48 protein-coding genes and 2 pseudogenes are annotated in these 46,338 nt (G+C 70.9%); 27 read left to right on the top strand and 23 right to left on the bottom strand.

What is annotated here, in order from left to right; all coding sequences use genetic code 11:
- Positions 1-295 precede the first annotated feature (295 nt).
- Both ACWCXB_RS33845 and ACWCXB_RS33840 read left to right on the top strand, forming a co-directional pair.
- Positions 296-880, top strand: a complete 585-nt coding sequence (locus tag ACWCXB_RS33845) for an RNA polymerase sigma factor (RefSeq protein ID WP_450727875.1) — start codon at positions 296-298, stop codon at positions 878-880.
- Positions 873-1,619, top strand: a complete 747-nt coding sequence (locus tag ACWCXB_RS33840) for a hypothetical protein (RefSeq protein WP_450727873.1) — start codon at positions 873-875, stop codon at positions 1,617-1,619. Before ACWCXB_RS33845 ends, ACWCXB_RS33840 begins: the two co-directional genes overlap by 8 nt.
- A 123-nt stretch (positions 1,620-1,742) precedes the next feature.
- On the opposite strand, the gene ACWCXB_RS33835 is transcribed toward ACWCXB_RS33840, so the two are convergent.
- Positions 1,743-2,231: a carboxymuconolactone decarboxylase family protein gene (locus ACWCXB_RS33835; protein ID WP_450727871.1), complete on the bottom strand. Its 489-nt coding sequence runs from the start codon at positions 2,229-2,231 to the stop codon at positions 1,743-1,745.
- A gap of 121 nt (positions 2,232-2,352) precedes the next feature.
- Between ACWCXB_RS33835 and ACWCXB_RS33830 the strand changes: the two genes are divergently transcribed.
- From ACWCXB_RS33830 to ACWCXB_RS33820, 3 genes and pseudogenes are all read left to right on the top strand, one after another.
- Positions 2,353-3,333 (top strand): pirin family protein, encoded by a 981-nt coding sequence (locus ACWCXB_RS33830; protein ID WP_450727869.1) that lies wholly within the window; start codon positions 2,353-2,355, stop codon positions 3,331-3,333.
- Positions 3,334-3,356: 23 nt separating this feature from the next.
- Positions 3,357-3,698 (top strand): GNAT family N-acetyltransferase, encoded by a 342-nt coding sequence (locus tag ACWCXB_RS33825; protein WP_450727867.1) that lies wholly within the window; start codon positions 3,357-3,359, stop codon positions 3,696-3,698.
- 76 nt (positions 3,699-3,774) lie between these two features.
- A pseudogene (locus ACWCXB_RS33820) lies at positions 3,775-3,965 on the top strand (alpha/beta fold hydrolase); the annotation flags it as partial.
- Between the two features lie 27 nt (positions 3,966-3,992).
- Here the strand turns inward: ACWCXB_RS33820 and ACWCXB_RS33815 are convergent.
- The 7 genes from ACWCXB_RS33815 to ACWCXB_RS33785 form a co-directional block, all read right to left on the bottom strand.
- The gene (locus tag ACWCXB_RS33815) at positions 3,993-4,493 is read right to left on the bottom strand and encodes an Lrp/AsnC family transcriptional regulator (RefSeq protein WP_450727865.1); all 501 of its coding nucleotides are present in this window, start codon (positions 4,491-4,493) and stop codon (positions 3,993-3,995) included.
- Between the two features lie 309 nt (positions 4,494-4,802).
- Positions 4,803-5,570 carry a DUF899 domain-containing protein gene (locus tag ACWCXB_RS33810; RefSeq protein ID WP_450727863.1) on the bottom strand — a complete coding sequence of 256 codons (768 nt, stop codon included), beginning with the start codon at positions 5,568-5,570 and terminating at the stop codon, positions 4,803-4,805.
- A gap of 59 nt (positions 5,571-5,629) precedes the next feature.
- Positions 5,630-6,415: a DUF2182 domain-containing protein gene (locus tag ACWCXB_RS33805; RefSeq protein ID WP_450727861.1), complete on the bottom strand. Its 786-nt coding sequence runs from the start codon at positions 6,413-6,415 to the stop codon at positions 5,630-5,632.
- A 136-nt stretch (positions 6,416-6,551) separates the two neighbouring features.
- The gene (locus ACWCXB_RS33800) at positions 6,552-6,905 is read right to left on the bottom strand and encodes an ArsR/SmtB family transcription factor (RefSeq protein ID WP_450727859.1); all 354 of its coding nucleotides are present in this window, start codon (positions 6,903-6,905) and stop codon (positions 6,552-6,554) included.
- Complete coding sequence (locus ACWCXB_RS33795) at positions 6,902-7,348, bottom strand: SRPBCC domain-containing protein (RefSeq protein ID WP_450727857.1); 447 nt, start codon at positions 7,346-7,348, stop codon at positions 6,902-6,904. Before ACWCXB_RS33795 ends, ACWCXB_RS33800 begins: the two co-directional genes overlap by 4 nt.
- 313 nt (positions 7,349-7,661) lie before the next feature.
- A complete protein-coding gene (locus tag ACWCXB_RS33790) occupies positions 7,662-8,267 on the bottom strand; it encodes a TetR/AcrR family transcriptional regulator (protein ID WP_450727855.1) in 606 nt (201 codons plus the stop codon).
- A 47-nt stretch (positions 8,268-8,314) separates the two neighbouring features.
- Positions 8,315-8,887, bottom strand: coding sequence for an N-acetyltransferase family protein (locus tag ACWCXB_RS33785; RefSeq protein WP_450727853.1), 573 nt, complete (start codon positions 8,885-8,887; stop codon positions 8,315-8,317).
- A 13-nt stretch (positions 8,888-8,900) separates the two neighbouring features.
- Between ACWCXB_RS33785 and ACWCXB_RS33780 the strand changes: the two genes are divergently transcribed.
- The 5 genes from ACWCXB_RS33780 (at position 8,901) to ACWCXB_RS33760 (ending at position 15,188) form a co-directional block, all read left to right on the top strand.
- Positions 8,901-9,833: an NAD(P)-dependent oxidoreductase gene (locus ACWCXB_RS33780; RefSeq protein ID WP_450727851.1), complete on the top strand. Its 933-nt coding sequence runs from the start codon at positions 8,901-8,903 to the stop codon at positions 9,831-9,833.
- Positions 9,834-10,127: 294 nt separating this feature from the next.
- Entirely contained in the window at positions 10,128-10,886 is a 759-nt protein-coding gene (locus ACWCXB_RS33775) for a GNAT family N-acetyltransferase (protein WP_450727849.1), read from the top strand.
- Positions 10,887-11,181: 295 nt separating this feature from the next.
- Positions 11,182-12,726, top strand: coding sequence for an FUSC family protein (locus ACWCXB_RS33770; RefSeq protein WP_450727879.1), 1,545 nt, complete (start codon positions 11,182-11,184; stop codon positions 12,724-12,726).
- A gap of 178 nt (positions 12,727-12,904) precedes the next feature.
- Positions 12,905-14,074 (top strand): nitric oxide synthase oxygenase, encoded by a 1,170-nt coding sequence (locus tag ACWCXB_RS33765; protein WP_450727847.1) that lies wholly within the window; start codon positions 12,905-12,907, stop codon positions 14,072-14,074.
- 58 nt (positions 14,075-14,132) lie between these two features.
- Positions 14,133-15,188: a lactonase family protein gene (locus tag ACWCXB_RS33760; RefSeq protein ID WP_450727845.1), complete on the top strand. Its 1,056-nt coding sequence runs from the start codon at positions 14,133-14,135 to the stop codon at positions 15,186-15,188.
- Between the two features lie 271 nt (positions 15,189-15,459).
- On the opposite strand, the gene ACWCXB_RS33755 is transcribed toward ACWCXB_RS33760, so the two are convergent.
- Together ACWCXB_RS33755 and ACWCXB_RS33750 are read right to left on the bottom strand one after the other, a co-directional pair.
- Complete coding sequence (locus tag ACWCXB_RS33755) at positions 15,460-16,380, bottom strand: sirohydrochlorin chelatase (RefSeq protein WP_450727843.1); 921 nt, start codon at positions 16,378-16,380, stop codon at positions 15,460-15,462.
- A 95-nt stretch (positions 16,381-16,475) separates the two neighbouring features.
- On the bottom strand, positions 16,476-17,546 hold the full coding sequence (locus tag ACWCXB_RS33750) for an N-acetylglucosamine kinase (RefSeq protein WP_450727841.1): 1,071 nt from the start codon (positions 17,544-17,546) through the stop codon (positions 16,476-16,478).
- Between the two features lie 158 nt (positions 17,547-17,704).
- Here ACWCXB_RS33750 and ACWCXB_RS33745 point away from each other — a divergent pair, with 158 nt between their 5' ends.
- The 5 genes and pseudogenes from ACWCXB_RS33745 to ACWCXB_RS33725 form a co-directional block, all read left to right on the top strand.
- A complete protein-coding gene (locus ACWCXB_RS33745) occupies positions 17,705-18,382 on the top strand; it encodes a uracil-DNA glycosylase (RefSeq protein ID WP_450727839.1) in 678 nt (225 codons plus the stop codon).
- A gap of 296 nt (positions 18,383-18,678) precedes the next feature.
- Positions 18,679-20,688, top strand: a complete 2,010-nt coding sequence (locus ACWCXB_RS33740; protein WP_450727837.1) for a transglycosylase domain-containing protein — start codon at positions 18,679-18,681, stop codon at positions 20,686-20,688.
- 4 nt (positions 20,689-20,692) lie between these two features.
- On the top strand, positions 20,693-20,842 hold the full coding sequence (locus ACWCXB_RS33735; RefSeq protein ID WP_450727835.1) for a hypothetical protein: 150 nt from the start codon (positions 20,693-20,695) through the stop codon (positions 20,840-20,842).
- A gap of 222 nt (positions 20,843-21,064) precedes the next feature.
- Complete coding sequence (locus ACWCXB_RS33730; RefSeq protein ID WP_450727833.1) at positions 21,065-23,614, top strand: polysaccharide lyase family 8 super-sandwich domain-containing protein; 2,550 nt, start codon at positions 21,065-21,067, stop codon at positions 23,612-23,614.
- Positions 23,595-23,789 (top strand): annotated as a pseudogene (locus ACWCXB_RS33725) (hypothetical protein); the annotation flags it as partial. The gene ACWCXB_RS33730 and the pseudogene ACWCXB_RS33725, both read left to right, overlap by 20 nt.
- Positions 23,790-24,050: 261 nt before the next feature.
- Here the strand turns inward: ACWCXB_RS33725 and ACWCXB_RS33720 are convergent.
- The 3 genes from ACWCXB_RS33720 to ACWCXB_RS33710 form a co-directional block, all read right to left on the bottom strand.
- Positions 24,051-25,136 carry a WD40/YVTN/BNR-like repeat-containing protein gene (locus ACWCXB_RS33720; RefSeq protein WP_450727831.1) on the bottom strand — a complete coding sequence of 362 codons (1,086 nt, stop codon included), beginning with the start codon at positions 25,134-25,136 and terminating at the stop codon, positions 24,051-24,053.
- A 181-nt stretch (positions 25,137-25,317) separates the two neighbouring features.
- Positions 25,318-26,397: an NADH:flavin oxidoreductase/NADH oxidase gene (locus ACWCXB_RS33715; protein ID WP_450727829.1), complete on the bottom strand. Its 1,080-nt coding sequence runs from the start codon at positions 26,395-26,397 to the stop codon at positions 25,318-25,320.
- A 155-nt stretch (positions 26,398-26,552) separates the two neighbouring features.
- Positions 26,553-27,059, bottom strand: a complete 507-nt coding sequence (locus ACWCXB_RS33710; protein WP_450727827.1) for a MarR family winged helix-turn-helix transcriptional regulator — start codon at positions 27,057-27,059, stop codon at positions 26,553-26,555.
- A 99-nt stretch (positions 27,060-27,158) separates the two neighbouring features.
- Here ACWCXB_RS33710 and ACWCXB_RS33705 point away from each other — a divergent pair, with 99 nt between their 5' ends.
- Positions 27,159-27,572, top strand: coding sequence for an organic hydroperoxide resistance protein (locus ACWCXB_RS33705; RefSeq protein WP_450727825.1), 414 nt, complete (start codon positions 27,159-27,161; stop codon positions 27,570-27,572).
- Positions 27,573-27,725: 153 nt separating this feature from the next.
- Positions 27,726-28,076 carry an ArsR/SmtB family transcription factor gene (locus tag ACWCXB_RS33700; protein WP_450727823.1) on the top strand — a complete coding sequence of 117 codons (351 nt, stop codon included), beginning with the start codon at positions 27,726-27,728 and terminating at the stop codon, positions 28,074-28,076.
- Between the two features lie 24 nt (positions 28,077-28,100).
- Here ACWCXB_RS33700 and ACWCXB_RS33695 read toward each other — a convergent pair whose 3' ends face one another.
- Together ACWCXB_RS33695 and ACWCXB_RS33690 are read right to left on the bottom strand one after the other, a co-directional pair.
- Positions 28,101-29,543 carry an FAD-dependent oxidoreductase gene (locus ACWCXB_RS33695; protein WP_450727821.1) on the bottom strand — a complete coding sequence of 481 codons (1,443 nt, stop codon included), beginning with the start codon at positions 29,541-29,543 and terminating at the stop codon, positions 28,101-28,103.
- A gap of 61 nt (positions 29,544-29,604) precedes the next feature.
- Positions 29,605-30,273, bottom strand: coding sequence for a DUF305 domain-containing protein (locus ACWCXB_RS33690; protein WP_450727819.1), 669 nt, complete (start codon positions 30,271-30,273; stop codon positions 29,605-29,607).
- 177 nt (positions 30,274-30,450) lie between these two features.
- Between ACWCXB_RS33690 and ACWCXB_RS33685 the strand changes: the two genes are divergently transcribed.
- Positions 30,451-31,962 (top strand): LVIVD repeat-containing protein, encoded by a 1,512-nt coding sequence (locus tag ACWCXB_RS33685; protein ID WP_450727817.1) that lies wholly within the window; start codon positions 30,451-30,453, stop codon positions 31,960-31,962.
- Here the strand turns inward: ACWCXB_RS33685 and ACWCXB_RS33680 are convergent.
- The 5 genes from ACWCXB_RS33680 to ACWCXB_RS33660 all read right to left on the bottom strand — a co-directional run bounded on the left by ACWCXB_RS33680 (position 31,938) and on the right by ACWCXB_RS33660 (position 35,682).
- On the bottom strand, positions 31,938-32,678 hold the full coding sequence (locus ACWCXB_RS33680) for a TetR/AcrR family transcriptional regulator (RefSeq protein WP_450727815.1): 741 nt from the start codon (positions 32,676-32,678) through the stop codon (positions 31,938-31,940). The genes ACWCXB_RS33685 and ACWCXB_RS33680 overlap by 25 nt on opposite strands.
- Positions 32,679-32,853: 175 nt before the next feature.
- The gene (locus ACWCXB_RS33675) at positions 32,854-33,537 is read right to left on the bottom strand and encodes a phosphatase PAP2 family protein (RefSeq protein ID WP_450727813.1); all 684 of its coding nucleotides are present in this window, start codon (positions 33,535-33,537) and stop codon (positions 32,854-32,856) included.
- A 34-nt stretch (positions 33,538-33,571) separates the two neighbouring features.
- On the bottom strand, positions 33,572-34,504 hold the full coding sequence (locus ACWCXB_RS33670; RefSeq protein ID WP_450727811.1) for a M56 family metallopeptidase: 933 nt from the start codon (positions 34,502-34,504) through the stop codon (positions 33,572-33,574).
- 85 nt (positions 34,505-34,589) lie between these two features.
- Positions 34,590-35,147 (bottom strand): DUF5134 domain-containing protein, encoded by a 558-nt coding sequence (locus ACWCXB_RS33665; protein ID WP_450727809.1) that lies wholly within the window; start codon positions 35,145-35,147, stop codon positions 34,590-34,592.
- 148 nt (positions 35,148-35,295) lie between these two features.
- Positions 35,296-35,682, bottom strand: coding sequence for a VOC family protein (locus ACWCXB_RS33660; RefSeq protein WP_450727807.1), 387 nt, complete (start codon positions 35,680-35,682; stop codon positions 35,296-35,298).
- A 98-nt stretch (positions 35,683-35,780) separates the two neighbouring features.
- Between ACWCXB_RS33660 and ACWCXB_RS33655 the strand changes: the two genes are divergently transcribed.
- The gene (locus tag ACWCXB_RS33655) at positions 35,781-36,335 is read left to right on the top strand and encodes a GNAT family N-acetyltransferase (RefSeq protein ID WP_450727805.1); all 555 of its coding nucleotides are present in this window, start codon (positions 35,781-35,783) and stop codon (positions 36,333-36,335) included.
- 6 nt (positions 36,336-36,341) lie between these two features.
- On the opposite strand, the gene ACWCXB_RS33650 is transcribed toward ACWCXB_RS33655, so the two are convergent.
- Positions 36,342-37,025, bottom strand: a complete 684-nt coding sequence (locus tag ACWCXB_RS33650; protein WP_450727803.1) for a glycerophosphodiester phosphodiesterase — start codon at positions 37,023-37,025, stop codon at positions 36,342-36,344.
- 491 nt (positions 37,026-37,516) lie between these two features.
- On the opposite strand from ACWCXB_RS33650, the gene ACWCXB_RS33645 reads away from it, so the two are divergent.
- The 4 genes from ACWCXB_RS33645 to ACWCXB_RS33630 all read left to right on the top strand — a co-directional run bounded on the left by ACWCXB_RS33645 (position 37,517) and on the right by ACWCXB_RS33630 (position 41,577).
- A complete protein-coding gene (locus tag ACWCXB_RS33645) occupies positions 37,517-38,914 on the top strand; it encodes a DUF6421 family protein (protein WP_450727801.1) in 1,398 nt (465 codons plus the stop codon).
- Between the two features lie 26 nt (positions 38,915-38,940).
- A complete protein-coding gene (locus tag ACWCXB_RS33640) occupies positions 38,941-39,699 on the top strand; it encodes an SDR family NAD(P)-dependent oxidoreductase (RefSeq protein WP_450727799.1) in 759 nt (252 codons plus the stop codon).
- Positions 39,696-40,775, top strand: a complete 1,080-nt coding sequence (locus ACWCXB_RS33635; RefSeq protein ID WP_450727877.1) for a threonine aldolase family protein — start codon at positions 39,696-39,698, stop codon at positions 40,773-40,775. The genes ACWCXB_RS33640 and ACWCXB_RS33635 overlap by 4 nt, the downstream gene beginning before the upstream one ends.
- A 109-nt stretch (positions 40,776-40,884) precedes the next feature.
- Positions 40,885-41,577 carry a B3/B4 domain-containing protein gene (locus tag ACWCXB_RS33630; RefSeq protein ID WP_450727797.1) on the top strand — a complete coding sequence of 231 codons (693 nt, stop codon included), beginning with the start codon at positions 40,885-40,887 and terminating at the stop codon, positions 41,575-41,577.
- A 28-nt stretch (positions 41,578-41,605) separates the two neighbouring features.
- On the opposite strand, the gene ACWCXB_RS33625 is transcribed toward ACWCXB_RS33630, so the two are convergent.
- A complete protein-coding gene (locus tag ACWCXB_RS33625) occupies positions 41,606-42,328 on the bottom strand; it encodes a lysophospholipid acyltransferase family protein (RefSeq protein ID WP_450727795.1) in 723 nt (240 codons plus the stop codon).
- A 163-nt stretch (positions 42,329-42,491) separates the two neighbouring features.
- Complete coding sequence (locus ACWCXB_RS33620) at positions 42,492-42,899, bottom strand: DUF4395 domain-containing protein (RefSeq protein WP_450727793.1); 408 nt, start codon at positions 42,897-42,899, stop codon at positions 42,492-42,494.
- Positions 42,900-42,986: 87 nt separating this feature from the next.
- On the opposite strand from ACWCXB_RS33620, the gene ACWCXB_RS33615 reads away from it, so the two are divergent.
- From ACWCXB_RS33615 to ACWCXB_RS33600, 4 genes are all read left to right on the top strand, one after another.
- Positions 42,987-43,400 carry a TlpA family protein disulfide reductase gene (locus tag ACWCXB_RS33615; protein WP_450727791.1) on the top strand — a complete coding sequence of 138 codons (414 nt, stop codon included), beginning with the start codon at positions 42,987-42,989 and terminating at the stop codon, positions 43,398-43,400.
- Positions 43,401-43,682: 282 nt separating this feature from the next.
- Complete coding sequence (locus ACWCXB_RS33610; protein ID WP_450727789.1) at positions 43,683-44,219, top strand: flavin reductase family protein; 537 nt, start codon at positions 43,683-43,685, stop codon at positions 44,217-44,219.
- 201 nt (positions 44,220-44,420) lie between these two features.
- Positions 44,421-45,206 (top strand): electron transfer flavoprotein subunit beta/FixA family protein, encoded by a 786-nt coding sequence (locus ACWCXB_RS33605; RefSeq protein ID WP_450727787.1) that lies wholly within the window; start codon positions 44,421-44,423, stop codon positions 45,204-45,206.
- Positions 45,207-45,261: 55 nt separating this feature from the next.
- Entirely contained in the window at positions 45,262-46,224 is a 963-nt protein-coding gene (locus ACWCXB_RS33600; RefSeq protein WP_450727785.1) for an electron transfer flavoprotein subunit alpha/FixB family protein, read from the top strand.
- Positions 46,225-46,338 lie beyond the last annotated feature (114 nt).

Raw genomic sequence — 46,338 nt, 5'->3', positions numbered from 1 at the left:
AGCTCGTCCTCGTTGAAGTCATAGGGAGCGGATATGACGGGCACGATGGCCTCCTCATCTGCAGCAGGGCGCCTGCGGAACGTCCGTCCGACCGTCGGCGGACCGCTTCCGGCACCATGCGAGTCCGGATCCGGGCAGATGTCCTTGGCATCCCGGACCTCCAACAGTTCTGTCCCACATGGGGTACGGACCACCGCGGCCAATGGATTGGGCACGGGAGCCGGGGGAGAATGGGAGGGTGATCTTCCGTGGCCGCCGGGCAATCCCCTGGTCGGGGCGGACCGTATATACGGGTATGCAGAGGTTTCGGTTCCCGGTCGGCCGCCTCCCGGACGAGGCACTGCTGTCCGGGCTGGCCACGGGCGACCCTGAGCTCGCTGTCACATTCGTACGGCGGTTCCAGCACACGGTCTTCGGCGTCGCCATCGCCGTCCTCGGCGATCCGCAGCTTGCCGAGGACATCTCCCAGCAGACTTTCGAGCGTGCGTGGCGGCACGCGCAGATCTACGACTCCCGCCGCGGATCAGTGACGACGTGGCTGACCACCATCGCGCACAACCTTGCCATCGACGCCGTCCGTTCGCGTCGGCCGGAGCCGGTGGCCCCCGAAGACCTCGACGCACTCCTCGACGTCATGACCGACACCCCCGAGCAGCAGGCCCTGGCCGACGAGGCGTCGTCCAACCTGCGGGCCGCAGTGGCGCAGCTGCCCCGCGAACAGGGCCGTGCCCTGGTGATGGCGGGCATCTACGGAATGACGGCTCAGCAGATCGCTGACCTGGAGCAGATCCCGCTGGGCACGGCCAAGACGCGGATCAGGACAGCGATGGGAAAGCTGCGGACCACGCTCACGTCTCCGAAGCGAGGCGACCATGCGTAAGGAAATGACCTGCGAACAGCTGCGGGAGAGCGGTGCCGAGCTGGCTCTGGGCGTTCTCCCGGGCAGGGAGCGGGCCGAGGCGGTTGCACATCTGGACCGCTGCGCGGATTGCCGGGAGTACATCGAGCAGCTGATCCTCGTCGGCGACGGGCTGCTCGGGCTTCTGCCGGGCAGCGAGCCGCCGGTCGGGTTCGAAGCCCGGGTGTCACGACGGCTGAGCCAAGCCCTGGCGGCGCACGACGGACGCGTGCACACGCGCGGCCACAGGTTCCCGCACAAGGTGTTCCGCGGACGTGTACGGATGCGGGTCGTGTCAGCCGCGGCCGCCCTCGCACTCGCCTTCGGGTTCGGCGGCTGGGCCGTCGGCAGGGCCATCGAGAATGCGACGACGGCCGCCCCTTCGCAGCCCGCCGAGGCCGGGGCGGGACTGCTGCGCGCGGAACTGACCGCAGGCCCCGATCGGCAGCCGAGCGGTGAAATCTACGCCCATCCCGGGGCGCCTGGCTGGGTGTACATGTCCGTCGACCTCGACGACGCCGGAATCCCGTACAGCGGGAAGGTCTCCTGCCTGCTGGAGCGCAAGGACGGGACAACCGTCCGAGTCGGCACCTTCGAGCTGCACGACGGCTACGGCTACTGGGGAGCCCCGGCCCCCGTGGATCCGTCCACGCTTTCCGGCGTTCGCCTGACCGCTGTCGACGGCACCGTCCTCGCCACCGCTCCCTTCGAAGCACGGTGACGCCGGATGCCACGCGCTCGGCATGACGGCCCCTCGCCGATCTTGCCGCCGCCGTCCGCGCCGGCCGGGGCGGACGAACGCGCACGACCGGAGTCTCGGTGCCCGGAACGGCGTGGAACCGGATCACTGCTGGGGGATGCCCCGCACGGGATGTTTGCTCATGACGGATACCCGGTTGAACGCGTTGATGGCGATCGCCACCCAGACCACCGCGGAGATCTCGTCGTCGGTGAGGACCTGGCGGGCTGCTTCGTAGGCCCGCTCCTGCACGACGGCGTTCGCGGGTTCGGTGGTCGCCTCCGCCAGGGCGAGGGCCGCGCGTTCCTGCGCCGTGAAGAGTTCGGTGTCGCGCCAGGCGGCCAGTACGCCCAGGCGCTGCGTCGTCTCGCCGACGCGCAGCGCGGCCCTGGTGTGCACGTCGAGGCAGTAGGCGCAGCCGTTGATCTGTGACACGCGGATGTTGATCAGCTCGACCAGGCCGCGGTCCAGCCCCGCCTCGGCGGCGACCCCGCGGACCGCGTCAGCCGCCCCGACAAGTGCGTGGTAGGCCTTGGGGCTCTGCTTGTCGATGAAGACCCGCCGGGTCGCCGGGTCTGCTGTCGTGTGACTCAACGTGGACTCCTCCGGGGCCGCTCCCGGCCCATGCTCCTCGGTCGTGCATTTACTGGGCCATGGGCTTAGTATCAGGCATGATTGTTGAATATGAAACCATCATGGGTGGGAGGGGCATGCGGTGAGCGACGTCGAGGTACATGCCGCCGAACGGCGCTGCGGTGCCAGGGGCCACGGTGAGCCTGCCCTGCAGGTCGACGTGCTGTCCGCGCGGGACGTCCCGTTGGGCGGGCCACGAGCGATGACGGTACGACGCACGCTGCCACAGCGGGCTCGGACGCTGATCGGGGCCTGGTGTTTCGTCGACCACTACGGCCCCGACGACGTCGCCGACACGGGCGGCATGGACGTGGCTCCCCATCCGCACACCGGGCTGCAGACCGTGAGCTGGCTGTTCGGTGGAGAGATCGAGCACCGCGACAGCCTGGGCAGCCACGCGCTCGTACGGCCCGGAGAGCTGAACCTGATGACGGGCGGGTACGGCATCAGTCACTCGGAAGTCTCCACGACCCGCACCACTACCCTGCACGGCGTCCAGTTGTGGGTGGCCCTCCCCGAAGAACACCGGCACACCGGCCGTGACTTCCAGCACTACGTCCCGCAACGGGTCCGGGTGGGCGGAGCCGACGTCAGAGTGTTCCTGGGGTCGTTGGCAGGTGACACCTCTCCGGTACGGACCTTCACGCCCTTGCTCGGCGCCGAACTCGTTCTCGACCCGCGCTCGACGACCACACTCCGCACGGATTCCGCCTTCGAGCACGGCCTGCTCGTCGACGAAGGGGACGTCCGCGTCGGCGGAACACTCCTGCGCCCGGCCGAGTTGGGGTACATCGGCACCGGAAGCGACACGCTGACCCTGACGAACGAGACGGAAAGTCCCGCCCGCATGGTGCTGTTGGGCGGCACGCCGTTCCAGGAACAGATCGTCATGTGGTGGAACTTCATCGGTCGCAGCCACGAGGACATCGTCGAAGCGCGGGAGGCGTGGGAGAGCGCCTCCGACCGCTTCGGAAGCGTCGACGGTTACGGCGGCGGCCGTCTTCCCGCCCCGGCCCTTCCGAACGCCACCATCGCACCGCGCAAGAATCCGGCACAGCACTGAGACACGACACCGAAAGGCTCACCATGACCCGGCACGCAACCGCTCCGACCGTTCAGCGAGTGGACGCCCGGCACCGTTACGAGATCCTGGTCGACGGCAAGCGCGCGGGCCTCACCGCCTACCGCGACCGCGACGAGCAGCGCGTCTTCTTCCACACCGAAATCGACGACGCCTTCGCCGGTCAGGGCCTCGCCTCGGTCCTCGTCCAGCAGGCCCTGACCGACGTACGTGCCGCCGGCAAGCGCATCGTGCCGGTCTGCCCCTACGTGGCGAAGTTCCTCAAGAAGCACGACGAGTTCGCAGACATCACCGACCCGGTGACGCCGGAGGTCCTTCAGTGGCTGGAGACCGCGCTGACGCGGTGACCGCCTGGCCTTCGCCCCGGGTGATCGCCAACCGCGGTCCGCGCATGCCGCGAACGCGCGAGTCACTCCGAACGAAGGAACGAGCTTCTTCGCCGCCGCCGCGCCGTCGACCTGGTACACCGACTTCCGTGCCGACACCCCGGCCATCGACGTGCCGGCCTTGATCCTGCACGGTACGGCCGACCGGATCCTCCCCGCCGAGGGACCCCCCGGGCGTTCCACAAGGCGCTCCCGTCCGCCGACTACGTGGAGGTCGAGGGAGCCCCGAGAAGGGGACCATGACGGCGCTCGCCGCTACTGCTGCCGCAGCACGGGGCGCGCCCCTCGTGCGGCGCGTCCCACCGATTCGACCAGCGGCAGCAGCCGGTGCGGCACCCGCTCCCGTAGCGCCATTTCCGTGCGCGTACGGACCACGCCCGGCAGATTGATCAGCCGCTGGATGACATCCTCCAGATGACCGTTGTCGCGGGCCACCACCCGCGTCAGCAGATCCCCGCCGCCGGTGATCGAGAAGGCCTCGACGATCTCCGGTACGTCGGCGAGCGCGTCGCCCACCTCGTCCAGATGCCCCTGCGTGACCTCGATGTGGACGAACGCCAGCACCGGATGGCCGAGCGCGGCGGGGGAGAGGAAGGGCCCGCTGCCGGTGATCACCCCGTCCCGCTCCAGCCGGTCGATCCGGGCCTGGAGCGTGCCGCGCGCGACGCCGAGGATGCGGGCGTACTCACGCACGCTGGTGCGCGGCTGCTCGATCAGCAGCCGCAGAATGCGGGTGTCGAGTTCGTCGACCGCCATGGTCCGTTGGCTCCCTCCGGCCGCACTCAGGCACTCCACACTGTACCAATGGCTCACCTTCGTCCCGATGGTGTGAGCCATTGTGGTTCCGTAGCGAGCGAGCGAGCGAGCGAGCAAGCAAGCGGAGGAGGGGCCGCACTCCAGCGGCCCCTCCTCCTCCTCGGCCCCCGGTCAGGCCCGCTTCAGCCTCAGTGTCATCAGCTCGGCTCGCGGCCCGCACGGTCCAGCTGCCCCTGCCGGAGCTGATCCAACGGGACAGCATCGGACGGAACGCTCCGGTGACGTCGGTGGCGCAGCCTTCCGCACGCGTCACCGGCTGTCGTACTCGTCGTGGCGGCGCCACCAGATGCCGGTCTCGTTGCGACCGAGTGGCGCGCGGTCGAGCCACTGGTACATGCCCCAGAGGACGTCCAGCCCGCGTTCGTAGGCCGAGTAGGTGTGGTACACGACGCCGTCCTCGAGCGCGAACGCACTCACGCCGGGCCCCTCCCGCCGGTACGTCTCCCAGTCCGTTCCCACGCTCGACGCGATCTCGGCGAGCGAGGCACTCACCTCGCCGCCCGCCGGCGGCCGGAAGTCCACCGTGCGGAAGTTGTAATCGACGGCTCCCGACTGCCAATCCTCCTTGGTGTGCGCCACCTGGAAGTCGTAGTTGAAATCGCTGTCGGACGAAGACGCCCAGGGGAAGCTCCAGCCCATCCGCCGCTTGTACGCCTGCAGTTTCGCCAGCGGAGCCCGCGACACCGCGCAGAGGGTGACGTCGTGGTGCGCGAGGTGGACGACGGAGCCGTCGAAGCCGTCCGCGATCGCCGAGCAGCTCGGACACCCTGCCTCGTACTCGGGCCCGAACATGAAGTGATAGACGAGGAGCTGCGAGCGCCCTCCGAAGAGATCGGAGAGGGACGCTGTGCCCTCGTCGGTCTCGAAGCGGTAGTCCTTGTCGACCCGGACCCAGGGCAGCTCCTGCCGCCGACGCGCCAGTTCGTCGCTGCGCCGCGTCAACGCCTTCTCGGCCTCGAGCAGCTCCAGCCGGGCGGCAAGCCACTCCTCGCGTGTTCCGGTCTTGTGATCGGTCATGGTTTCTCACCTGCTTTGTCGTTGCAACGGCTCGGTGTGGTTCGCGCGACCGATGACGTTCACATCGGTGGCGTGAGTCCGGGAACGGAGGAGGGCGCGATGACGATCACGACACCGAGTCCGATGATCGCCAGCGCCGGTGGCACATCGATGGCGGCTTTCGCGGGCAGGAGTTTCTGGGCGAGGACGAGGACGGCGATCACGGACATCCAGGTGACGCTCATGACGCCCAACGCCACCTGCATCAGCAGCAGTCCGATGCTCGAGCCGACGCAGAGGAGCCCGAACTCGAATCCGGAGCGGACGCTCTCGCGGCAGCGCCGGCGGAAGTGCTGCTTGAGCGGCGTGAATTCGTAGACACCTGCCGCGATCGTCACCACGCCGGCGGCGAAAGCCCCGTGGGGCCGGTACGACGCGTACACGGCGATGCCCACGAGTGTCCAGACGGCCAAGTACGACCCGACGAAGAGCGGCACGGCGCGCACACGACCGCCGGCACGAGCGTGTCCCAGGACTGCCGGAGCCGCGCCCGGCAGCATCATCGCGGCCATCATCGGCACCCACAAAGCGACGAAGGACGCGAACGGACCGAGTCGGGTCGCAACACCCATGTCCATCCCGTCCATCTGCCGGACCGCGACGACCCAGGACGCGGCGGCGAGCCCCAGCGTCGCCGTCAGCCCGGCTGCCGTCGCGGCTGTCCCGGCGCTCGTGCTGGCGGCGGAGCGGGAAGGCGGTGTCGCGTCCGTCCGGTACCCGATCGAACAGCCGGCAGGACGACGGCGCCGATGTCCCCACGCGGGAAGAGTGCGGCCTGCTCTCTCGACAACCTGCAGAAGCTCCATCGGCTCCTCCATCGATCGACGGATTCCCACACACCCCGCACGACCGCGGCGACGGCCGCCTTTGGTCCCGGCCTCCACCGCCCCGAGAGCTCCAGGTGTGCCTGGAGCGCCTGAGTGCCTGGAGCGCCGGCGAGCGCTAGCGCGAATCCCGCTCCGCTGCCTCAGCGGCGCGTTTGATGATCGCCAACCGCCGGTCCCAGTCGGCCGCGAGCGCGGTCATCCACCGCGCCGTCGCGTCCAGCGCCGCGGGCCGCACGGCGTACCGCACCTCGCGCCCGACCCGTCTGCCGGAAACCAGCCCGGCGGCGTCCAGGACGGCGAGGTGCTTGACGACCGCCTGCCGCGAGACGGGAAGTCTCCCGGCGAGCGTCGTCGCGGTGGCCTCGCCCTGCGCGGCGAGCAGATCAAGCAGCTGACGTCGCGTCGGGTCGGCCAGCGCCACGAGGACGCTGTCGACCACCTCGGCGGCGCCTATACGGTCGCCCGTCACACGGATGACTGTTCGGCGCGCTTCTTGAGCGCGTCGAGCTCCTGGGGCCAGCCTTCGCTGTGGTCCTTCAGGTTCTGACTGCGCAGCTCCTCGGACCCGGCCAGCGCCGCGAACCCGCTCTCGACGACGCGCAGCCGCGTCTGGTCGCCTTCCGGGGTCAAAGTGAACTCCACGAGGGTGCTGTTGTCCTCGCGCAGCTCTTCTCCGGGGAACGCGCTGGTCCATCGGTACGCCAGGTACGTCGGCGGGTCGACCTTCTCCACGCGCACCGGGAAGTCGCCGTGCTCGGCATTTCTCGCCACCATCGACTCGCCTTCCCGGGCCACTGTGCCGGGCAGGCTGGCCTTGTCGGCCACCCAGAAACCGGGTTGGGCCACCAGTGACCAAACCCGCTCCAGGGGTGCCGCGATCAGGGTTTCGCGTTCGATCCGATCCTCGCTCATGAGGGGACTCCTTCGCCGCCGCCATTGGGTGCAACTCCAGAGTTGCACGTCACTGTCCCATGCGCAACCCGAGGGTTGCACTGGGCGGGCTCCGGGGTTCATGGCCGGAGGGCGAAGTGACGAGAGGTGCCCGGCGCGCCGCTGTCCACCCCGGACCCAGCAGGTGGTGAGCAGCGGCCGCGCCGGGCTCCCCCGGCCGATGGCGCTGTCCAGCACTTTGTCTGCTTCGACGTCAGAGGCGGCGTCAGAGGCGGCACCTGGCCGGCGGCATCACGTCGGAGCGTGCCGGGAACGGGCGGTCACGGGCCGAGCGTCACCGGGGTTCGTCGCGACCCGTGACACCGCTGTCCAGGAGCGGGCCGAGTTCCTGCGCCACCGTGGTCAGGGCGCGTACGTCCCGCTCGGTCCGGGCGATGAGGATCGCTCCCTCCAACGCACTGATCATGACCGTCGCGAGCGCCTCGGCACGCCGGCTCGGTACGCCCATCTGCTCGAGCGCCTGGGCCGCCGGCCGGGTCCAGGCGGCGAACGCATCGGCGGCGGCGGTCCGCGTGGACTCGGTGGAGGCCGTACAGTCCACCGTCGCCGCCGCCACAGGACAGCCCGTGTCGAACCCGTTCGCGCGGTACTCGTCGATCCACTGCTGGACCATCGCGGCGAACAGTCCGCCGGGCGACGGCAGCGACATCTCGGCGAGGAGGCGGCCGACGCGCTTGCCGGCGTAGGTTCCGGCCCAGCCGACGGCCTCGTTGACGAGCTGCTCCTTGCCTCCGGGGAAGTAGTGCTGGATCGATCCTCGTGGCGCACCCGCGTGGGCGACGACGTCCCTCATGCCCGTCGCGGTGACGCCGTCGCGCCGAATGAGCTGGGCTGCGCTGAAGACCATCCGCTCGCGCGGCCCCCGCTCGGAACCCGCCATCATCGACCTCCAACCGACCGGCGAACGCCGACGCAACTTCCCTCGGCCTACGTCAGCTTATAGACGCCGGTCAGGCCGTCCTGGTCGCGGGACGTGCTCTCCGGCTCCATGTGGCGGGCCAGTATGGCCAGAAGTCGGGACCTGCCCGGCAGCACGCAGGCGGACACACGCTCGACACCACGCTGCCTGGCGCGGGTGAGGAGAGCGTCGACCATGGCTCTGCCCAGCCCTTGGCGCTGCCAGGCGTCGGCGACGAGTACGCCGAGTACAGCAGCTCCCCCGGGGCTGCCCTCCGGTGCGGCGGCGAGGCTGGCAAGCCCGGCGAGGCGTCCCCGGTCGCCCCGGTGGGCGACGACCGCGTCGTGCACCTCCGGGCGGCAGGCCAGTACGTCGGCCGCGTACTCGTGGGGCAGCTCGTGGAGGAGTCCGAAGAACCGCAGCCGGACGCTCTCGGGCGAGCAGCTGTCGAAGAGAGCCTTCAGGGCCGGTCCGTCGGTCGGCCGGACGCCGTCGAGACGCCAGAAGCCCGCCCCCTCGGGCCGGCGCCAGGGATCCGGCCCGCCGCTCTTACCGCCGCCGGGCGTTTCCGAGGCGGATACATTCACTATGACAGCGGTCATAGAACTCAGTATCATGACGACTGTCATAGATGGCAAGGGTCGGCAGCGGCGGTGCGCGGTGGACATAGGCTTTCTGGGCCTCGGGGTCATGGGGCAGCCCATGGCGCTCAATCTGGCCCGATCCGGTCAGGATCTCGTCGTCTGGAACCGGACCGCTGCCAGGAGCGAGCCGCTGCGTGCGGCAGGTGCCCAGGTCGCGGCATGCCCCGCCGAGGTTTTCGACCGGGCCCGCGTGGTGATCCTCATGCTGGCCGACGAAGCGGCGGTCGACTCCGCCCTGGGCCGCGGGGAGCGGGGCTTCGCCGTGAACGTCGCGCGGCGCACGATCGTGCACATGGGGACGACGTCGCCCCACTACTCGCAGCGGCTCGAAGCGGACATCCGCGCGGCGGGCGGCAGTTACGTCGAGGCGCCCGTCTCCGGCTCGCGCGTACCCGCGGAGGCCGGTCGGCTCGTGGCGATGCTGGCCGGTGAGCGGACCACGGTCGAAGCTGTCCGCCCGTTGCTCCGGCCGATGTGCCATGAGACGTTCCTCTGCGGGCCGGCCCCGAACGCTCTGCTGATGAAGCTCTCGGTGAACCTGTTCCTGATCACCATGGTCACCGGGCTCACCGAGGCGTTCCACTTCGCCGACCGGCACGGCCTGGACAAGGAGCAGTTCCTGGCCGTGCTCGACGCCGGCCCGATGGCCAGTGCCGTCTCCCGTATGAAGGCCGCCAAGCTGGCCGCCTGTGACTTCACCGTCCAGGCGGCAGCCCTTGACGTGCTGAAGAACAACCGGCTCATCGCCGAGGCCGCGAGGAAGTCCGGCGTGGCGTCGCCGTTGCTGGACGTCTGCCATGCGCTGTTCGACGAGACCGTGACGAGGGGGCACGGTGCATCCGACATGGTGGCGGTCCTGCGCGCCATCGAGGCCCGCACCGGCGAAGCCAACGCTCATGGCTGAGCCGGCCCGTGACGGCCGCGCCCGACGCCCACGCCAACGTGAGGTCGCCGAGTCCGTGCTCGCCGACCGGGCGGCCCGCGGTTCGCTGCCGTGGGAGTCGGTGCCCGGTGCTGCCGGGGCAGGTCAACCCTGGCGCCGCCCTGACATCTCATTTCGCCTGACGGTCCCCTTTTGTTTCCCTTTCCGTTCCTTGTCGAGCCGCGCCTCGGCCGCATGCTGTACCACCGCCAACGCGGCCAGGACGCAGTGGCGGGCAGCCCCCGATTCTCGAAGGACAGAAGGACCGAAGGCCCCGTGCCCGTACCCGTCGTTCTCGCCGGCCGCAAGACGCGGCTGGAGCCACTCACCGTGCACCACGCCGAGGCTTTGGCCGAGGCCGGAGCCGAGGACCTCACGACCGCCGCGTTCACCCTCGTCCCCCACGGCCTGCAAGCGGCCCTGAGCTACGTCGACTCCGCCCTCGCCGAGCAGGCGGCCGGTCGGGCACTGCCCTTCGTGGTGGTCAGCGCCGCGGACGGCCGGGTGGTCGGCTCCACCCGCTTCCTGGAGCTGGACTACTGGCAGGGCCCGCTGGTGTGGCCCGCCGTCCCGGGGGTCCCGTACGGCGATCCGGCGACCGCCGTGCCCGACGCCGCCGAGATCGGCAATACCTGGCTCGCCCGCAGCGCCCAGGGCACCGGGGTGAACACCGAGGCGAAACTGCTGATGCTGCGCCACGCTTTCGAGACCTGGGGAGTGCGCCGTATCTCCTTCCGCGTCGACGCCCGCAATCTGCGCTCGCGCGCCGCCGTCGAGCGGCTCGGCGCCACCTGCGAGGGCGTCCGCCGGGCCCACTCACGCGGGCTGGACGGCGCCGTCCGCAACACCGCGTTCTATTCGATCCTGGACGACGAGTGGCCCACTGTCCGCGACATGATCGAGCTGCGCATCGCTGCCACCGCGTCGCCCATGCTTCCGGGTCAGGCTGGGGACCTTGCCTGCTCCTGGCACGGTGACGTCGGCGGTCGGCGCGATGGGGCGCAGCCGGCAACGGTGCTGGCGGCGAACTGCTGACGGGCACCGCGGGGGCCTCGGCGGTGCGTGTGGTCCGTTGGCCGTCGCCAGTCGACACTGAGGCTGAATGACTGTGCCAATGGCACAGTCAAGATCAGGGCTGTTGAGCCAGTGGGCCCATGGGTGGTTATCCTTGTCGCATCCATGTACTTACGGCGCCGCGCAGCGCCGGACGGCGACGAGGCCGGATCCGGACCGCGGTGCCTTCGTTGTGCCTGCCCGCCGTCCACCACCCCGGACGGCCGCGGGTGCGGCGCGTACCACTGCAAGGGGGCGGCCGACCGCCGTGAAGAGGATGTTCGTGGCTCCGGATCCGGGGCGTCTGCGTCTGAGGGTGTCCGCACGCGCCGTGCTCGGCGTCGGTCTCGCGGTCGCCGCCGCCGAGCTGGCCGGGCTCTCCCTCAGCGCCTCCATCACCGGAGGCCTCGCCGCGCTCCTCGCGCTCTTCACCGTCGGTGATCCGACCGTCCGCCGGCAGACCGTCACCACCGCCCTGCTTCCGGCTGTCGGCTTCCCCGCCCTCGCGCTCGCGACCACGCTGCACGGGGTGCCACTGCTGCGCGACACGGCCTGGCTCGCGGTGGTCTTCCTCGGCGTGTACGCGCGGCGCTGGGGCCCGCGGGCGCATGCGCTGGGGATCTTCGCCTTCATGATGTTCTTCACCACCCAGTTCCTCCACGCGGTCCCCACGCAGCTGCCGGAGCTGTACGGCGCCGTCGCGCTCGCCCTCGCCGCCTGTTCCACGGTCCGCTTCGGCGTGTGGTGCATCGAGCGGCGCACGCCGCCGCCCGCGGTGCCTCCGCCGCTGCCGGGCAGGGGACTGGACCGGCCGAGCACCCGGCAGGCCTTCCAGGCCACCCTGGCGTGCGGATTCGCGCTCGCCGTCGGCCAGCTGCTGTCCCAGGAGCGCTGGTACTGGGCCGTCGGCACTGCATGGTGGATCTTCGTGAACACCGCGTCCCGCGGCGAGACCCTCGTCCGCGGCTTCCGGCGCGTCGTCGGGACGGTCACCGGCATCGCTGCCGGGCTGCTCATCGCCGTACCGCTGGGCGGCGCGCCCGGGCCCACCGCCGCGCTGGTCGCCGTCTGCGTCTTCGGGATCTTCTACACCGCCGCGCCCTCCTACAGCTGGATGATGTTCTTCGTCACGGTGATGGCGGGACTGCTGTACGGGCTGCTCGGCGTCCTCCACCCGGGGCTGCTGCTCCTCCGCTTCGAGGAGACGGCGGTCGGGGCGCTCGGGGCCGTGATCGGCGTCGCGCTCGTGCTGCCCGTCACCACGCACGCGGCAACCGATGCGTGGATCCGGCGGGCCGTGCGCTGCGTGCACGAGTGCACCACCTCGGCGACGCGCCGACTGGCCGGGGACACGGACGCCGACCCGGCACCGCTCGCCGCCGAGCTCGAGCTGCTCCTCGGGCGCGTACGGATGTCGCTGGCACCGCTCGTCCACCCGCTCAGCCCGCTCCGCGCGCGCAAGGCCCGCGCCCGCCAGGTCATCGCCCTGCTGGACGAGTGCGCCGGCGAGGTGCGCGGCCTGGCCGCCGTCGCGGCCGACCCCGACGCCTCGCACGACGCCCGGCTGGCCGCCGCCTGCTGGCGGGTCGAGGCGGCCGTGCACGCTCTGGAGCTGCCGACCGGTGCGACCGCACCGGGGAGCGAGGCCGACGACGCGGCCGTCCCGGGGGCCGGCGCCGCCGTCCGGGCCGCCGTACCCGCGCAGCGGCAGCACCCCGGAGCGGACGCCGCCCTCACGCATCTGCACGGGCTGGAGCGGGCGCTCGCGGAGCTCGCCGCGCCCCTCGGTACCCCTCCGCGCGCCCCGCTCGTCTCGGCCTGACGCGCGCCGCGACCGTCTCCACCTGACCCGTCCGCGCCCGGGCAACGGCCGGTCTGCGCCCGGGCAATGGGCTCCTGCGGGCAGGCATGTGCGTGTGGCACGTACAGGGTGGATCAGGCCGCATCTGGGGTAGTGGTGGGCAATCACCGTCCCGTCCGCTTCACACCGGGGTGCGCACATGCGGAAGACCCGACGAAGAGCCGCCGCCCGCAGGAGCCAGTATGCGCAACTGCGGCACGAAGCCGAGGAGTTCCTGCGTCTCCACCACTGTGAGGAGCCGGCGTCGGGCGGTCCTGCCGCCCTGGCCGCCCGAATTGCCGCAGTCAACGCCGAGATCGAAGCCACCGGAACCTACCGGCACACCACATCCGAACTCGCCCACGGTGCACGCGTCGCCTGGCGCAACAGCAACCGCTGCATAGGCCGGCTCTACTGGCGCTCGTTACGCGTCAGGGACCGCCGGGACGTCCGCGACGCCGACACGATGGCCGTCGAGGCGGCCGCCCATCTGCGGGAGGCGACCAACGGCGGCCGGATACGACCCGTGATCACGATCTTCGCGCCCGATTCCCCGGGCCGCCCCGGCCCCCGCATCTGGAGCGAGCAGCTGGTGCGTTACGCGGGTTACGCCGACCGGTACGGCGGCGGCGTCATCGGTGACCCGCGCAACGTGGGCATCACCGCCTACGCCCAGCGGCTCGGCTGGCCCGGCGGCCCGGGCACCCCGTTCGACGTGCTGCCCCTGGTCATCCAGGGCAGCGACGACAAACCCCGGTGGTTCGCACTGCCCGACGACGCGGTGCTCGAGGTCCCGCTGCACCACCCCGAGGACGACTGGCCCGCGGCCCTCGGGCTGCGCTGGCACGCCGTCCCCGCCATCGCCAACATGTGCCTGGAGATCGGTGGTGTCTGCTACCCGGCGGCGCCCTTCAACGGCTGGTACATGGGCACCGAGATCGGCGCACGTGACCTCGCCGACACCGACCGCTACGACCTGCTGCCCGTCGTCGCCGAACGGCTCGGCCTGGACACCTCCACCGATCGCACCCTCTGGAAGGACCGCGCGCTCGTCGAACTCAACCGGGCCGTCCTGCACTCCTTCGACCGCGCCGGGGTGACCCTCGCCGACCACCACACCGAGGCCCGCCGCTTCCTCGCCCACATCGACCGCGAGCACGACAAGGGACGCACGGTGGGCGCCGACTGGTCCTGGATCGTGCCGCCCATCTCCGGCTCCGCCACGCCCGTCTTTCACCGTACGTACGACCCGGCACAGTCGAAGCCCGCCTTCGTGCACCACCCGGAGGCGCTGGCACGGGCCCGCGGCGAGGAGGCAGGGTTGGTCTAGACCGCGCCTGCTACCGTCGGCCCGGCAAGGGACATGCCGGCGGTGAAGGGGAAGCGCAATGGGCGACAGGAGCGGCGGACGGGCCTTCATCGGGTCCTTCACCTCGGCGGGTGGCCGGGGGATCATCACGGCCGCCGTGGACGGCGACACCGGGGCCCTCACCGGGACCGCGACGACGGACGCCGTCGCCGACCCGTCGTATCTCGCCCTGGGCGTGGCGGAGAGGGGGCCGGTCCTCTACGCCGTGTCCGAGACGGAGGAGGGAGCCGTCGCCGCCTTCGACATCAGCGAGGAGGCGGCGGCGCCCCGGCTCATCGGGGCGCCGGCGCCGGTGCGCGGGGCCGGACCCACGCATCTCGCCCTGGCCTCCGGCCATCTGTTCACCGCCAACTACACCTCCGGCAGCGTCAGCGTCCTGCCCGTCGGCCCCGGCGGGGAGCCGGCCGCAGCCGCCGTCGTGCTGCGGCACGAGGGCGCGGGGCCGCATCCGGAACGGCAGCGTGTCCCGCACACCCACCAGGTGCGCCCCGACCCCACCGGGCGCTGGGTCCTGAGCGTGGACCTCGGCTCCGACCGCGTACGGGTCCATGAACTCGCCCCGGCCACCGGGGCCGTGAGCCTGCGCGGCGAAACCGCGCTGCGGCCGGGCACGGGCCCCCGGCAGCTCGCGTTCCACCCGTCGGGCCGGTACGCCTACGTGGTCAACGAGCTGGAGCCGACCCTCACCGTCTGCCGCTGGGACGCGGGCGCCGGTGTGCTCGAACCGCTCGGCGAGGCCGCGATTCTGCCCGAGGGCTTCGAAGGCCTCAGCTACGCCTCCGAGGCGGCCGTGGCGCACGACGGCCGCTTCTTGTGGGTGGCCAACCGGGGCCACGACTCGATCGCCGTCCTCCGGCTCGATACCGCCGGGGAGAAGGCCGAACTGGTCACCACCGTGCCGTGCGGCGGTCACTGGCCGCGCGGTCTCGCACTCGGCCCCACAGGCACCCGGCTGTACGCCGCCAACGAGCGCTCCGGCGACGTCACCTGGTTCGACATCGACGACGCGACCGGCGTGCCGCGCAGGGCGGGGTCGATCGCGGCCCCGGCGGCATCCTGCGTCGTCTTCGCCTGACCGTATGCCGGGCGCACCGTCGGCGGCGCACCGTCGGCAGCGCGCAGGGGCGGCGCGCAGGGGCGGCGCGCAGGGGCGGCGCTGCACGGGCAGTCACACGGGCAGTGCACACGAAGGGGCCCGCGCCTCGTCGGCGCGGGCCCCTTTCGTCTGTGCGGACGCGACTCGTCTGTGCGGACGCGACTCGTCTGTGCGGACGCGACCGGCGCGCCTGACACGACTGCCTCTGCGCGGCCGCGACCCACGGGTGATGCCCCGGGCGACGCCCGGTTCAGTGGGCCTGAGCCCCCTGCGGCTGCATCGGGATCCCCAGCGCGGTCGTGTACTTGGACAGCACCAGCTTGCCGATCGCCGGGTACGCGCCCAGCGGCTCGGCGGCGGCGCAGCCCGCCTCTTCGGCGGCCGCGGCCAGCAGACCCTCCGGCAGCTCGGGGCCGACCAGGTACGGGGCCAGCGCGAGCTGCCCCGAGCCGGAAGCGCGCAGCTCCTCGGCGGTCGCGGCGATCGCACCCTCATGGTCCAGCGCGGCGGCCATCACCGGCACGGCGAGCCGGGCCGCCAGCAGCATGCCCGTGATCCCGGCGGCCTGGACGGCCTCGTCGCCGCCGACCGTGGCCAGCACGATGCCGTCGGCGGCCGTCGCGACCGTGAAGAGCCTGGCGCGGTCGGCGCGGGCCAGCCCGGCCTCCGAGAGCCGCACGTGCAGCGCCTCGGCGAGCAGCGGGTGCGGGCCGAGGACATCGGTCAGCTCGGCCGTCGTCCTGCTGTCCATGACCGCCTGGCGGATCCGACGGCTCAGGGCGCTGTCCGGGCCCGCAAGCAGCGGGACCACGACGGAGGCCGGGCCCTCGGGCTCGGCGACCTCACGGCCGGCGGCCCTGGCCAGCTCGTACCGCTCGAGACGCAGCGCGGCCGACTGTGCGAGCACGCTCCCCAGCGTGGGGTACTCGGCGTCGTCACCGTCGAGGTAGCCGATCGCGGCCTCGAGGCCGGGCAGCTCGGAACGGGCGATGCTGACGACTTCCTCGGCCAGGCCGCGTATCGCAGGCGTGGGGGTGCCGGGCACGGCGAGAACGAGCGCGGGCGCGCCCTCGGGAGCCGCCACGGGCTCAGGGCGGCGGTGCCGCCCGGACTGGCGGGGTCGCGGCATTCGTACGGGCAGGCCGGATGCGGGCCCAGTGGGGGAGCTCATGGCGCCGCATGCTACTGGTTTTGTCGTCGAGACTGTTCGGGGAGGGGGCACTCACGCGCTGTCTGTCCATATTTATCCGATGAGTTCGTTTGCGACTACGTGTCCCGGTCTGACCCTTCGGGCGATGTCGTCACGCGGAGCATGCGGGGATCCCGCGGCAGCGTCAGCGAATCGGTCGCGAGGGCCGCGGCGATGGCCAGCGAACCACTGAGCGGATCGCCCTCCGCGGACACCTGCCGGGCGTGCGGCAGTTGTGCGGACAGTGCCTTCCGCAGCGGTACGAGAAGGGGGTCGCCCATCTTCAACAGGCCTCCGGTCAGGGCGACTTCGCACCGTCCGGCGGATGGCGGCGGACAGACCGCGGCCGCGGCGGCGACGATGTCGTCGGCGGCCTCGGCGAGGATGCGCGCGGCGACCGGATCGTCCGCGGCGCAGCGGGCGACCTCAGGTGCGAAGGAGGCCAGCAGCGCGGGCCGGTCGGAGCGCGGGTAGAGCAGCCCCGGCAGCTCGTCCGCCGGGCCGAGCACCGCCTCCAGCCTGGCCAGCAGCGCGGCCGAACCGCCCCTGCGGCCGTCGTACGCGCGCATGGCCGCCTCCAGGCCCGCACGGCCGATCCACGCGCCGCCACCGCAGTCGCCGAGCAGATGACCCCAGCCGTCCGCCCTGCGCCAGCGGGTGAGATCCGTCCCGACCGCGATCATGCCGGTCCCGGCGGCGACGACCGCCCCGGGCCGCTGTCCGACGGCCCCCGCGTACGCCGTCACGGCGTCGGCGGCGAGCGCCACGCTGCGTACCCCCAACGCCACTTCCAACGCCTCCGGCAGCACGGCTCGCAGCTCGTCCCCGAGCGTCGCCATCCCCGCGGCCCCGATGGCAACGGCGAGCAGCCCCGGGGACCCGATGGCGCCGCCACCCGCGCCCGGCGCAGAGGCCGCACCTGGCTCACCGCCCGCACCCGTGGCACCCGCCCGCGCCAGCAGCGCCCGCGCCATCGGCAGCAACTGCTCCAGCAGATGGGCGGCGTCGATGCCCGAGGCGCCGGTACGGACCGGTTCACTGGATGCGGTCGTCACGGCGCACGACGGGTCGGCGGCCGGGGCAGCGGCGACCCTCAGGCCGGAACCCCCCGAGTCGACCCCGAGCACCCATCCGCCACGCGACTTCATGGACCGGCTCCAGGAAGAAGGGAATTGACGGCGGCAGCCTATCCCCGCCCGGCACGCGGAGGCGCGGTCATGGCTGGGCGGCACGGTGTACACGCGCCGCAGAGTCTGCGCGCCACCCTCGGGAGGGCACACTCTCTGGGCCGGTAGAGTGACGCGCTGTGGCAGCACGACCTTTGAGTGAACTTGTCGAGCCGGGGTGGGCGGACGCGCTGCGTCCTGTGGCCGGGCGTATCGCCGCGATGGGTGACTTCCTGCGTGCGGAGATCGCAGCCGGCCGTACCTATCTGCCGGCCGGATCGCATGTCCTGCGCGCCTTCCAGCAGCCCTTCGACGAGGTGCGTGTGCTGATCGTCGGGCAGGACCCGTACCCGACGCCGGGTATGGCCATCGGGCACAGCTTCGCTGTCGCACCCGAGGTCCGTCAGCTGCCCGGCAGTCTGGAGAACATCTTTCGGGAGCTGCACACGGATCTCGGCCTGCCCCGGCCTTCCAACGGTGATCTGACGCCGTGGACCCGGCAGGGCGTGCTGTTGCTGAACAGGGCGCTGACCACGGCTCCCCGCAAGCCGGGGGCTCATCGGGGCAAGGGCTGGGAGGAAGTGACCGAGCAGGCCATCCGGGCCCTGGTAGCGCGTGGCAAGCCGATGGTGTCCGTGCTGTGGGGGCGCGATGCCCGGAATCTGCGGCCGTTCCTCGGTGATCTGCCCGCGATCGAGTCCGCGCATCCGTCGCCGATGTCGGCGGATCGGGGCTTCTTCGGTTCACGGCCGTTCAGCCGCACCAATGACCTTCTGGTCCGCCAGGGGGCCCAGCCGGTGGACTGGCAGCTGCCGTAGGCCGGCGCTCGGGTTGCGCGCCGTGTCTTGCACCTGAGTTGCCGGAGGACTCCCTCGGCTCGGTTGATCACGATCCGGTGCGGCTGCCGCCGACGCTCAGCCCGGCGGGTGCGCGCATTCCGAACTCGCCAGTAGCCGGCGACGTGAAGAGCCGCCATCGGGTTCCCGGTCGGCAGTGTGCTCTCCCTCACGGAGCGGGGAGGCAACACGGCGGTGCGACTCACCGTATCTCTCGGAGAGATCCGCGCAGTGCCGGTGGGTGCGCGCGCAGGGCTTGATCGAGGAGCAGTCGCATCATGAGCGAAGAACCGAGTTCACCCCGCTCACGCCGCAGGCGAGACGTCAAGCGCTCGCGCCTGATCGACTACCCCCGGCGGGGCAGACGCGGTGTCCGCCGATGGCTCCCGTCGTGGCGACTGCTGCTCGGCACGCTCCTGAGCTGCGTCGGCACCCTGCTGGGGTTGTTCGCTCTCGCCTACGCGTATGTCGACATTCCCAGTGAGAAAGCGGCCGCGGGCGAGGAGGCCAACATCTACTACTGGGCCGACGGCAGCCGGATGGTGAGTGTGGGCCCCGTGAACCGGGAGAACGTGCCCCTCTCCAAGGTGCCCGTCCCGGTCCGCAACGCTGCCCTGGCAGCCGAGAACGCCGACTTCTACACCGACCCCGGCGTCTCCTTCACCGGACTGGCCCGCGCCGTCGCGAACATGGCCCGCGGCCAGGAGACCCAGGGCGGCTCCACCATCACCCAGCAGTACGTGAAGAACACTTATCTCTCGCAGGAGCAGACGCTCTCCCGCAAGGTGCAGGAGTTCTGCATCGCACTGAAAATGGACAGCCAGAAGTCCAAGGACGAGATCCTCCAGGGCTACCTCAACACCAGTTGGTTCGGCCGCGGCGCGTACGGCATCCAGGCGGCCTCCAACGCGTACTACGGCGTCGACGTGGATGAGCTGAACCCCAGTCAGGGCGCATTCCTCGTCGCCCTGCTGAAGGGCGGGAACGACTACGACCCAGCGCTCGGCGAGAGCAACCGGCGGCGTGCCGTGGAACGCTGGTCATGGATCCTCGACCGGCAGGTCGCCCTCGGCATGATGACAGCGCAGGAGCGCGCGACGTACGCGACGTTCCCGGCACCCCGTCGGCGGTCCATGGCCACCAACCTGAGCGGTCAGACCGGGTACCTCGTCGACATCGCCACTCGCTATGTCAAGAAGCAGACGAACCTCACCGACGCCGACCTCGACCGGGGCGGCTACCACATCCACACCACGTTCGAGAAGAACGCGGTGGCCCGGCTCGAAAGCTCCGTCAAGAGCGTCCTCGACCGGAACATCGACCCGCAGACCCGCGAGGAGGACCAGCACGTCCAGGTCGGCGCGGCGTCCGTGCGCCCTGACGACGGAGCGATCGTCGCGATCTACGGTGGCCCCGACGCGACCAAGCACTTCACCAACAACGCCGACACCTCGGGCGTCCCTGCCGGTTCGGTCTTCAAGCCGTTCGTGCTCGCCGCCGCACTGCAACACGGTGCCCAGGCCGAGGACGGCACCGTGCAGTCCGTGTCCACCGAGAGCTTCTACGACGACACCGGCAGGCTGTCCACGAGGCCGGCGCCCCTACCCGTACAGGACGGCTTCGTCTCCACACTCCCCGCCCTCGCCCGCTTCCCGACCCTGCGCGAGGCGATGGTGACCTCCGGCGGCGCCCCGTTCCAGCGACTCGGCGAGGACACCGGTCTGAAACGGGTCGAGGACATGGCCGTCGGCGCCGGAATGCTCAGGAGCAGCATGGCGCCCCGCAACAAGGAGTTCCCCCTCGGCACCTCGTCGCCGAGCGCGATACGGGTGGCCGCCGCGTACGCGACGTTCGCGAATGACGGGCTGCGGCGCGAGCCGTACTCGGTGAACCGGGTGCTGTGGGGCAACCAGCCGGTCAGCGGAGTGAAGCCGCCGCCGGCGCGGCGCGTCATGGATGCGGCAGTGGCGCTCGACATCACCTCGGTTCTGCAGGACGCGGCAGGGAGAACCCCGGCAGGTCCGGCGACGGCGGCGCTGGGCGGCCGCATTGCGGGGGCCTCCACCGGCGACAGCGACACACAGCGGGCCGCCTGGTTCGCCGGTTACACGGAGCAGCTGTCGACAGCCGTGACCATGTTCCGCTCCAAGCCCGGCCGGCCCCTGCTCCCCATGGACGGCACGGGCGGGGACGGCTCGGTACGCGGCAGCGTCTTTCCGGCCCAGGTGTGGGCGGACTACACGACGGGGGGATCGCCCGTGGATCCCGCCGGCGGCGTCGTGCCGTGAGCGCGTGCTCCTGCGGACCATGCGGACGGCGCCGATGGCTCCGTGCGACGACTCCACGCCGGTCGCGCGCACCCACGCGGACCTGCCCGCGCAGGCCGCGGCCGGAGCGGTCGGCTCCGGCGAGGGCTGTCTCCTGCGAGTCACCATCACCTGACCGTGGCCTGAGGCGTGCCGACCCACGGTGTGCTTCTTTCCACCTCCCCGGCGCGCTGGGGAGGGGGCCCGACTGTGACCGCGGCGCCGCGAGGAAGAGGCGTCCGCAATGAATGGCTGGTTCAGCCTGCCCGCCGTGACCGGTGGACGCGGAGCCTTGTCGCTGGTCGGAGCATCTGCTTGACTCCGCGCGCCAGAACGCAATTCGCCGGCGGAGGATGCCATGGAGATCACCCGCAGACGCCTGTTGTCCGCTCTGTCAGCCGCCGGTCTTCCGACGGTGATTCCCTCGCGGTCGGCGAGCGCCGCCGAGGTCGCCGCGGGCAGCGCACGTCTTCTGGCCAATACTGTGGCCGTCTTCGCCGGCACCGCCGAGTCAAACGCCCGGCCGGAGACGGCCGAAAAGTTGGCCGCCATGGACAAGGCCGCACGGACGAATCTGAAGTCGATGGATGCCGCGGGCGCGGGCGAGCTGTTCGCCGGTCTGGTGCTCGGTACCGACGAGGCCAACCTGAGCACCGCCTTCCGGCGGCTGTACGAGATCGCGCTCGCCACCCGCACACCTGGCGGCGCCCCCTCGGACCTGTACGAGAACACCGCCGTACAGCGCCGGGTGATCGACGGTCTCGTCCGGCTCCACGAGCGCTACTACGGCGACCAGTCCAAGGGCTACTACGGCAACTGGTTCCACTGGGAGATCGGGCTCTCCCAGTACATCAGCAAGACGCTCGCGTGCCTCTCCGACCAGGTGCAGGCCTACCGCCCGGACGTCGTGCGCACCTACGTTGCCTCGATGGACGCCTATCTCCGCAACGGCGTCCACGGGGACGTGAACCTCGACTCGCGCTTCCACACCGGCGCCAACCTCGCCGACATCACGACCAACCGGATCCTGCAGGGCGCGCTGCTGGGCGACGACACGCGCATCCGCAAGGCCCTCACCGACCAGCAGACGGTCTTCGCCACCGTCGACCCGTACCACCTCAACCACGGTGTCACGGACGGCTACTACGCCGACGGCTCCTTCATCCAGCACGGCTCGGTCGCGTACACCGGCTCGTACGGCAAGGGTCTGCTGATCCGTGTCGTCCAGACCCTGAAGATCCTGGACGGTACGGGCTTCGCGCACGGCGAGGGACTGGTGCCGACCGTCCAGGGCTGGGTGATGAACGGTTTCGCGCCGCTGATCTTCGAGGGCTGGATGATGGAGATCGTCAAGGGGAGGGCGGTTTCTCGGACGGGCACCGGCTACACCGATGTCGCGGGGGTCGTCGAGGCCGTCGTCGACCTCTCCTCGCTCGCGAGCGGCGCCGACGCCACCGCCCTGAAGAGCTACGTCCAGCACATCCGGTCGACCTCGCCCACCGCTCTCGATCCGGCCGGCTTCGTCTCCCCGATCAGCATCGTGCGTTACGCCGACATCATCGGCGACGCCACCGTCCGGCCCGCGGACCTCAACACAGCCTCGCGCAGCGTCGCCTTCAACGCCATGGACAAGACCGTGCACCGCAGACCGGGGTACGCCTTCGCACTTGCCCGCAGTTCCGACCGGATCAGCAAGTACGAGTACATGAACGGCGAGAACCTCATGCCGTGGTTCCAGGGCGACGGGGCGTACTACCTCTACCTCTACCTCTCCGGACAGGACCAGACCCAGGCGTACGGCGTCGACTACTTCACCACGGTCTCGCCGTACGGCCTTGCCGGTGTCACCGCACCGGTCGAGCACCGGCACACGATCCCCGAGCTCTACGGGAAGCCGTACTACGACAACCCCGGCCATCCGCTGAACTTCACCTCGTCGTCCGAGTCGCAGAACACGTACGTCTACTTCCCGCGCGGCACCAACCGGTACTCCGGCGGCGCCGTCCTCGGCACGTACGGCGCGGCCGGGATGGTGCAGTCCGGCGATGTCGCCCACCGCGACAAGGGCGCAGGTCTGCTGCCGGACGACTTCATGGCCTACGGCAATGCGACGGCGACGAAGTCGTGGTTCCTCCTCGACGAGGAGATCGTGGTGCTCGCCGCGGGGGTCGGCGACAGCGCCGGGCGGGCCGTGACCACGACGGTCGACGCCCGTATCGCCGCACCCGACGACCAGATCTCCCTCATCGGGATGCTCCGCGACGGCCGTCCCTGGACCGGCACGGGCACCGGTGACCTGCACTGGCTGCGCTACGCCAATTCCACGCAGGGGACCGCAGTCGGCTATGTGCTCCTCGACACCCCGCAGGTGAGGGTCGCTCTGGAGAAGGTCACCCGCAGCCGCCGGGCCGTCCGCACCTCGAACCCGGACACCGCCGTGACCCGCAGCGTCTTCGGCGTGACGGTCGACCAGGTCCCCGGAGCCGAACCGCTTTGTCTTGCCTATGCGTTGGTGCCGAACGCGGGGGAGGCTCGGCTGAGGTCGTACGTGGCGGGGCCGCTGAAGGTCCTGTCGAATACTCCGCGCCTGCAGGCCGTCGCCCATACCGGCCTCGGCCTGACAGCCGCCAACAGCTTCACGCCCGGCCGCCACGAAGCCGCCGGGATGCGCATCGAGGGGCCTGCCTCGGTGATCGTGCAGCGCGAGCGACGCGGCCTGACCACCGTCGCCGTGTCCGACCCGACCATGGACCGGGACACGGTCGGTGTCCTGCTCCGTGGCCGGTCGCTGCGGGAGGTCACGTCGGACGAGGGGGTACGCGTGAGCCCGGTCCACGGCGGAACCCGGCTGGAGTTCGACACCTGGAACGCGTACGGCCGGAGCTTCACGGTCACGTTGCGTGGCTAGGCTCGTGCCTGGCGTCCCGTACCGCGACAGTGAACCGCCGGAGCGGCATCTGGAGCGCCAGCTCGGGCTGCTGCACACGGAGGTCGAGGCCATCGCGTCCTCGCTGCGCGACCAGGAGGCGCGCCGGCAGCAGACCCATACGCGCTACCTGGAGGACCGGGGCCGCGGCAACTGACGGCGGTGACAACGTCTTCGCCCAGCGAGGCGGCCACCGCGGCGATCGAACGCCCCGGTGACGTCAGGCCGCTGCGGGACTGCAGACGAACTTGAGCCGGTCCTGGCCTTGGCCGCGCCGATCGAAGCGCGCACCGGAAGGCGCGCAGGACATGCGCTCCCGCCGGCGGATACGTCCTCCTACCCGCGGTGATCCGCCTACACGCGGTGATCCGCGCGGAGGAAGTCGCCCGTCACTCCACCGGCCCTGCGGACCCCTCTCTCAACCGACCGTGGCGGCCCGGACACACAGCACATCCGGCAGATGCGAGGCGAGCTGCTGCCAGCTGTCCCCGTCGTCGGCGCTCGCGAACACCTCGCCGTTGCGGTTGCCGAAGTACACCCCCGCGGGGGCGGCGTCATCCGTGCACATCGCGTCGCGCAGCACCGTCCCGTAGTGGTCGCCCTCGGGGAGCCCCGCCGACAGCGGCTCCCAGCTGCCGCCCGCATCGCTCGTTCGGTAGACGCGGCAGCGGCGGCCGGCCGGTACACGGTCCGCGTCGGCGTTGATGGGGAAGACGTAGGCCACGTCCGGCCGGTGCGGATGCGCGGCGACGGCGAAGCCGAAGTCGGACGGCAGGCCTTCGCCGATGTCGGTCCACTTGGCGCCCGCGTCGTCGCTCCGGTACACCCCCCAGTGGTTCTGCAGGTACAACCGGTCGAGATCGCCCGCGTCCTGCGCGATCTTGTGGACGCACTGGCCGAACTCGGGGTGCGGATCGGGCAGGAAGACCGCCGAAACGCCCTGGTTCGACGGATTCCAGCTGGAGCCGCCGTCGCGGCTGCGGAACACCCCGGCCGCGGAGACGGCGACGGTGACGGCGTCCGGATCCCGCCGGTCGGTGACCACCGTGTGGACGGCCTCGCCGCCGCCGCCCGGCTCCCACTTCGAGCGTGTCGGGTGCTCCCACAGCGGCCGCACCAGCTCGAACGTCTCGCCGGCGTCCTCGGAGCGGAACAACGCGGCCGGCTCCGTCCCCGCGTAGACGACATCCGGCGCCGCGGGGCCCACCGGGTGCAGCTGCCAGACGCGCTCCAGGGAGGCCCCGGTGTCCTTGGGGAACTTGATCGCGGGCTTGGCCGGCTCGGTCCAGGTCGCGCCCAGGTCGTCGGAGTGGAACACGGAAGGACCCCAGTGCGAGCTGTCGCCGCCGACGAGCAGCCGGGGGACCGGGCGGCGCGTGTCGATCCCGATCGAGTACACCGCCTGCGCGTTGAAGTGCGGGCCGTCGAAGTCCCATCGGCCGCCGCGCCTGCGGCCGATGAAGAGCCCTTTACGAGTGCCTACAGCGAGCAGTACGTCGGTCATCGCCGACACCTCCAGGACGCCGTTGTCACGGATACGGGCCAGTCTGCACCCGACCACTGACAGTGGCCCATGGAACGGGCTTCCCCGCAGGTCGGCCCGGCCGGGGCGGGCGCCGCGAACAGCGCGCCCCGGCGGTACGCCGGCTCGTCCGTGCCCGCAGGAGCCGTACCCCGTACGCTCCTCAGACCGAGCGGTGGTACTGCTCCGGGACCCGGATCCGGCCCCCGAGTTCGCGCGCCGCCTGCCGCGCCCACGACGGGCTGCGCAGCAGCTCGCGGCCGAGCAGCACCGCGTCGGCCTCGCCGTTGGAGACGATCTTCTCGGCCTGCTGCGCCTCGGTGATCAGGCCGACGGCCGCCACCGGCAGGCCCGTCTCGGCCCTCACCCGGGCGGCGAACGGCACCTGGTAGCCGGGGCCGACCGGAATCCGCACCCGAGCGGCGTTGCCGCCGGACGAGACGTCCAGCAGGTCGACGCCGTGTTCCTTCAGCAGCGCCGCGAAGCGCACCGTTTCGTCGGGCGTCCAGCCGTTCTCCTCGAGCCAGTCGGTCGCCGAGATCCGGAAGAAGAGCGGCAGTTCCTCAGGCCACACCGCCCGTACGGCGTCGACGACTTCGAGCGCGAAGCGGGTGCGGTTCTCGAAGGAGCCGCCGTACTCGTCCGACCTGTGGTTGCTGTGCGGGGAGAGGAACTCGCCGATGAGATAGCCGTGCGCGCCGTGCACCTCGACGACCTCGAAGCCCGCTTCGAGCGCGCGCCGCGCGGCGTCCGCGAACCGGCCCACGATCTCGGCGATCTGGCCGGTGGTCAGCGTGTCGGGCACCGGGTGTCCCTCGTCGAACGCCACCGGGCTCGGCCCGAGCGGCTGCCAGCCGCCCTCGTCGGCGCCGACCGGTGCGCCGCCGTCCCACGGCCGGCCGGTGGAGGCCTTGCGGCCGGCGTGGGCGATCTGGATGCCGGGGACGGTGCCCTGCTCCTTGAGGAAACGGGTGATCCGGCGGAAGGCCTCGACCTGGGTGTCGTTCCAGATACCGAGGTCGTGCGGGCTGATCCGGCCCTCGGGGGAGACCGCGGTGGCCTCGGTCAGGATCAGTCCGGTGCCGCCGGTCGCACGGGCGGCGTAGTGGGCGAAGTGCCAGTCGCCCGGGACACCGGCGTTCGGTCCGCACACCTCCGCGCTGTACTGGCACATCGGCGCCATCCAGATGCGGTTGGGAACGGTCAGCGACCGAAGGGTGTACGGCTCGAACAGGGCGCTCACGGCGGACTCCATTCACGACGGGGCCGAAATAGACGTTCGTACGGTACACATCGTAGTACGGCTTCTGTCAAACTACGAGATGTCTCGTACAAGGCCGCGCGTCATCAGCCCGCGTGCCCCCGGCCCGTAGGCCGTGCGCTGTCCACCCGTAGCCGTCAGTCCGCGTCCGTGCCCGCGCAGGCCGCCCAGCGGTCGAGGTCCGGATCGGCCGAGTCGAGCTTGGCGGTGAGTGCCGCGAGCCGCTCCTGAAGGTCGCCGATCTCGGCGAGGGTGAGTCCGGTGGCCGCCGCGATCCGGTGCGGGACGAGGGCAGCCTGCTCCCTGAGTGCCGTGCCCCGCTCGGTCGTGCGCACGGTGACGGAGCGCTCGTCCTCGGTGCTGCGCCTGCGCTCCACGAGGCCGAGCGCCTCCAGTCGCTTGAGCAGCGGGGAGAGGGTTCCGGAGTCAAGGCGGAGGCGGGCCCCGATCGTCTTGACGGGCAGCTCGCCGTGCTCCCAGAGCACCAGCAGTACCAGGTACTGCGGGTAGGTGATCCCCAGGTCCTTGAGGACCGCCCGGTAGACGCCGTTGAAGGCGCGCGAGGCCGCGTGCAGCGAGAAGCAGATCTGGCGGTCGAGGCGGAGGATCTCCGCTTCCCGCATGGCGTCCGGTGTCGTCTTCATGGGTCCAGGGTACATATGGCTCGGGCAACTGAGTTGTGCACAACTGAATTGTGTGCTGTAGTTGCTCCTGTCAGACCCCACCGACAGAGGGATGTTCCGATGAACGCGCTGTACACCGCCGTCGCCACCGCCAACGGCCGCGAGGGGCGCGCCGTCAGCTCCGACGGCCGCCTGGACCTGGCTCTGGCCGCACCCGCCGCTCTGGGCGGCAGCGGCGAGGGCACCAACCCGGAGCAGCTCTTCGCGGCCGGTTACGCGGCATGCTTCGCGAGCGCCCTCGGCCTGGTCGGGCGCCAGGCGAAGGTCGACACGAGCGAGATCTCGGTGACTGCCGAGGTCGGCATCGGCAAGGACGAGGACGGCGGCTTCTCCCTGGCGGCGACGCTCCGCATCGAGCTGCCGGAGGCCCTCGCGGGCGAGACCGGGGAACTGCTGGTGAAGCAGGCCCACCAGGTCTGCCCCTACTCCAAGGCGACCCGTGGCAACATCCCGGTCGAGCTGATCGTCGAGTAGTCGCCACTGCGGACAGTCGCCGAGGCGGGTCAGGGGAAGGCATGGCGGTGCGGTGCCCGGTCGTCCGGGCACCGCACCCGCGTACCTCGTGCCGCCCGGGTCAAGCTACGAAGGGTCTCGTACAATAGGGGCCCCGGATGAAGTGGAGCCGCCGTGACCACAGCGACCAGCCCCCGCTCACTCGCCCACCCCGCGCGCGAAGAGATCCGCCTGGAGGGTGTGCTCCACGCACTGTCCGACCCGATGCGGCTGCGGGTGGTACGGGAGCTGGCGACCGCGCCGGGCGAGCAGTCCTGTTCGTACTTCGATCTGCCCGTCACGAAGTCGACGACCACGCACCACTTCCGGGTCCTGCGCGAGAACGGTGTGATCCGGCAGATCTACCGGGGTACGGCGAAGATGAACCGTCTGCGCCGCGACGACCTGGACGCCCTGTTCCCGGGCCTCCTCGACAGCGTCCTCGCCGCCGCCGCCCGCGAGGGCGGCCGCCTCGGCACCGACTGACCCCTCCCGGTCACCCTCCTCGGATCAGGCCGCCGGCTGCTTCGGCGGTGTCGCGCCACCCGGCGCCCCTACCCCCTCCGCCGCCACGCCCTCCGCCTCCATGACCGGCGCCGCCGCCTCCAGCAGCCCCGGCCAGTCGGCGATCTTCACCGAGCGCCGCCCCAGCGACCTGCCCAGCGCCGCCTCGGCCTCCTCGATCGCCAGCCAGCCGGGCCACTCGACGGGCCGGTGCCCCAACTCCCGCAGCATGTCCAGCGGTTCGCCGGCGAGCGGCCTGGCCGACAGCTCGGCCGCGTCCGTGAGCAGAGACGTCACCGTCTCCTTGGCGCACGGCCGGTTGGTGCCGATCACGCCGGTGGGCCCGCGCTTGATCCACCCCGCCACATACTCGCCCGGCGACGGTACGCCGTCCCGCAGCACCCGTCCTGCGTCGTGCGGCACCGTCCCCCGCGCCGCGTCGAACGGCAGCCCCTCCAGGGGCACTCCGCGGTAGCCGACCGCTCGCAGCACCAGCTGCGCCTCGATCTCCTCGTACGTACCGGTGCCGCGCACACCGCCCGAGCCGTCCGGCACGGTCCGCTCGAAGCGCACGCCCGCGACCCGCCCGTCGCCCTCCAGCAGTTCCACGGGCCGCAGGAAGAACCGCAGCCGGATGCGGCGCGATGCCGTCCGCTCTCCCGAATCGCCCGGCGACGACGGTCCGGAGGCCCAGCCCCGTACGACGTCGACATTGCGGCGGTTCACGGCGGGCAGGCCCGAGGGGTCCGCGTATCCGGGATCCAGTGCGAGATCCGACGGTTCCACGCCGATGGTGGCATCCGGCAGCCCGCCCAGCTCGCGCAGTTCCTTCGTCGTGAACTTCGCCTGCGAGGGGCCGCGCCTGCCGACCATGTGCACCTCGTGCACCCCGCTCTGTGCCAGTGCGCCGAGAGCGGCATGCGGCACATCGGTCGGAAGCAGCTCCGCCGCGCCGCGCGCGAGGATCCGGGTGACGTCGACGGCGACATTGCCGACCCCTATCACCACCGCCGACCTGGCGCCGCCGAGCGCGAAGCCGTTGGCCGCGGCGTCGGGATGCGCGCTGTACCAGGCCACGAAGTCGGTGGCCGAGCAGCTGCCGGGCAGATCCTCGCCCGGTACCCCGAGCCTGCGGTCCCTCGCGGCGCCGACGCAGTAGACGACCGCGTGGTAGACCTCGAGCAGCCGGGCGGGCGCCAGTCCGTGCGCGCCCACCTCGACGTTGCCGATGAAGCCGATCCGCTCGTCCTCCAGGACCGTCCTGAGGTTGTTCTGCAGCGACTTGATCTTCTCGTGGTCGGGCGCGACTCCGTATCTCACCAGCCCGTACGGGCAGGGGAGACGGTCCAGTACGTCCACATGGACATCCGGGACCAGGGACTGCTGGACGAGGGCCTGAGCGGTGTACACCCCGCTCGGGCCAGAACCGACGACGGCGACTCGAAGCACGGCTGCGCTCCTTCCCGCAGGGTCCTTCCAGGATGGCACCTGGGAGGGCGCCCGGGGAGGCTCACATCGCGCGCATACGGTTGATCTCTGCCGTCTGCTGTGCGATCACATCATTGGCCATTTCCTCCACCTGGACGTTGTTGCCCTCCGAGAGAACGTCGGCGGCCATGGTGAGCGCGCCCTCGTGGTGGGTGATCATCAGCTTCAGGAAGAGCTCGTCGAATGCCTTCCCGTGCGCCGCGCGCAGCTGGTCCAGCTGGGCCTTGGTGGCCATTCCGGGCATCGCCCCGTGGTCGTGGGCATCGTGGGCGCCACCGTCATTCCCGCCACCGTTGCTTTTCAGCCAACCCTGCATCGCGCCGATCTCCGGCTGCTGAGCTGCCGTGATGCGTTCGGCGAGCCGCTTGACCGGCTCGCTGCCCGCACGGTCCGGCACAAGGGCGGCCATCTCCAGGGCCTGCCGGTGATGGGTGATCATCATCTGCGCGTACGAGAAGTCCGCCGAGTTCGGGCTGTCGTCCGGCAGCGCCTTCCTGGCCTCCTCGGCCGAGAGCGTCTTCGCCGGCTCGCCCGGTTTCCCGGGCGCCACCACGGACGGACCTGCGTCGTCCTTGGCCTCCGCCGTGCCGCCCGACCCCGACTCGCACCCGCTCAGGGCGAGTACGGCGGCCACGGCCACCGCGGTGATCGCGGCTTTGCCGGCGGAGCTGGATCTACGGCGCAGCAACACAGCAACCTCCTGGAGCGCTTGGGGGGCTTCGGTGTTCGTAGTAGCACGCTTGAGCGGCTCAGTGATCAAAATCTTTCATTACGGCTCTGTATCCATCTGTTGGAATGAGCATGCAAAGGACGATACTGCCGGGGTCCGTGAACCGTTCAACTTCGAACGGAGACAAGGGAGGACGCAGTGATCTCGTTGCACACCACCCGCGCGCGGCGCAGACGTCTGGGTGTGGCAGCAGCCGCGGCCGGGCTGCTCGCCACACTGCTGACGGCCGCACCCGCGGCCGCCATTCCCGACCCGGGGGACACCCAGACCCAGGGTCCGGTCTCTTCGGCCCAGCGAGCCGACGCCCAGTCAGCCGTGGCGAACGGCGAGATACCCGGCGTGGACGAGATCGTCCACAGCGACAACATCGAGCCGCTCGTCAACATCCCCAAGGAAGCCCTCCCGGGCACCAACTCCGACCTTGCCTTCCAGGGCAAGTACGCATTCGCCGGCAACTACGACGGCTTCCGTATCTTCGACATCAGCGACCCGAAGGCCCCGAAGACGGTCGCCCAGGTGCTGTGCCCCGGATCGCAGAACGACATCTCCGTCTCCGGGAACCTGCTCTTCCTCTCCACCGACTCCTCGCGCAACGACAACTCCTGCCACAGCACCACGCAGCCCGCGAGCGAGAAGTCCTCCTGGGAGGGCATGAAGATCTTCGACATCAGCGACAAGAGCAACCCGAAGTACGTCGCCGCTGTCGAGACCGCGTGCGGCTCGCACACCCACACCCTGGTGCCCGAGCGCCGCAACGTGTACGTGTACGTCTCCTCGTACTCGCCGCGTGCGGAGTTCCCGGACTGCCAGCCGCCGCACGACGGGATCTCCGTCATCAAGGTGCCGCGCAACGCCCCCGAGAAGGCCGCGATCGTGAACTTCCCGGTGCTGTTCCCGGGTGAGGGCCCCGACGGTGGCGGCAACCCGGGTGCTCCGACGAACCCGGGTGTCTCCAAGACGACCGGCTGCCACGACATCACCGTGCTGCCGTCGAAGGACCTCGCCGCGGGCGCCTGCATGGGTGACGGCATCCTGTTCGACATCGCCGACCCGGAGCACCCGAAGGTCATCGACCAGGTCCAGGACAACGTGAACTTCGCGTTCTGGCACTCGGCGACGTTCAACCAGCGCGCCAACAAGGTCGTCTTCACCGACGAGCTGGGCGGCGGCGTCGGTGCCACCTGCAACGAAGCGGTCGGACCGAACCGCGGCGCGGACGGCATCTACGACATCGTCGGCAAGGGTGACAAGCGCAAGCTCGTCTTCCGCAGCTACTACAAGATTGCCCGTCACCAGGCGGCCACCGAGAACTGCGTGGCCCACAACGGCTCGCTGATCCCGGTCAAGGGCCGCGACATCATGGTCCAGGCCTGGTACCAGGGCGGCGTCTCGGTATGGGAGTTCACCGACTCCGCCAACCCGAAGGAGATCGCCTACTTCGAGCGCGGTCCGGTTTCCACCACCCAGAACATCACGGCCGGCTCGTGGTCGGCGTACTACTACAACGGCTACATCTACTCCAACGACATCGCCAAGGGCTTCGACGTACTGAAGCTCGCCGACCGTCGCACGGACCCGGCGAAGCGGATCCGGATGGACGAGCTCAACGTCCAGACGCAGCCGGACTACTTCGAGGACTTCGACGACTGATCCGACGAGGCCCGACCCCACGAGGTCCGATCCGACGAGGTCCGGTCCCACGAGGCCCGATCGGATGAGGTCCGGGCCTCGCCCGGATCCTCGTGAGCGTGACGCGTCCCGCCGGGTGGCCTCTCACCCGGCGGGACTCCCAGCTCCCAGTCCAGTCCGTACCGCTGGAACAGCTCCGCCCGTAGCCGCTCGAGCGGCATCGGCGCCCCCGGCAGCGCCACCGCGAACACCGCGCCCATCAGCAGGGCGCGCAGCAGCGGATAGTCGGTGTCCACGTCCTGCGAGCCGTACCGCTCCACCGTGTCGCGGAGCAGGTACGCCAGCCGCTGCTGCTCCTGGTCCTGTACGAATCCCTCGGCCTGCAGGATGCCCGCCATGTGCGCCCGCATCAGCACCGGCTGGTCCACCGCGAGCCCCAGGACCGCGTCGATCGCCCGGGCCAGCCGCTCCCGGCCGTAGTCCGTGCGCGGCTCGCGCTCCAGCGCCGCCTCCAGCGTCAGATGCATCAGCCGATGCACCGCCGACTGGAAGAGCTGGCGCTTGCCGGGGAAGTAGTACGAGATCAGACCGCGGGCCGACCCCGCGCGATCCGCGATGTCGCCCAGCGTCGTCGCCTCGTAGCCACGCTCCGCCACCAGGTCCACCGTCGCCTGCAGCAGGCGCTCCCGGGAACGCCGACGGAGCTCTTCATTGACCGATGCGCTCCGCGGGGACATCCTTAACTCCTGCGTTGACTGGCTCCGAGCCAATATACTCAGCGCTACCCGCTGCGGTGCACTTGCGTGCCTGGTCAGCGGGGGGCCGGCCCGACCGGGCGACGCGGGGGATCGCCCGGTCCGGTCGGCTCGGTCATGCCCGGAATCCGGCGCGGCATGCACCGGATCCGGCGAGTCATGTCCGGACTCCGGATTCCGCGGTGAACCGTTCGTACGACGCCGCGGTGAGCGCCACCACACAGATCCCCAGCAGCCAGCCGGCCACGACGTCCGTCAGCCAGTGCACCCCGAGATAGATCCGGGTGAAGCCCACCCCCAGGACCGAGACCGCGCAGACCAGTACCGCGGCCCACCACGTCCGCGGCCCCACCCCGTACCTCCCCAGCAGCCAGAGCAGCAGCCCGCAGGTGACCATCGCCGTCATTGCGTGCCCGGAGGGGAAGGCGGCGTACTGCGCGGCGTCCACCGGGTTCTGCCAGTACGGCCGCTCGCGGTCCACCGCCGACTTCAGGCCCTGCTGCAGGGCGGTGCCCAGCGCGCTCGCAGCGGCCACCCAGAGCGCGAGCAGCACCGCCCGCTGCCAGAGCAGCAGCACGACCACCGCGGCGATCAGCAGCCGCATCGTCCACGGGTCCCAGACCCAGTCGCTGAACACCCGGTTGACGTGTGTGAACCCCGGCTCCGCCCGCGCCGAGCGGTGCAGCTCGTCCGCGACCGTGACGTCAAGTGACATCACCGGCCCCCACCCGGTGGCGACCAGCACCAGCAGCAGCGCGGCAAGGCCGGCGGTCACCGCCGCGGTGAGGGCGGGGGAGGGGACCGGGGTACGCGGCCGCGGAGGCCGGGTGGGGGCACGCATGGGGGAGATCCTTGCCGACGACCACCGCGGCGGGCTATCCCAGAGCGCTCAGACCCGGCACGAATGCCACGAGCAGCGGTACGACCGGGACCAGTGCCGCCGCCGCGGTCAGCCCCAGCCGGTGGCCCGCGGTGAGCCGGGGGACCGGAGCCAGCAGCCGGTTCACGCGCTGCGGCAGCTGCGCGTCCGGCGCCGGGCAGGGGCCGAACACTCCGCGGTGCTCGTTCAGTTCCACCAGGGCCAGCGCGATCGTCAGCCGGCCGAACCGCCGCGAGGCCACATCGTCCGCGGCGAGCTCCACCAGCCGGTGCATCTCGTCCCGGAACGCCGCGAACACCGGCACCTGCGGAAAGCCGTTCGCCAGGGCCCCCGAGCAGTGCAGCAGCCAGTCGTGCCGGGCCTGCGCGTGCCCCTGCTCATGAGCCAGCACCGCATCGAGCTGACGGCCCTTCAACCGCCGTAGCGCAGCCGTGGTGATGACCAGCTGGGGCGCGGCGCCCGGCAGCCACCAGGCGTCGGGCCGCTCACCCTCCAGCAGCACCAGCGGCTCGCGCGGGGCCTCGCCCGGCAACAAGGGCGCGCGCACGGCGAGTTCGTCCCTGCGCCGCCTGCGCCGCACCTGCGCCCGGTGGATCTCCCGGGTCAGCATCGCACCGGTCCACAGCCCGCCGCACGCCAGCACCACGGCCAGCACCGCCGACCACGGCCCGTGCGCGGCCGGCGCGTACGCCTCCACCACCGCGCGCGGAGCGGGCGCGAACACCGGGCCCCGTACCGCCTGCCAGGCCGCCGCAGCGCTGAGCATCATCGAGAGCCCGAAGCTCAGCAGCACCGCGGCCACCACGCACTGCCACACCCACAGCGCCACCACCGGCTCGCGCTCCGGCCAGCCGGCCCGCGACATCAGCCGCGGTGCCACGACGGCGGCCATGGCGCCGAGCGACAGCAGCGCGAGGGAGACCATCATGGGCTGCAGCCTATGAGCGCGGTGCTACTGCCGGGTACGGTCCTGCACGCCAAGTGATGCACGCCACGGTGTCATCAACCGTGGCTCACACGGTCAGCAGCATGGCTACCATCGCCACGCCCATCGACACCCTGCAGGCCAGCGCCAGCTCGGGCCGCGCGCCCCACGCCACGGTGCCGCCGCCCGCGGGCGCGGCCACCGGCACGAGCCGCGCCCCGGTACGCAGCACGAACACCACGAAGTAGACGAGCAGCGCCCCGGTCAGCAGCGGCACTCCGCCCGCCCGGCCGTGCCCGGCATGGGCCCCGGCGCCCGGCGCCATCGCCACCGCCATGTACACCATGGCCAGTGACCCCACCAGATGATGCAGATGATGCACGGCGCCCGACGGCAGCCGCGCCGCCCACAGGGCCCGCAGCGCCGCCGCGCCGAAGACCGCCGCGTACACCAGCCAGGACCACGGCGGCGACGGTACGACAGCGGCGGGCAGGGCCATGGCGGCCATTCCGAACCCCATCACCGCCTCGCCGCCCGCCGCCCTGCGCTCCTCGACGGGACCGCTGCGCGCGCGCAGCAGACAGTACGCACCCGACGCCGCGCACAGCGCGACGAGCAACCAGCCCGACATCGCCGGTCCGTGCACCGAGCACCTCCCCGCTCGACGGTGTCGAGGGGGTGATGCCCGCGCGGCGCACGGCACATACGAGCGCACAGGCGTACGCGGGGCGCTCGGAGGCAGGGCAGGGCAGGGCAGTGCAGGGCAGGGCCGCGGCCCGGTGGCGGAGCGCGCCTCAGAGCCGGTGCCGCAGCGGATGGTCCTCGGGCACCTCGACCACTGCGATGCGCACCCCGTCCGGATCCGTCAGCCACATCTCGACGAGCCCCCACGGCTCCCGCTTCGGAGGCCGCTCCACGGTCGCCCCGTGCGCCAGCACGTGCCCGTACGCCGCCTTCGCGTCCGAGACCTGCAGCCACAGCGCGATCCCGGGGGCGGGCGGGGTGTCCGCGCGGCCGGAGAGCTCCAGGAAGCCCCCGCCGAGGAAGTAGACCGTTCCGCGGTCCGGGCCGGTGCCGAACTCACGGTAGATCTGCAGACCGAGTACGTCCTCGTAGAACCGCCGGGACCGCTCGGGATCGGTCGGCCGCAGCAGGATGCGGCTGCTCAGCACATGCATCATGGTCAGCACAGTAGACCGCGGCGGTGTCCGCGTTAGGCTCCTCGGAACCGCGCCTTCGCGCGTGTACCGCGTGTACGAGGAGAACGGAGAGCCGCACCATGGAGACCGCCCCGTCCCGGCACCCCGCCGAGCTGACCTTCCGCGACGCCCACGAGGCCGACGTGCCCGCGCTCGTCGAGCTGATCGAGTCGGCCTACCGAGGGGACGCCAGCCGGGCGGGCTGGACCACGGAGGCGGACATCCTCGACGGGCAGCGCACCGACCCGGAGGGCGTCCGCGAGGTCATCACCGCGGCCGGCAGCCGACTGGTCGTCGTGGAGCGCGACGGCGGGCCGATCGCCTGCTGTCAGCTGGAACACCGGGGCGATGCAGCCTACTTCGGCATGTTCGCCGTACGGCCGGAGCTGCAGGGCGGCGGCCTCGGCCGGCGGATCATCGCCGAGGCCGAGCGCATCGCGCACGAGTCGTGGGCCGTGCGCGAGATGCACATGACCGTCATCTCGGTGCGCGACGAGCTCATCGCCTGGTACGAGCGGCGCGGATACCGCCGTACGGGAAGGATGACGCCCTTCCCGTACGGCGACGAGCGCTTCGGCATCCCGCAGCGCGACGACCTGCAGTTCGAGCTGCTGGTGAAGCCCCTTCCCGCGTAGACCGGGTCAGGCCGTGAAGCGGCCGGTGCGCCGGATCTCGGGGAAGTCGGTGGTCGCGCCGTCGAGTTCGAGGGCGCGCACCAGCCGCAGCTGCTCCTGGGTGTTGACGACCCAGGCGACGACCTTGAGGCCCTCGCTGTGCGCCTGCTCCACGGTCTCCAGGGTCAGCCGGCGGATGTTCAGCGCGAGCGTGGTGGCTCCCACCGCCTGCGCGCGCTCCACCAGATCGCTGCCCCAGCGGCTGGCGATGAGGGCGGTCCGCACTCCCGGCACCAGCGAGGCGATCTCAGCGACGGCCTCGTCCTGGAAGGACGACACCTCGACCCGTCCCACCAGATCGCGCTTGAGCATCACCTCGGCGAGCGCCCGCGCCGCCGCGATGTCCTTGATCTCCGCCTGGAGCGGTGCGCCCACGGCGTCCAGGACCTCCTCGAAGACGGGGATGCGCTCGCCCTGACCCGCGTCGAGCTCCCGCAGCTCGGCGAGGGTCTTCTCGGCGATCGGCCCGGCGCCGTCGGTCGTCCGGTCGACCTCCGCGTCGTGCATGACGACGAGTGCGCCGTCCTTGCTCAGATGGAGATCCAGTTCGATGGCGTCCATGCCGACGCGCTCGGCGTGGACGAAGGAACGGAGGGTGTTCTCCGGTTCGACACCCATGACCCCGCGATGACCGATGGTGAGGAAACTCAAGATCTTCTCGCTTCCGTCGATGTTGTCGGCCCGGGTCGCCTCCGGGCGCTGAAGTGCCCTTCGGCTCCGGCGGCTCGGCTCCCGCGCGGCACTGGTGCCCCACGCGGCACGGCGGCAGCCTAACGGCCGCCGTGCCGGGCGCACCCGGTCGTGCACAAGGCTGCGGAGCGGGCGGGCCCGGGCGGGAACGGGCCGTTCCGCGGGCTGTGGGCCCGCCGCTTCACTCGTGCGTGGGCGCGTCCCCCGGGCCTTGACGGAGGTGCTCCGGATGCGGGGGTTCCGGTCACCGGGGGACACTTCCCGGAGACGAGGCCTCCCGGCGGGCTCTGCAGGGCCTGGCCGAAGTCATCGCCTCGACATCCGGGCCCGACAGCAAAATCTGCGGTGACCAAGGGGCTGCGGCAGGATAATTTCCCAAGGTCACACTTGTATGGAAGAACTACGCATGGATACGGTGTCTTGACGCGAGGTTCTCCCGTGGAGGAAGTGACATGACGGAAATTCTTGTGCAGGACGCTGCTGGTGGGGACATAGCCACTGCGGAGCGAGTGGTGGAGCACCCGGCATGGCGGACGCTCAAGAACGCCGTCGAGGAGGTCCGGCCCTGGCAGTCCGAGGACGGCTCGATCGACTTCGCCGCCGAAGGCGCCCCGGTGCGCGCCGCCGCCGAGTACGCGGTCGAGCGACTCACCGCCGCGATCGAGGAGCTCTCTCCGCTGCTCCCGCACGACGCCGCGTACCACCGTGCGCTGGTCGGCGACCTGAAGAAGTGGGCGGACAGCGGCTTCGACGTGCCGGACTTCCTGGACTCGCTGCTCGCCTTCCAGCCCGCCGCGAACCGCGTGGACGGCCTCCAGCACCTGGTGGTCTTCCCCATGTACACGCAGAACGGCAACCCGGACCGCAACCTCGAAGCGGTCGTGCTGCGCATGGTCTGGCCGGAGTGGCTCGCCGAGCTCGAGGCCACCCGCTACGACAACCCGCTCTTCTGCGGCATCACCTTCGAGGACTTCACCGCCGGGTACGACACCAATTCGGCCGTGCTGTTCCCCGAGACCATCGCCGTGCGCGAGGCCCCCGAGCGGTTCAGCTGGGGCGGCATCTTCTGCGACCGCGAGGCCGCCCGCTTCCGCCGTGTCACGGACGCCGCCGTGGAGATCCTCGGCATCGAGCTCCCCGGCGACATCGCCGCGATGGTCGACGACCAGGAGCGCTGCGAGAAGGCCTTCGTCCTGTGGGACATGATCCACGACCGCACCCACAGCCATGGTGACCTGCCCTTCGACCCGTTCATGATCAAGCAGCGCCAGCCGTTCTGGATGTACGGCCTGGAGGAGCTGCGCTGCGACCTCACCGCCTTCAAGGAGGCCGTGAAGCTGGAAGCCGAGGGCAACGCGCACGGCCGCGACGTGCAGTACGCGGTGCTGTTCGACCGGATGTTCCGCTTCCCGGTCACCGGCGACCGCGTCCGCAACTACGACGGTCTCGGCGGCCAGCTGCTCTTCGCGTACCTTCACAAGCACGACGTGATCCGCTGGACCGACAACACGCTGCGGATCGACTGGGAGCGGGCCCCGCAGGTCACCAACGAGCTCTGCGCCGAGATCGAGAAGCTGTACCGGGACGGCATCGACCGCCCGAAGCTCGTGCACTGGTTCAAGGCGTACGAGCTGGTCTCCACCTACCTCGCCCCGCACCCTGGCTCCCGCTGGGCCAAGGGTCCCGACGCCCTGGACCTCTCCCAGCCGCCGCGCAAGCTCGTGGACGACGTGCTTCCGGACGAGTTTCCGCTCAGCATGTTCTATGAGGCGCTCTCCAAGAAGCTGAAGAACGTGATCGCCTCAACCAAGGGGATCACTGCCGACGCAGCTGAGCGAGTCGCCGCGTGAGCTCTCGCACGGAGGAGACGACCACTATGAACTCGAACGGCAACGGCGGAGTGCTGGACGGTGCCGTGATCGCGGTGGCCGGTGCCGCAGGCCCGGCCGGCCGCGCCACCCTGCTGCGCCTCGCGGAGGCCGGAGCCGTCGTCGTGGGGGCCGACGCCGACACCGAGCGCCTCGCCGAGGCGGTCGACGCCGCCCGGTACGCGCACGGCGGCGCGACCGTCACCGGGGACACGGTCGATCTGCTCGACCCGGTTGCCGCGCAGGAGTGGGCGAACCAGACCGAGAAGGAGTTCGGCCGGATCGACGGTCTGGTCCATCTCGTCGGCGGCTGGCGCGGCAGCGCCACCTTCGCCGAGACGAATCTCGCCGACTGGGACCTTCTCGACAAGCTGCTGATCCGCACGGTCCAGCACACGTCGCTCGCCTTCCACGAGGCGCTGAAGCGCAGCGACAGAGGTCGCTTCGTGCTGGTCAGCCAGTCCGGTGCCGCCAAGCCCACCGAGGGCAACGCCGCCTACGCCGCGGCCAAGGCCGCCGCGGAGGCATGGACCCTGGCGCTCGCGGACTCGTTCCGGAAGGCTGGGGGCGAGGAAGGCCCGCGCACCGCGGCTGCCATCCTGATCATCAAGGCACTGGTGCACGACGCCATGCGCGCCGAGCGCCCGAATGCGAAGTTCGCGGGCTTCACGGACGTCAAGGAACTGGCCGAGGCCATTGCCGGAGTCTGGGACCGGCCCGCCCCGGAAGTGAATGGACAGCGTCTGTGGCTGACCCCCGAGCCGTGATCCCGCCGAACACCGTCCGTACGGATGCCCGCCGGCACCACGACCCCGACGTCAGGGGCTTCGCCAGCGACAACTACGCGGGCGCGCACCCGGAGATCCTGGCCGCCCTCGCCCTGGCGAACGGCGGCCACCAGGTCTCCTACGGCGAGGACGACTACACGGACCACCTCCAGCGGATCATGCACAGCCACTTCGGCTCGTCCGCCGAGGCTTTCCCGGTCTTCAACGGCACGGGGGCGAACGTCGTCGCGCTCCAGGCGCTCACCGACCGCTGGGGCGCCGTGATCTGCGCCGAGTCCGCGCACATCAACGTGGACGAGGGCGGGGCCCCCGAGCGGATGGGCGGTCTCAAGCTGCTGACGGTGCCGACGCCGGACGGCAAGCTCACTCCCGAGCTGATCGACCGGCAGGCCTACGGCTGGGACGACGAGCACCGCGCCATGCCGCAGGTCGTCTCGATCACCCAGAACACCGAGCTGGGCACCGTCTACACGGTGGACGAGATCCGCGCGATCGTCGACCACGCGCACGGCCTCGGCATGAAGGTGCACCTCGACGGTGCCCGCATAGCCAACGCCGCCGCGTCGCTGGACGTGCCCATGCGCGCGTTCACCAACGCGGTGGGCGTGGACGTCATCTCGTACGGCGGCACCAAGAACGGGATGCTCTTCGGCGAGGCCGTCGTCGTCCTGAACCCGGACGCCGTGAGCCACATGAAGCACCTGCGCAAGCTGTCCATGCAGCTCGCCTCCAAGATGCGCTTCGTCTCCGTGCAGCTGGAGGCGCTGCTGGCGAAGGACCTGTGGCTGCGCAACGCCCGGCACTCCAACGCCATGGCCCAGCGCCTCGCCGAGGGCGTACGGGCGGTGGACGGCGTCGAGATCCTCTACCCGGTCCAGGCCAACGCGGTCTTCGCGCGGCTGCCGCACGACGTGAGCCGACGGCTCCAGCAGCGGTTCCGCTTCTACTTCTGGGACGAGGCGGCCGGCGACGTGCGGTGGATGTGCTCGTTCGACACCACGGAGGACGACGTCGACGCCTTCCTGCTGGCGCTGAAGGAAGAAATGGCCCGATAGCCGAAGAGGTCAATGAAGTGGACTGCACAGTCCTCTATGATGGACTGCGCAGTCCACTTCCATTGTTCCATCGCGCCGGAAAGCGCCGAACGCCGAAGCAAGGCAGACGATGACCCTGACGCTCACCGTGTCCGACGAGGTGCGCAGCCTCGTACCCGGCTTCACCCATCTCGCCGTCGAGGCCCGCGGCCTGGTCAACGGGCCAAGCAGCGAGGTGAGTTCGGCGCTCCTCGACGAGGCCGCGCGCCGCCTCGCCGAGCGGCTGGACGGCCGCGCGCCGCACGAGGACCCGCACATGGCGGCCTGGCGCGCGGCCTACAGCGCATTCGGCGCCAAGCCGTCCCGTACGCGCAACTCCGCCGAGGCACTCGCCAGGCGCGCGCTCGCCGACGGCGGGCTGCCGCGCATCAACCTGCTCGTGGACGCGTACAACGCGATCAGCGTGGCCCATCTGATTCCGGTCGGCGGCGAGGACCTGGACCGCATCGAGGGCGGCATGCGCCTCGTGCGCGCGAGCGGCGACGAGCCGTTCGTCACCGTCGCGGCGGGCGAGGAGACGGTGGAGCACCCGGAAGCGGGCGAGATCGTCTGGTGCGACGACGAGGGCGTCACCTGCCGGCGCTGGAACTGGCGCCAGGGCCCGCGCACCCGGCTCACCGAGGAATCGATGAACGCGATCTTCCTGCTCGAGTCCCTGGCGCCCACGACGACCGGCGAGCTCGAGGCCGCGGGTGCCGAGCTCGCCGAGGTGCTGGAGAAGCTGAGTCCCGGGGCGCGGATCACCGTCCGCACCCCGGAGTGACGTTTCCGCCCGGCTCCGGAAGAGACGCTCAGCTGGCCTCGCGGACCTCTTGCGGGGTCGGCGCCGTACCCCCGAGGTGCGCGGGCACCCACCAGGTGTCGCTCGTGTCCTTGGGGCGTACGGGATAGGAGCGCTGAGCCGCCTCCAGCAGCTCCTGCACCCGCTCGCGCAGCCGCCGGGTGATCGCTCCCGCGTACTGGTCGGTGGGCGCCTCCACCGGCTCTCCGACGCGGATGGTCACCGGGATGTGGCTGCGCCTGAGGTTCTTCGGCCGCCCCTTGGTCCACAGCCGCTGGGTGCCCCACAGCGCCATCGGGATCAGCGGAACCCCGGCCTCCTGGGCGAGGCGCGCCGCGCCCGACTTGAAGCCCTTCAGCGTGAACGACTGGGAGATGGTGGCCTCGGGGAAGACCCCGATGATCTCGCCGGAGCGCAGCGAGTCCAACGCGTGCGCGTACGCCGTCTCGCCCTGCGCGCGGTCCACGGGGATGTGCTTCATCCCGCGCATCAGCGGACCCGAGACCCGGTGCCGGAACACCGAGTCCTTCGCCATGAAGCGGACCAGTCGCTTCTGCGGCAGCGCCGCCAGGCCGGAGAAGATGAAGTCGAGGTAGCTGATGTGGTTGCTCACCAGCACCGCTCCGCCGGAGCGCGGAATGTTCTCCGACCCCTTGGTCTCGATCTTCAGGTCGAGCGCCTTGAACATCGTGAGAGCGGCGCCGATGACCGGCCGGTAGACGAGCTCTGCCATGTGTGGGGAGACCCTTCGTTCACTCTGCCCCGGGGAGGGTTCGCCCGGCGGAAGTTACGCAGCCGTAGGTTTTCGGCATTGGGCAGATCGTGCCCCATGCGCGGCGTTACGGCCAGTCCTGGGCGCGTCGTACGGCGAGATTCTCGTCACGTCGCGTCACGGATCACGCGGTGGCCCGGCGCAGCAGCAGGTACATCTCGCAGCCGAGGCAGTACGAGAAGGCCGCGTTCAGGAACGCCGCGGCCAGCGCGCACGCGGTGGCCGCCATCCCCAGCCACGCGGGTCCCCAGCCGTAACCGACGAGCCCCACCAGCGCGAAGACGAGCCCCACCCCCTGCGCGAAACGCGGCGGAACGGGAGACTCGACGTCCGCGGGCGGGCCGATCCGCGGCCTCACGACCGTACGGAACAGCCACCCGTACGGGGAGCGCTGGACGCCGGCCACGGCCCCGACCGCGAAACACAGCGCCTGCCAGGCGAGCAGTGTTCCGCTGGAGGTGATGAGAACGACGGCGAGTACGACGGTGGTCACGGCGGCGCCGAAGCGCGGTCCCCTGACGTCGATGTCCATGCCGTCCAGCATCCCGCAGGACACGCGGAGAGCGGGGGTGGGAATCTTTGCGGTCCTGTGAATGCTGGAAAGGGGTCGGAGGGAACCATGACCGGACTTGTGGTGTGCGCGGCGGTCCTCGCGGTGGCGGGGGTCTTCGGTCTGCTGCACCGGCGGACGAGCGGGAGGCTGAAGGTGCGCGGGCGGGACGAGGAGCGCAGGCTCGGCATGGCGGATCTGGGGGCGGAACTGGGGGAGCGGGCCACGCTGGTGCAGTTCTCCAGCGCCTTCTGCCAGCCGTGCCGGGCGACCCGGCGGACCCTCGCCGAGGTGGCGGGCATGGTCGACGGGGTCGCCCATGTGGAGATCGACGCCGAGGAGCGGCTCGCGCTGGTGCGTGAGCTGGAGATCCTGAGGACGCCCACCGTGCTGGTGCTCGACGCGCGTGGCCGGATCGTACGGAGAGCGTCGGGACAGCCCCGTAAGGCCGATGTGATCGCGGCGCTCGGCGAGGCGGTCTGAGCGGGGCGCTCGGGGAGACGGCGTGAGTGCGGTCCGCGGCACGGGGCGGGAACGGGGAGTACTGGGTTGGGTGGGAACGGGGCGTGCCAGTGCCGTGACACAGCTCCCATATCCAGGGACCCACTTGACTGCACCTGTCAACTATCGTCAGTCTGACGACGTGCCACGACGACTCCTTCTCTTCGGCCGGCCCCATGTGGACCTGGCCCGCAACGCGAGTGCGCGCTGTCCGGGTGCCTGAGCAACCACCGCCCCCGTTCGCATCCACCGCAGGACAACTCCATGACGGCATCGCCCGACCTCGGCACCCCTCCGCTCGCTCCTCCTGACCCCGGCGCCCCTCAGCCGGCCTCCCCCGACCTGCTTCGCTCCGTCTTTCGGCAGCACGCGGCAGGCGTCGCGGTCATCACCGCCCGGGGTGAGCGCCCCGTCGGCTTCACGGCGACCTCACTCAATTCCGTCGCGGCCGAGCCGCCGCTGATCTCGTTCGGCATCGGCATCACCTCGTCCAGCTGGCCCGTCGTCTCGCGGGCGGAGCACATCGGCGTACACATACTCGGCGAGCACCAGCGGGAGCTGGCCGCCACCTTCGCGCGCAGCGGCGCCGACCGCTTCGCCCCGCCCACCCGATGGCGTACCGGACCGGAGGACATTCCGGTCCTCGACGGGGTACTGGCGTGGCTGGTCTGCCGGGTCGTCGCCCGCGTGCCCGCGGGGGACCATCGCATCGTCGTCGCCGAGGTCGTCGCCGGGGACCCGGCCGGAACCGGCCGCCCGCTCCTCTACCACCAGGGCCGCTTCAACGCGCTGCGGGACTGAGAGATCCCAGGTGAGGGGGAGAGGCCCCAGCGTTGGCAAGGTCACAGTTCCAAGCGCTTGCTTAGTGGCAACGAACTCTGTGTACTGACGAGTAATATGACGTTCGGAACCCCGGTCGTCCTGACCGGAAACCCCGCCTTCAGGCGCCTATGCTGCCTGCACAAGGCAGCTCAGTAATGACGATGCAGTAGGAGAGCCGGCGTGAGCTTGAGGATCGTTGTCTGTGTGAAGTACGTGCCCGACGCCACCGGCGATCGGCACTTCGCCGATGACCTGACCGTCGACCGTGACGACGTGGACGGCCTGCTGTCGGAGCTCGACGAGTACGCGGTCGAGCAGGCGCTGCAGATCGCCGAGGACGCGGACGACGCGGAGATCACCGTGCTGACGGTCGGTCCGGAGGACGCCAAGGACGCGCTGCGCAAGGCGCTGTCGATGGGTGCGGACAAGGCCGTCCATGTCGAGGACGACGATCTGCACGGCAGCGACGTGATGGGTACCTCGCTGGTGCTGGCGAAGGCGATCGAGAAGACCGGTTACGACCTGGTCGTCTGCGGCATGGCCTCCACGGACGGCACCATGGGTGTGCTGCCGGCGGTCCTGGCCGAGCGGCTGGGGGTTCCGCAGGTGACGCTGCTGTCGGAGGTTTCCGTCGAGGACGGCACGGTGAAGGGCCGCCGGGACGGTGACACCGCGTCCGAGCAGCTTCAGGCGTCGCTGCCGGCCGTCGTGTCGGTCACGGACCAGTCGGGTGAGGCCCGCTACCCGTCGTTCAAGGGCATCATGGCGGCCAAGAAGAAGCCGGTTCAGTCGCTGGACCTGTCGGACCTCGACCTCGAGGCGGACGAGGTCGGCCTGGAGGGTGCCTGGACCGCGGTGGACTCCGCGGCCGAGCGTCCGGCCCGTACCGCGGGCACGATCGTCAAGGACGAGGGCGAGGGCGGCAAGCAGCTCGCGGAGTTCCTCGCGAGCCAGAAGTTCATCTGAGGCTTCGGCCCCAACCGCCCCCTTCATACTTCGCAAGCAGGAGAGTAGAAGTCCCATGGCTGAAGTTCTCGTCTACGTCGACCACGTGGACGGTGCCGTCCGCAAGCCCACCCTGGAGCTGTTGACGCTGGCCCGCCGGATCGGCGAGCCGGTCGCCGTCGCGCTGGGTGCCGGCGCCGAAAACACCGCCGCCACGCTCGCCGAGCACGGCGCGGTGAAGGTCCTGACCGCCGATGCCTCCGAGTTCGCCGACTACCTGGTCGTGCCGAAGGTGGACGCGCTGCAGGCCGCCTTTGAGCAGGTCTCGCCGGCCGCGGTGCTGGTGCCGTCCTCCGCCGAGGGCAAGGAGATCGCGGCCCGCCTCGCGGTGCGGATCGGCTCCGGCATCATCACCGACGCCGTCGACCTCGAGGCCGGCGACGAGGGCCCGGTGGCGACGCAGTCCGCGTTCGCGGCCTCCTTCACCACCAAGTCCCGTGTCTCCAAGGGCACCCCGGTCATCACCGTGAAGCCGAACTCGGCCCCGGTCGAGGCGGCCCCGGCCGCCGGTGCGGTCGAGGCGCTTTCGGTGTCGTTCTCCGCGCAGGCCACCGGTACCAAGGTCACCGCCCGTACCCCGCGTGAGTCGACCGGGCGTCCGGAGCTGACCGAGGCCGCGATCGTGGTCTCCGGCGGCCGTGGCGTCAACGGTGCCGAGAACTTCGCGGTGATCGAGGCCCTCGCGGACTCCCTGGGTGCCGCCGTCGGTGCCTCCCGTGCCGCGGTGGACGCCGGCTGGTACCCGCACTCCAACCAGGTCGGCCAGACCGGCAAGTCCGTCTCCCCGCAGCTGTACATCGCCTCCGGCATCTCCGGCGCGATCCAGCACCGGGCCGGCATGCAGACCTCCAAGACCATCGTGGCCATCAACAAGGACGCCGAGGCCCCGATCTTCGACCTCGTCGACTACGGCGTCGTCGGCGACCTCTTCCAGGTCGTCCCCCAGCTCACCGAGGAGATCAACACCCGCAAGGGCTGACCTCGGCACACGCCCGCCACGGGGCCGCACGGTGAACTCACCGCGCGGCCCCGTGCCGTTGCAGGGGACCATTGACGCAGGTCAGTCACCCCGACTAACTTCACCATACGGATT

This window comes from Streptomyces sp. NPDC001514 (assembly GCF_053597075.1).
The sequence above is the reverse complement of the archived record's forward strand: the minus strand, read 5'-3'. Positions and strand labels throughout refer to the sequence as shown.

What these genes read in the sequence shown, in the direction of transcription:
- ACWCXB_RS33845 (WP_450727875.1), top strand. Translation starts at nt 296, where the DNA reads ATGCAGAGGTTTCGGTTCCCGGTCGGCCGCCTCCCGGACGAGGCACTG.
- ACWCXB_RS33840 (WP_450727873.1), top strand. Translation starts at nt 873, where the DNA reads ATGCGTAAGGAAATGACCTGCGAACAGCTGCGGGAGAGCGGTGCCGAG.
- ACWCXB_RS33825 (WP_450727867.1), top strand. Translation starts at nt 3,357, where the DNA reads ATGACCCGGCACGCAACCGCTCCGACCGTTCAGCGAGTGGACGCCCGG.
- ACWCXB_RS33815 (WP_450727865.1), bottom strand. Translation starts at nt 4,493, where the DNA reads ATGGCGGTCGACGAACTCGACACCCGCATTCTGCGGCTGCTGATCGAG.
- ACWCXB_RS33810 (WP_450727863.1), bottom strand. Translation starts at nt 5,570, where the DNA reads ATGACCGATCACAAGACCGGAACACGCGAGGAGTGGCTTGCCGCCCGG.
- ACWCXB_RS33805 (WP_450727861.1), bottom strand. Translation starts at nt 6,415, where the DNA reads ATGGAGCTTCTGCAGGTTGTCGAGAGAGCAGGCCGCACTCTTCCCGCG.
- ACWCXB_RS33795 (WP_450727857.1), bottom strand. Translation starts at nt 7,348, where the DNA reads ATGAGCGAGGATCGGATCGAACGCGAAACCCTGATCGCGGCACCCCTG.
- ACWCXB_RS33790 (WP_450727855.1), bottom strand. Translation starts at nt 8,267, where the DNA reads ATGGCGGGTTCCGAGCGGGGGCCGCGCGAGCGGATGGTCTTCAGCGCA.
- ACWCXB_RS33785 (WP_450727853.1), bottom strand. Translation starts at nt 8,887, where the DNA reads ATGACCGCTGTCATAGTGAATGTATCCGCCTCGGAAACGCCCGGCGGC.
- ACWCXB_RS33780 (WP_450727851.1), top strand. Translation starts at nt 8,901, where the DNA reads ATGACGACTGTCATAGATGGCAAGGGTCGGCAGCGGCGGTGCGCGGTG.
- ACWCXB_RS33770 (WP_450727879.1), top strand. Translation starts at nt 11,182, where the DNA reads ATGTTCGTGGCTCCGGATCCGGGGCGTCTGCGTCTGAGGGTGTCCGCA.
- ACWCXB_RS33765 (WP_450727847.1), top strand. Translation starts at nt 12,905, where the DNA reads ATGCGGAAGACCCGACGAAGAGCCGCCGCCCGCAGGAGCCAGTATGCG.
- ACWCXB_RS33760 (WP_450727845.1), top strand. Translation starts at nt 14,133, where the DNA reads ATGGGCGACAGGAGCGGCGGACGGGCCTTCATCGGGTCCTTCACCTCG.
- ACWCXB_RS33755 (WP_450727843.1), bottom strand. Translation starts at nt 16,380, where the DNA reads ATGAGCTCCCCCACTGGGCCCGCATCCGGCCTGCCCGTACGAATGCCG.
- ACWCXB_RS33750 (WP_450727841.1), bottom strand. Translation starts at nt 17,546, where the DNA reads ATGAAGTCGCGTGGCGGATGGGTGCTCGGGGTCGACTCGGGGGGTTCC.
- ACWCXB_RS33740 (WP_450727837.1), top strand. Translation starts at nt 18,679, where the DNA reads ATGAGCGAAGAACCGAGTTCACCCCGCTCACGCCGCAGGCGAGACGTC.
- ACWCXB_RS33730 (WP_450727833.1), top strand. Translation starts at nt 21,065, where the DNA reads ATGGAGATCACCCGCAGACGCCTGTTGTCCGCTCTGTCAGCCGCCGGT.
- ACWCXB_RS33720 (WP_450727831.1), bottom strand. Translation starts at nt 25,136, where the DNA reads ATGACCGACGTACTGCTCGCTGTAGGCACTCGTAAAGGGCTCTTCATC.
- ACWCXB_RS33710 (WP_450727827.1), bottom strand. Translation starts at nt 27,059, where the DNA reads ATGAAGACGACACCGGACGCCATGCGGGAAGCGGAGATCCTCCGCCTC.
- ACWCXB_RS33705 (WP_450727825.1), top strand. Translation starts at nt 27,159, where the DNA reads ATGAACGCGCTGTACACCGCCGTCGCCACCGCCAACGGCCGCGAGGGG.
- ACWCXB_RS33680 (WP_450727815.1), bottom strand. Translation starts at nt 32,678, where the DNA reads ATGTCCCCGCGGAGCGCATCGGTCAATGAAGAGCTCCGTCGGCGTTCC.
- ACWCXB_RS33675 (WP_450727813.1), bottom strand. Translation starts at nt 33,537, where the DNA reads ATGCGTGCCCCCACCCGGCCTCCGCGGCCGCGTACCCCGGTCCCCTCC.
- ACWCXB_RS33670 (WP_450727811.1), bottom strand. Translation starts at nt 34,504, where the DNA reads ATGATGGTCTCCCTCGCGCTGCTGTCGCTCGGCGCCATGGCCGCCGTC.
- ACWCXB_RS33660 (WP_450727807.1), bottom strand. Translation starts at nt 35,682, where the DNA reads ATGATGCATGTGCTGAGCAGCCGCATCCTGCTGCGGCCGACCGATCCC.
- ACWCXB_RS33655 (WP_450727805.1), top strand. Translation starts at nt 35,781, where the DNA reads ATGGAGACCGCCCCGTCCCGGCACCCCGCCGAGCTGACCTTCCGCGAC.
- ACWCXB_RS33645 (WP_450727801.1), top strand. Translation starts at nt 37,517, where the DNA reads ATGACGGAAATTCTTGTGCAGGACGCTGCTGGTGGGGACATAGCCACT.
- ACWCXB_RS33640 (WP_450727799.1), top strand. Translation starts at nt 38,941, where the DNA reads ATGAACTCGAACGGCAACGGCGGAGTGCTGGACGGTGCCGTGATCGCG.
- ACWCXB_RS33630 (WP_450727797.1), top strand. Translation starts at nt 40,885, where the DNA reads ATGACCCTGACGCTCACCGTGTCCGACGAGGTGCGCAGCCTCGTACCC.
- ACWCXB_RS33625 (WP_450727795.1), bottom strand. Translation starts at nt 42,328, where the DNA reads ATGGCAGAGCTCGTCTACCGGCCGGTCATCGGCGCCGCTCTCACGATG.
- ACWCXB_RS33620 (WP_450727793.1), bottom strand. Translation starts at nt 42,899, where the DNA reads ATGGACATCGACGTCAGGGGACCGCGCTTCGGCGCCGCCGTGACCACC.
- ACWCXB_RS33615 (WP_450727791.1), top strand. Translation starts at nt 42,987, where the DNA reads ATGACCGGACTTGTGGTGTGCGCGGCGGTCCTCGCGGTGGCGGGGGTC.
- ACWCXB_RS33610 (WP_450727789.1), top strand. Translation starts at nt 43,683, where the DNA reads ATGACGGCATCGCCCGACCTCGGCACCCCTCCGCTCGCTCCTCCTGAC.
- ACWCXB_RS33600 (WP_450727785.1), top strand. Translation starts at nt 45,262, where the DNA reads ATGGCTGAAGTTCTCGTCTACGTCGACCACGTGGACGGTGCCGTCCGC.